Here is a 57,671-nt window from a genome sequence, read left to right on the forward strand (position 1 = left end):
AGAGGCGTCACCGGCAAAGCAGCGACCGCCGCGCTTGGCAAGGCCGGCATCACGGTCAATCAGAACACCATCCCGTTCGATCAGAATCCGCCGCTTGTCGCCAGTGGCATCCGCGTCGGCACGCCCGCCGTCACGACCCGCGGCATGGCCGAAGCCGAGATGGAGGTCGTGGGCGACCTGATCGCCCGCGTGCTGGCCGGGCCCGATGACGAGCACGTGCACACGATGGTCCGGGCCGAAGTGGAAGCACTGTGCAGAAAGTTCCCCCTGTATCCGGACAAGCTGATCTAGCAGCCGCCGTCGATCAGGTCTTCGCCGGCGACGGCCCTCTGGCGCGAGCCGTGGCCGAGTTCGAGCCACGGGAGGGCCAGCGCGACATGGCCGCGGCGGTCTCGCGCGTCTTCGCGCGCGGCGGTGTGCTGCTGGCCGAAGCCGGCACGGGCACCGGCAAGACGCTGGCCTACCTGGTTCCGGCCATTCTCTCCCGCCAGCGCGTTCTCATCTCGACCGGCACCAAGAACCTCCAGGAGCAGATCTACTTCAAGGACCTGCCCATTCTGCGCGAGGCCCTGGGCCTGCCCTTCACGGCCACCTACATGAAAGGGCGTGGCAACTACCTGTGCCTCCACCGACTCGCCACGTGGCGCGATGACGTCGAGGCTGGCTCGCCGGCTGACCGCCTCTATCTGAAGCTGGTGGACGACTGGGCAGCCACCACCGAGACGGGCGATCGGGCCGAGATCCAGGACCTTCCGGAAGATGTCGCGTTCTGGAGTGATATTGCCGCCACGGCAGAAAACTGCATCGGCACACAGTGTCCGGAGTACGACGACTGCTTCGTCACGCTCATGCGTCAGCGTGCCGCCCAGTCTGACGTGGTCATCGTCAATCACCACCTGATGTGCGCGGATGCCGCAGTGCGCCAGAACGCCTATGGCGAGGTGATCCCGGCATGTCCGCTGGCGGTGATAGACGAGGCGCACCAACTGGAGGATGTGGCGACACAGTATTTCGGGTTTTCGATCAGTAACTATCGCTTCGACGAGCTGACCCGGGATTTCGAGCGGCTGTTCGCCTCACGCGAGATCGCCGACCGGGAAGGCCAACTGGGACGAGCGCTGAACCGGGTTGACGACCGCGCGCGGCTGTTCTTCTCGGCGCTCGCATTGGCCAGGCACGACTATCCGCCATTGGCCAACGCGTTCACCGGCCCTGGTGGCGAAGACCGCGCGAGAATCTCGCCGGACATGCTCGAGCCCGTGCGGGAGCCCGGACGGTACCTCCTCGACGCGCTCACCGGTCTTGAAGCCACCGTCGCACTCGCGCGCGAGTCATCCGAAGACCTGCATGCCATCGGCCGCCGCGCCGCCGAACTGCGCGATGAACTCCGCTTCCTGCTCGATGCCAACGACCGAGACTACGTCTTCTACCTCGAGTTCCGGGGGCGCGGTCTGTTCCTGCGTGCCTCACCTATCGATGTCTCCACGCTGGTTCGCAACCTGCTGCTCGATCGTTTCGCGGCCACGGTGCTCACGTCAGCCACGTTGACCGTCGAGGGCAGGTTCACCTACCTCCGCAGCCGCCTTGGGGTGGAGCGCGCCGAAGAACTCCAGCTCCTATCGGAGTTCAACTACCGCGAGCAGGCCATCCTCTACCTGCCACCGCGGATGCCGTCGCCCAAGACGCCCGCCTTCGCGCAGGCTGCCGCACGCGAGGTGGTGGGCATCCTCACGCGCACGCAGGGTCGGGCATTCGTGCTGTTCACCAGTTACGCGATGCTCAGACTGGTGCAGCCGGTCGTCGAATCGGCGCTCGACTACCCGATCCTGGTCCAGGGCACCGCGCCGCGTTCGGCGCTGCTGCGGCAATTCCGTGAGACGCCGCATTCGGTGCTGCTGGCGACGTCGAGTTTCTGGCAGGGCGTGGATGTGGTGGGCGATGCCCTGAGCTGCGTGATCATCGATCGCCTGCCGTTCGCCTCGCCGGGTGATCCGGTCATTGCGGCTCGCATTGATGCGATTGTTCAACGTGGCGGTGACGGCTTCGCGGACCTCCAGGTGCCGCTGGCCGTCCTGACGCTGCTCCAGGGTCTCGGGCGGTTGATCCGCCACCGGCGCGACCGCGGCGTCCTCGCGATTCTCGACCCCCGCATCACGACGATGCCCTATGGACGGCGGTTCCTGGCGTCGCTCCCCCCCGCTCCCGTCACCTCCGATATCGAGGACATCGTCAGGTTCTTTGCGGACGCCCAACGCCCCGCTTGACGGATTGCCGCCGCGGGTCGCTCAAAAGGCCAGAATTTCTGTGTGTTTCCCGTTGGTATGTCATGTGCAGATGAATGGGCTGGCGGTTTCGCCCGGCGCCGCCTTTGATGTAAACTGAGCCGGATTGACTCTCGTGTTTTGGTAGTTCTTTCAACGTCCTGCTCTCTTTTTTCCTACGGAGGAGCGCTATGCTTCGCCTCATCTCCGGCCGCCGCCTGCTGGTATTCGCCTTGATGGCGATGGTGGCCGTCTCGTTCGCAGCCCCTGTGTTTGCTCAGACCGGCGCCCTCAAGGGCAAGGTCGTCGATCCCAAGGGTAAACCGGTCGATAAGGCCGTCATCCTGATCGAGTACGCCGACGGCATCAATTTCAAGGTCGACACCAAGACCAACAATAAGGGCGAGTTCATCCAGATTGGCCTTCGGCCCGGCAACTACAAGGTGACGGCCTCGACCAAGGAGTTGGGTGCGCAGGCGTTCAATGTCCGCGTCACACTTGGTGATCCCCGCGACGTCAATTTCATCCTCGGCGGCGTCAACAACGCGGCGGCGGCGGAAGAAGTCGTCAAGACCGCAGCGCTCAAGAAGACGTTCGAGGACGGCGTGGCCGCGAGCAAAGCAGGTAGCCTACTGCTCAGCGGCGACCCGCAGGCCGTGGGCAACATGAGCAAGGAAGAAGCCGCGAAGGCAGGTGCGGCGAAGTTCGACGAGGCCGTCACCAAGTTCACAGAAGCCGCCACCCTGGTGCCGAAGTGCTTCGACTGTTACTACAACGTCGGCTTCGCGCACATGCAGAAGAAGGAGTACGACAAGGCCGAAGAGGCCTTCAACAAGTCGATCGAGTTGAAGCCGGACTATGTCGAGGCGTACAACGGGCTGGCGACGGTGTACAACGCCCAGAAGAAGTTCGACAAGGCCGGGGAAGCCAGCCAGAAGGCGGCCGACCTGGCGGCGGCGGCCGGACCAGCCGGCGGCAGCGGCGGCGTGGATGCCGAGTACAACAACGGCGTCATCGACTGGAACGCGGGCAAGATCCCGGAGGCCCAGGCCCACTTCGAGAAGGTCATTGAACTCAAACCCGACCATGCCGAGGCGCACTATCAGCTGGGCATGGCGTTCCTCAACCAGGCGAAAATGCCCGAAGCGATCGCCATGTTTGAGAAGTACCTGGTGCTGGCGCCGCAGGGACCGAACGCGACGACGGCCGCAGGTATCCTGAAGCAGATCAAGAAGTAGCGCAGAAAGGTGGAGTCCTTGTCGCTGCAGGACGCCATCGCTGCCAGTCTCGCCGAGATTCGAAGCCGGCTGACCCGTGCCACGGAACGGGCCGGCCGACTTCCGACTGATGTTCGCCTCGTTGCCGTCTCCAAGACCTTCCCCATCACCCACGTCCTGGCCGCCCACGCCGCCGGCCAACGGGTCTTCGGCGAAAATCGGGTCCAGGAAGCCCTAGAGAAGATCAGCCTATCGTCCGATACATCAATCGAGTGGCATCTGGTTGGCCACCTGCAGACGAACAAGGCCCGGAAAGCGGCGTCCTCGTTCGCGTGCATCCATTCCATTGACAGCGTGGAACTTCTGCGCCGGGTGGATGGGGCCGCTGAGGAGGACGGGCGTCAGCCCGAACTGCTCATCCAGGTCGACCTGGCGGGTGAACCAACCAAGCACGGCACGGCGGTCGACGCGCTGCACGCCATCTTCGAGGTGGGTACGGCGTGCCGGGCCGCACGCGTCACCGGGCTTATGGTGCTGCCGCCGTTCATGGACGATCCCGAGGATGCCCGCCCGTACTTCCGGCGGCTCCGCGAGATTCGCGATGAACTGGCGAGCCGTGGTGTTCCCCGTTCGATGCTCCATGAGCTGTCGATGGGCATGAGCCATGACTTCGAGATTGCCGTCGAGGAAGGCGCGACTCTCGTCCGGGTCGGTACCGCCATCTTCGGTGGCCGCGGCTAGGGCACTTTCAGCCTTCAGGAGACCGGCATGAACGTCACACCGCTCGACTTGCGCCAGCAGCAGTTCCGCTCCTCGATGCGCGGTTACGACCGCGACGAGGTCACGGCATTTCTCGCGGAAGTCGCCGCCGACTACGAGGCGGCCCTGCAGGAAGCCGACCGGATGCGGCAGGAGGTGGCGCGGCTCGAGGGCCTCGTCAACGAGCACCGCGAGCACGAGCGCAATCTCCGCGACACGCTGCTCACCGCCCAGCGCCTCGCCGGCGAAGTGAAGGAAGCGGCCCATCAACAGGCCGCCGCCGTTGTGCGCGAAGCCGAGGGGCGCGCCGATCTGATTCTGGAAAAGGCGCAGGCCAGGGTCGAGGATGTGCACCGCGAGATCGACGGGTTGCGGATGAAGCGGCGCGAAGTCGAGACGTCGGTCGAGTCGTTGGTTGCGTCGCTCACCAACACGCTCGACTTTATTCACGATCAGGATCGGCGCGACCGCGACGACAAGATCGCCATCCATCGTCCCCGCCAGGCGGACGGCCGCGAGGGCGTGTCGATCTGGGGTCAGGATCGCAAGGAGCGCGAGGACCTGCCGCACACCGTCGCCGTCGCCGTCCCCGTCGAACGCCGCGCGTAGCACTACCCGGCGTCTGCCGGAGGCGGGCGCCGGTACTGAGTGGTACAATTACCCCCATGCACGGCCAGGCCGAGCCATCGGACGAACAACGGTGGATTGAGGAGTTTGAGGCCGCGGCGAGGCGGCCACTCCCTCTGCGCGTTCGCTATGCGTTCATCAAGACGTACCGGCCTGTGCTCGACGACGAGCCGTTTCGCGCGTTTGACACGATGGAAGACTACCGGCGCTGGTGCGAGACCAACCTGCCAGATTGGCTTGGCTATGGCCGCGTTTGAGTACGCCCAGGCCGAAGAGATCCGGGACGCTTTCGCCCGCCATGGCGTCCGATACCTGTTCATTGGGAAGTCCGGCGCGATCCTGCTCGGATTCCCCGACACGACCCAGGACGCGGACCTGTTTGTCGAGCGCACCCCGGAGAACGGCGAAGCGCTTGTCGCCGCGATCAGGGGATTGGGGTTTGACTTGTCCCCCCAGCAAGCGACTGAGATCATCAGCGGCAAGGACTTCGTCCAGCTAAAGAACGGGCCGTTCGACCTGGATCTCGTCTTCGCACCCGACGGGATCGAGCGCTTCACGGACGCATGGAGCCGCCACATCGACGTCGAAGGATTTCCGGTGTGCCACCCGGACGACATTATTGCGAGCAAGGCGGCGACCAACCGCGTCAAAGATCGGGAGTCGTTGCCGAGATTGAGGTCGTTCCGCGATTACTGGATCCGCAGCCGCTCATAGCCTGGCGCTCGGTTCTTTCCCACAGACTTGCTTCTCGGGAGACGATGCCCTTGTCCTGCGGGTGCGCCGCGGGATCAATGCGGTGGGATTGAATCGTCCTGCTCACGCGTCCGCCACGGTCCGCTGGCACCTGTCGAGAGCGCGTGGCCAACTCTGCCGAATCCTCAGTTGAGCGGGAGGAATCTTAGATGTCCAGCACACGACGCCTTTCACCTGAGCAACTACGGGAGATGCTTCAGCGCGGCGATCCCGCCGGGGAGGACCACGCGCTGACTCTGGAAGAGCGGCGCGGAGTGCAGGATCACGTGCGCTCGGTGGCGTCGGCGCCAGTTCGGCGGCCGTGGCGATGGGTAACCCTCGCTGCCGGTGCATGCACGGTTGTCGCCTTGGTGGTCGTCGCGATGGGACCCTGGCGATGGAGCGGATGGCCCCGAGGCGACACGCCCGTGGTGACCGTGTCGTTTCGACCGGCTGTCGACGATCCCCAGCCCGTCCGGCAGCTCCATCTGACCGGCAGCAACGGGACTCGCATCATCTGGATTCTCAATCCTGACGTTCCGTTCTAGATGCAATCATGAGGAGACAACCGATCATGCGTCTGACAACTCTCCGTCGTCTCACTGGTTCGTTGGTGCTCGTCCTCTTCTCCGCGGGAACAGCGGCCGCTGGATTGGCTCAGGACAACCCAGTCAGCCCCCAGGCTGTCGCTCAGACACCAACGCCTAGCGGCGTAGACCGCAGTTGGCGCTTGGTCGCCACGCAGAAGTCCCCCTCCGATCAGTCGGCGGAAGCGAAGGGCTTCTACCTCGTCTTGTTGCTTGCGCATGCGAAACCTGGCACAACGGTCGAGGGATTGTCGGCGCGAGAGATGAACGCGCTGAAAGATGCGAGCGAGTTTCTTCCGTACAAGAGCTACCAGGTGCTGGACCGAGTCCTGGTCAGGGGTTCCCGCGCGCAGACGGTTCGCATGCAGGGACCCGCCGGTCGCGAATACTCCGGCACCCTCGACGTGGGACCTATGTACCCGCCGAGCGACCAGGAGGTCTACGTCAAGGTCAATCTGACTGACGGACAAACCATCGGCAGCGTTCTCAAGACGGAATTCAAGATTCGGTTGGGGGAAACCGTTGTTGTGGGAACTTCCAGGGTCAAGGGCACCGACCAGGCGCTCGTGCTCCTGCTGACCGCCCTGCCCTCGGGGGAAGTTCGCGAGCCGGGCGAGGTCTACAAGCCCGGCAACGGCGTGTCGATGCCAGTATTGGTCGCTGAGGTCAAGCCGCAGTACACGGCCGAGGCCAAGTCCGCCAAGATTCAGGGGACCGTTATGCTTGAATGCGTGGTCCTCACTGACGGCAAGGTCGGACACTGCGGCGTGCTCCGGTCGCTCGACCCAGGCCTGGATCAGCAGGCGATCAAGTCTGCGCAACAATGGACCTTCAAGCCAGGTATGAAGGACGGGCGGCCGGTCGCGACACGAGTCGAAATCGAACTCACGTTTTCTCTTCGCAATTAGGCGTTCCTCGACTCGGGCAGCGCGCTACTTCGGACAGTCTCGTCACCACCTCCGAAGCGTACGCCGCTTGGAGGCTAGGTCAGAACTGCGGCGAATCTCCGAAGTAGCACGCCAGCCGAAGCGCAATGTCCGTCTTTCCCACTGACAGGCTTCTCGGGATACGATGCACACGTACCGGGGGTGTGTGGTGGGATCTGTCATCATCAGAAACGCGAAGACGGTGATCACATGTGCGGGATCCGCGCCCAAATGCGGTCCCGATCAGGCAGATGTCCGCCCCATCGCCGGCGGCGCGGTCGTCGCGACCGACGGCCTCATTGCGTTTGTCGGGACGACGGCGGAATGCGACAAGCGCTACCCTGCCCGCGACGGCTTCGACGTCATCGACGCATCGGGATGCACGGTCCTGCCGGGCTTCGTCGATCCACATACCCACGTCGTGTTTGGCGGTGATCGCCGTGACGAACTGCGACGGCGGCTGGCCGGTGCCACGTACGCCGAAATCGCCGCCTCGGGCGGCGGGATCCTGTCGACGGTCCGAGCCACCCGCGCAGCCTCCGAGGAGGACCTCGTCGCCGCGACCTCCGAGCGGCTCGATCAGATGCTCCGATGCGGCACGACGACATGCGAGGCCAAGAGCGGCTACGGGCTCGAGACCGACGCCGAACTGAAAATGCTCCGCGTCATCCGGCGCCTCGACCAGCGGCACGCCATCGATCTCGTGTCGACCTTCATGGGTGCCCACGAAATCCCCATCGAGCATCGTGCGAATCGCCGCTTCTACATTGATCAACTGGTCCGGCAGATGATTCCTGCCGCGGCACGCGACGGGCTGGCCGAGTGGTGCGACGTGTTCTGCGAGGCCGGCGTCTACACACCCGAAGAATCGACGGAGATCCTCCAGGCCGGCAAGCGCCATGGGCTGAAGGCGCGCATCCACGCCGACGAACTGGAAGAAAGTGGAGGTTCGCTTGTCGCGGCCGCTGTCGGCGCGCGGTCCGCCGACCACCTCCTGTACGTCGCGCCGCGCGGCATTCACGCCATGAAACAGGCGGGCGTGGTGGCCACACTGCTGCCCATCGCGGCGTTCTACCTGAAGCTTGGGAGATACGCACCGGCCAGAGAACTCATCGAGGCGGGAGTACCCGTTGCGCTGGCCACCGATCTGAATCCGGGCGGCGGCTTCTCGCCGTCGATGCCCTTTGCGATGTCGCTCGCGTGCTTCTCGATGCGGATGACGCTCGAAGAGGCGCTCGTCGCTTCCACAATTAACGCGGCCTACGCCATCGACCGGCACGACCGGATCGGCAGCCTCGAAGTCGGCAAACAGGCCGACATGGTGATCGTCAACGGTGAAGCGGTCGATCTGCTGAAGGTGGGTGTGCCGGCCATCCGGATGGTCATCAAACGTGGCGAGGTTGTGGCACAGGGTTCGTAGCAAACCTCCGGCTCACACCACCGAGGCCTCTCGCCGCCAATCGGCGCTGGACGAGGCGTATCTGGTCCGTCATGCCGGCGAACGCCGGAATCCAGCCGTGTACCTCTCTGGATGCCGGCTTCCGCCGGCATGACGATCTCGATGTGACATCCGTTCTTTCGCCGGGGTGACGAAGAATTGCTGTATTCGGCAGGATACCCCTGTGGAAAATGCCCACATTCGGCAGGATGTCCCTGACGATATCTAGTACGACGTCGAATCCAGCTTCACCTTCCCACGGAAGACCCAGTAGATGCTGACGGTGTAGGTCAGCACGAGCGGAATCCCGATGAGCGCCATGATCAGCATGATCCACAGCGTCTTCGGGGAGGACGCCGCGTTGTAGATCGTCAACTGTCTGGCCGGCTCCCACGCATTGACGAGCGTCGGGTACATGCCAACTCCAACCAGCCCGAACAGTCCCAGCACGGCGCACGAAGACGACAGGAACGCTTCCCCAAAGCGAAGGTGGTGGATGGCGCGCGGCACGTTCGCGATGGCCAGCATCGTCAGCACCGGCAGCGCGAACAGCACGGGGCTGGCCTTGATCGCCGCCGTCATCTCCGGCCGGTAGATCAATGTGGCCATCGTCGTCGTCGCATAGCAGATCAGGAAGAAGATGATCGTATTGGGGATCCACCCCTTCACCATCTCCTGGGTGTCGCCATCGGTCTTCAACATGAGGTAGATCGCCCCGTGCATCATGAACAGCGCGACCGTCGTGACGCCCGTGAGCAGCGCGTAGGGAGTCAGGAGTGACAGGAACGACCCTGCGAACTCTCCGGCCCCATCGAGCGGAACGCCCCAGATGATGTTGCCGAACGCCACTCCCATCAGCAGGCTGGATGCGACCGAGGCGATGGCGAAACTGCGATCCCATCCGCGCCGCCACCACGCGCCGGGCTGTTTGCTGCGAAACTCGATGGCCACGCCACGAAAGATGAGCCCGACGAGCAGCAGGATCATCGCCACGTAGAATCCCGAGAACACCGTCGCGTAGACGATGGGGAACGCAGCAAACAGCGCTCCGCCACCCGTCACCAGCCAGACTTCGTTACCGTCCCACACGGGGCCAATCGCATTGAAGAAGATCCGGCGCTGCTCGTCCGTCCTGGCGAACAGGTGCAGCGCACCCACGCCGAGGTCGAATCCGTCGAGCACGGCGTACCCGGCCAGCAGGGCGCCAACCAGCAGAAACCACACGGTGTTCAGATCGAGGCTCATGCCGATACCCTCACGCCCGATGACCCTCTCCGCCCGGGTGATCCTCGGCAAGCGGGCCGTGCTGGATCTTCTCGTTGAGGAGGAACAGGAACAGCACAAACAGCAGCGCGTACACCAGCGTGAACAGCACGAGCGAGAAGATAACGTGCGACGAGTGGACGACAGGCGACAGCCCGTCGATGGTGCGCATCACCCTGTAGACGATCCAGGGCTGGCGGCCGATTTCAGCGGTGGCCCACCCGAGTTGGTTGGCGATCTGCGGCCCAACCACCGCGCCGACAAAGATCCAGAGCAGCCACCGGGTTCTGAACAGCCTGCCCTTCGGCAGAAATGCCACGCCGCACACCACCACCGCCGCTAGCATCGTCCCAATCGCGACCATGACGTGAAACGTCTGGAACGTAGCGTTGAGCGGCGGGAGATCGTCCTTTGGAAACGCCTTCACGCCGGGGATGGGCGCGGTGGCATCTCCCGCAATCATCCTGCTCAACAGACCAGGAATCTCCACGCCCGTCACGCGCTGGTTCGCGCCATCAACCCAGCCGAGGATGTGCAGGCCGGCTGGCGCCGACGCCTCCATCACGCCTTCCATCGCGGCGAACTTCTCCGGCTGATGTCGCGCGACCAAGCGGGCGGACCAATCCCCGGTGACGATCGACGCGAGTGCCGCCACCGCCGCCAGCGCGAGGCCGAGCCGCATCGACGCTCGAGCAAAGGCCTCGTGCCGCCGCTTCAGGAGGTAGTACGCGGCAATGGAAAGCACGAAGAACGCGCCAGTTGCCCACGCGCCGACGATGGTGTGCAGCAGGCGATCAACGCTCGACGGATTGAACACGACCGCCCAGAAATCGGTGATTTCCGCCCGCGGCCGGCCAGCCGCGTCGGCGACCACATGGTAACCGGCTGGCGTCTGCATCCACGAGTTGGCCACGATGATCCAGATCGCGCTGAAATGCGCGCCGAGACACACGGCCACCGTCGACAGGAAGTGCAGACGCGGCCCAATCCGGTCCCAGCCGAACAGGAGCAGCGCGAGGAACCCGGATTCGAGGAAGAACGCGAAGAGGCCTTCGGCGGCCAGCGCGCTCCCGAACACGTCACCGACGAAGCGTGAGTAGGCCGCCCAGTTCGTGCCGAACTCGAACTCCATGACGATGCCGGTCGCGACGCCGACGGCGAAGACCAGGCCGAAGATTCGGGTGAAGAACCGCGCCATCTGGTGGTAGATCGGGTTCTTCGTGGCGAGCGACATCGCCTCGATGACCACCAGCATCATCCCGAGGCCGATCGAGAGCGGCGGATAGATGTAGTGGAACCCGATGGTCAGCGCAAACTGCAGGCGAGCCAGCACACCGACGTCCACAGTGGAACCCCAGGGAGCAGGAAAAAACTTACTGGACTACCTGATGCGAGCGCCCGACACGTACCAGCTCTGAACCTTGACCGCGAACGCCCAATTGTAGCGGTACCAGGGCAGCACCTGCACGAGCCGCGTGTAGGCGACGTCGATGTAGATGTGGTCCGCCGTCTTGCGGATGCTCACGCGGGCAGGATCAATCCGGATGCCCAGCTTGGTGGCTTCTGCGACCACCGCGGTGCGCACGGCGTCATCTCCCTGGTCGGCGCCGAACTCAGCGAGCTGCCGAACGGCGTCTTCGAGCTTGAAATGGTCCAATTGGGCGGAGGCGGCCTGCCAACAGCCGTACACCACAAGCGCGACGACGGCGAGCCTGATCAGCCTGCCCATATCAGTGAATCTGGTGCAGCAGACGACCCCAGCGTGTGCTCGTCAGGACGCTGAAGAGTCCACCGGCGTCGGGGTCATAGGACCAGTAGATCACCAACGCCTGGCCCTTGATGTTGTCGCGAGGCAGGAACCCCCAGTAGCGCGAGTCCTGCGAATTGTCGCGGTTGTCACCCATCACGAAGAGCGATCCGGCCGGCACCGTCTCCGGGCCGTAATGATCGCGGACGTCTTCGGAGGTCACCTCCGCCAGCGTGCCGCCTTCGGGGCGTGGAAGGTAGTGCGCATACGGTTCGTCGAGCGGTCTCCCGTCGATGTGGATCCGGTGGTTCTTCAGCTCGACCGTCTCCCCGGGCAGGCCGATGACGCGCTTGATGAAGTCGCGCTCGGGGTCTGTCGGAAACTTGAACACCACAATATCGCCCCGCCGGACCTCCCGGGTGGGCAGAACCGCGCGTTCGACTGCCGAACTTGTCGGTGAAAACACGAACTTGTTGACGAGCAGATGATCGCCGATCAGCAGGTTGGGCTCCATCGATCCCGTCGGAATCTTGAACGCCTGAACGACAAACGTCCGAATAAACAGCGCCAGGATGACGGCGATGACAATCGACTCGAAGTACTCACGGGCCACAGACTTTCTGAACTCGGGCACCTATTCCTCCGTTCCCATCTTGAGCACGGCGAGAAACGCCTCCTGGGGAATTTCCACGCGGCCCACGCGTTTCATGCGCTTCTTGCCTTCCTTCTGCTTCTCGAGCAGTTTGCGCTTGCGCGAGATGTCGCCACCGTAGCACTTTGCGAGCACGTTCTTCCGCATGGCCTTGACTGACTCGCGGGCCACAATCCGGCCGCCGATCGCCGCCTGGATGGCCACCTCGAACATCTGCCGCGGAATCAGCTGTCGCATCTTCTGTGCCAGCGCCCGTCCCCGCTGATAGGACGCATCCCGGTGCACGATGGTCGACAACGCGTCGATCGGGTCGCCATTGACCAGAATGTCGAGCTTGACCAGCGGCGATTCCCAGTAACCGCTCACATGATAGTCAAGCGACGCATAGCCGCGCGAGATGGTCTTGAGCCGATCGTAGAAATCGAGCACGACCTCGTTGAACGGCATTTCGTAGGTGATGAGGACGCGGTCGGTGGAAAGATACTCGAGCGATTTCTGCACGCCGCGTTTTTCCTGACACAGGTTCAGAATGCCACCAACGTGTTCGGACGGCGTCAGGATCATCGCCTTGATGACGGGCTCTTCGAACTTCTGAATCCTCCCGACGTCGGGCAGTTTGGCCGGACTGTCGATCTCATGCACCTCGCCATCGGTCGTCGTCACGCGATACAGAACGCCCGGGGCTGTGGTCACCAGGCTCTGGTCGAACTCGCGTTCGAGCCGCTCCTGCACGATCTCCATGTGCAGCAGGCCGAGGAACCCGCACCGGAATCCGAACCCCAGCGCCGCTGACGTTTCCGGCTCGTAGAAAAACGACGCGTCGTTGAGGCGCAGTTTCTCGAGCGCGTCCCGCAGTTCCGGGTACTCGTGTCCCTCCACCGGGTACAACCCCGCGAACACCATCGGCTTCAACTCGCGGAAGCCCGGGAACGGCTTCACGGCCGGGCGGGACGCCTCCGTGACGGTGTCGCCAAGCCGCGCATCACTCACCTTTTTGATCGCCGCCGTGATGAACCCGACTTCGCCGACGCCGAGTTCGTCCATCTCCACGGGTTTGGGCGTAAACGCGCCCACCTGCTCGACCTCGTACTCCTGCCCTTCGGCCATCAGGCGAATCTTCATGTGCGGTCGAATCACGCCATCGATCACACGAATCACGATGACGACGCCCCGGTACGGGTCGTACCAGGAGTCGAAGATCAGCGCCTTGAGCGGGGCGGCCGCATCGCCTTCCGGTGCCGGGAGACGCTCGACAATCGCTTCGAGCACTTCGTGCACGCCGGTGCCGACCTTCGCGCTCGCGAGGATCGCGTGCGACGGGTCGAGGCCGATGATGTCGGCCAGCTGCCGGCGCGATTCCTCGGGCTGCGCGCTGGGCAGGTCGATCTTGTTGATGACGGGGATGATCTCGAGGTTGTTCTCGACGGCGAGATACGCGTTGGCGAGCGTCTGCGCCTCAACACCCTGCGAGGCGTCGACGATCAGCACGGCGCCCTCGCAGGCGGCGAGCGACCGGGTGACCTCGTAGGAAAAATCGACGTGCCCGGGCGTGTCGATCAGGTTGAGCACGTACTGATGACCGTTATCCGCGTCGTAGGTCAGCCGGACCGGGTGGGCCTTGATCGTGATGCCGCGCTCGCGCTCGAGATCCATCGAGTCGAGCACCTGCGCCTCGATCATCTCGCGCGGCTGGAGCGCGCCGGTGAATTCGAGGAATCGATCCGCCAGCGTCGACTTGCCGTGGTCGATGTGCGCGATGATCGAGAAATTCCTGATGTACTGCTGATCCATCTCGGTATGCGGATTCTTTCGATGACGACTGACGCGCCGGCCCGGTCAGCGTGGGCGCCGCCCGGCGACGGGCCTGTAAATCAAACCGACGATGGCGCCGTACGCGGCCATCTCGATGATGCAGTCGACCACAATCGCCGCGGCGAACGCCGCTGAGATCGGCATCATCACGTAGCTCCACACGCCGGCGAACGCCGCCAGCAGCAGCCCGATGAGCACGCCGTACCGCAGTCCTTCGACCAGTCCGGCGCCGCCCTCATAGCCCTTGGCGTAGGCATACGCGAAGACGAAGAACCCGACGAGCGACGCGCCGTACCCCAGCACGAGGTTCATGTCGGACGGCGCCCTCAGGAGCGCGGCGTGCTGGCGGAAGAGGTCTGGCAGGACCGTACCCCAGACGATGCCGGTCAGGGCGAGGTGCGCGAGCCAGCTCACCAGCGCCGCGGCAGCCAGTCGTCCGAAATTCATCGGGGTATCCCCCTAGGACCCAGAAGGTCCTTACTTGCCGCGGGCGACCTGCGTGTTCAGCACGACCCCGCCGCCGCCGAACTGCTGGATCACCGACATGAGCCCCGTGTAGAGGAACCCGACCTGGAACAGCACCAGGAACGGCAGCGTGCCGTAGATGCCGTTGGCCGCCGCGTAGAACACCGTCATCGTGAAGTAGAGCCCGAGCGCCACTTCGATGAGCGGCTGGATGGCCACCACCTGGCGGTACTTCTTCGCGCCCCAGTCGTCCGAGCCGCACTCGATGCCGTACTTGGGCGTGCGCGCAAAGGCCGACTCGTGTCCGATGAGCGCTTCGATGACTGCGCGGGTGTTGTTGACGGCGAGGCCGATGCCAATCGACATCAGGAACGGAATGTACCGCAGCCGCGCCTTCCAATCGGGATACAGTTCGCGCTGGGAGACGACATAGAAGTTGGCCACCGACGCGGTTGCCGCGAAAAACAGCGGCACGTCGATGAGCAGCATCTCGTTCCAGCCCATGTTGTAGCGAATCACCATCGACGGGAACATCAGGATCGACAGCAGCGACATGAGCAGGTAGTTGAAGTTCGCCGTGAGATGGAAGAACGCCTCCGCCTTCACGCCAAATGGCTGATCCGACTGCAGGATGCGCGGCAGCAGTTTGAGGCACACCTGAATTGAGCCCTTGGCCCAGCGGTGCTGCTGCGACTTGAAGGCGTTCATCTCGACTGGCACTTCGGCCGGCGCGACCAGGTTGGGCAGGAACAGGAACTTCCAGCCGAGCAGCTGCGCCCGGTAGCTCAGGTCGAGATCCTCGGTGAGCGTGTCGTGCTGCCATCCGCCCGCCGCGGGAATGACCTCGCGGCGCCACACGCCGGCCGTGCCATTGAAGTTGAAGAAGTGTCCGGCGCGATTGCGCCCGCCGTGCTCCAGCACGAAGTGGCCGTCGAGCAGGATGGCCTGCGCCTTGGTCAGCAGCGAGTAGTCCGCGTTGACATGGCCCCAGCGCGCCTGGACCAGGCCAATCTTCTCGTCCTGAAAGTACGGGATCGTCTTCTGCAGGAAGTCGACGCTCGGGATAAAGTCCGCGTCGAAGATGGCGACGAACGTGCCGCGCGCGACCTTCAGGCCGGCATCGAGCGCGCCCGCTTTGTACCCGGTCCGGTTGGTGCGATGGATGAGCCTGATGTCGAACCCTTCGGCGGAAAGCCGATCAACCGCATGCCGCGCAACCTCGGTCGTCTCGTCGGTCGAATCGTCCAGCACCTGGATCTCCATCAACTCGCGCGGGTAGTCGATTCGCGCGGTCGCCTGGAGCAGGCGATCCACCACGTACATCTCGTTGAAGATCGGCAACTGAATCGTCACCGGGGGCAGAGGACCGTCCCACGCCGGCGGGGGCCCGGGGACCTTGTCCTTGTTCTTCATGTAGGCGTAGACCAGGTAGTAGCGGTGCCACCCATACACGCCGAGGATGACCAGGACGAAGAAGTACAACCCGAGGATGAGGGATTCAAATGCGCTCATGAGTGTTTCGCCAGTCCTGTGTTGTGCCGAAGGGCACAATCGGCCATTTTACAGCCGTCTGGTGGAAAAGCCTAGCCTGGCGGACTCTCACGCGGTTTTGCTGGCGATTTCGCGTCTCGCAGGGGCGGCTGGAAAAGGAGACGTCTTCGGGGTCCTTCCCTGTCAGAATCGGGACCCCGAAGGCGCCACCTTACTCTGGCTTCGACCTGTCGTCGTCTTCGGAGGAGACACCACTCAAACGCACTCTCCGTGGGAGCGTCTCCGGTCATCCTCCTCACAACTCGTCCGGGTTTCGTGGAGATGCCCTTCCGGGCTGCTACTTGCCTCCCCGGCGTGCCGGCAGGAAGTTTTCCATGGCCCAGATTTCGCTGGAATTCCTTCCCGATGTGAACACAATCCGTCGCCCGTCCGGATGGAGCTGCAAGTCACGGAACTCCAGCTCCATGCCCAAGTTGATCTTCTGGGGTTCTCCGCCTGCGAACGGTATCTGCCACAATTCGCGTTTCTGTCCCTTTGCGCCGGCTGCTCTTTTGTAGAACAGGATTGTCTTGCCATCCGGAGTCCAGGCAGGATAGGTCCACCAGTCGAGCACGCCCAGGAGAAGATCTCGTGCCTCACCGCCCGCCGTCGGCAGGACCCGTATGACGTTCCCCTTGTTCCCGCCGTTCTCCAGCGAGAGGGTGTCCGCCGTACTGAGGGACAGATACCTTCCGTCAGGTGAGATCGTCATGGCGCCGATATCCGGGGGAGACGCCTTCCGATAGAATTCCTTTTCCTGTCCCGTTTCCAGGTCATGCCTCATGATCGTCGTGAGTTTCTTCGTCCATTGGAAATTCGCGTAGTACACCGACTTCCCATCCGGCGACACCGCGAAATTCTTGATCAGCGAATCGGACCACCCGCTTCGGGCCAGAAGAGTTTGCTTGCCGGTCTGGATGTCGATCTTGAACAGCCCCTGGTTCGTCTTGTCGTACATCGTGGCAAACACGGCGCGACCGTCAGCCGACCAGTGCATCCTCCAGAAGGATTCGATACCAAGCGGAACTTCTCGCTCTTCTCCGGTTTGATCGGTACGAATGCACAGGATGTACGAACTTTGCGTTGCCGATCCCGCTTGGCGTTCCGACACATAGGCCAGATACTTGCCGTCGGGAGACCATTCAGCGGAGTGGTTGTTGCCCACCACGCGCGGGATGATCTTCTTGGGCGGCGCTACGGCCGTCCCCTTGGCGAGATCCAGCGAGCCTTCGTAGACATCCACGAGGCTCACTCCGACGTTGTAGAAGAAAGACCCCCGCGCGGAAAACCCCATGGGAGTGACTTGTCCGATGTCCTTCCTGACAAGTACCGGATCACCTTGAGGCTTGCCGTCAACAACATGAAGCGCCCAGGCATCCTGCGTTCCTGTCCGGTCGCTGGCGAAGAGGACGGTGTCGGAGCCTGGCACCCAGCCGAGGAGTTGATCATCGGCGGGGTGCGTGATAAGCGGGATCTCCTGTTTTCCATCAATGGACGTGATGAAGATATCGCGTTTCGGGGACCCTTCCTGCTGCCGGTTGTCATAGACGATGTATTTCCCATCCGCCGAATAGCTGGCGTGCCATGACCATGAGTCGATCGGTTTTTCAGCCGTACCGAGTACCGTCACAGAACCATCGGCCACAGATACCACGGCCAGCTTCTCAGGACTGGTCTTGGTCTTGGGAACAATGGCCACAACAGACCTGCCATCCGGGGACCAGCCCAGAGCCCACACCGGCGCCAGAGTCCGGGGCTCGGATCCGTCAGTCCCGATGATCCTGAGTTCACCAGTCATGTCCTTCTTCAGCCAGACGAACGCGATCTTCTTGCCGTCAGGAGACCATGTCGAAGCGAGAACCATTTCTGTGGTGGTCTTGTCTTTGTTCGTCAGTCGGCGCTTCTGGCCGCTCGCGATGTCCCAGATGGCCAGGTCGCCCCCCGAATCCTGGTCCACGATCGAAAGGTATCTTCCATCCGGAGAAGGTGACCCGGTCGTATCCACCCCCGCACCTGACCAGACTCTCCGAATTGTCATCTCTGTGCCGGCCGCCGGGTTTGGAGTCCCGGTCAATGCGGCCAGCCTGGCCCGCGCGATCTGGACCTGTTCGGCCTGATCCCCGTATTGCCGCAGGAGCTGCTCGTACGCGGTGCGCGCCTCAGCCTGGCCCAGCTTCTCGTAGCACTGGCCCATCTCGAGCAAGGCCTTCGCCGCTACGGTCCTGCCAACGCCGGGCCGCGCAAGAATCTTCTTGTACTGATCGATGGCCGCCGTCAGATCCCCCTTCACCAACTCCGTGTTCTTGGCGGCCTGAAGCAGAGCTTCGCCCTGCTTGTCGCTCTGACCGACTCCGTGAACTCCTGTCCACAGACCAGCGACCAGAACCGCGATCGCGATCCACAACGCTGATGGCTTTCTCATGGTCTTCACCCCCGACAGAAGCTTGATCCCATCGTTTCTGGCTCTGATCGGGAAACGGTCTGAATTGTGCACGATTTCGGCTAGTCTTCGAACCGGTAGCCGAGACCGCGGGAGCAGATCAGGTGCCGGGGCGCGTCCGGGTTGGCTTCGATCTTCCGGCGCAGGTTCATCATGTGGTTGTCGACAACGCGATCGGTGGGGTAGTTGCCCACTCCCCAGACCGCATCGAGCAGTTGCTCGCGCGTGAACAGATGACCTTTGCGCCGAATCAGCGTCGCCAGCAGCCTGAATTCGGTCGGCGTCAGATCCACGTGCGTCCTGGAACGCCGGACTTCGCAGCGGTCGAAGTCCACCTCGAATCCGTCGAACACACACACGTCCAGTTGATCGGGCGCGCCGCGGCGCAGTAGCGCCTTGATGCGGGCGCGCAGTTCCAGGGGGCTGAAAGGCTTGGTGACGTAGTCGTCGGCTCCCATCTCCAGGCCCAGCACTTTTTCCGCCTCTGCCGTTTTCGCGGTCAGCATGAGGATGGGAGTTTTCAGCCCGGCCCGCCGCAGTTCGCGGCAGACGGCAAAGCCATCCTTCCTGGGCAGCATGATGTCGAGCACGATGAGGTCGAACGACGTCTCGCGTGCCCGCCGGCACGCTGCGTCCCCATCGGCAGCCACCTCAACGGAATAGCCCTCCAGTTTCAGGTCGTACTGAAGGCCCAGCGCGATATTGGTGTCATCTTCGACGATAAGGATCCTGGTCATGATGGTTCCACAACGGGCAGGACAACGGTGAATGTGCTGCCTTTGCCCGGTTCGCTGTCCACCGTGATCTCTCCTCCATGATCATGAATGATCTGGTGTGCCATGGCGAGGCCGATCCCGGTCCCGCGAACATGCAGAGCCCTGGCTGCTGCTCCGCGGGTGAATTTCTTGAAGATCGCAGTCTGTTCCGCGCGGGCGACGCCAACTCCCTCATCGTGCACACTGATGCTCACGCGGCCGCCCGCCCGCCCGATGCGGACGCACACTGCGGGCTGGTCCGGGGAGTACTTGACGGCGTTATCAACCAGATTCCAGATCACGCAGCCGAGCGCCTCACGATCTACGCGCACCTGCGGGAGAGGAGTATCCTCGTTGCACTCGATGTGGTGGTCACGGGAATTTCCCTCCTCCTCAAACTCTGCGACCACCTGTCGAGTCAGAACTGCCGGATCGAGCGTCTCGAAGCGATAATCGAGCGCGCCGGCGTCCAGGCGGCCGAAGTTCAGCAACCCCTCGACCAGGCGGCGCAAGCGCTGGCTTTCGCGGGCGAGCACCCCATAAAAACGCCGACGATCCTCCTCGCCCTCGACTCGGTCCTTGGCCAGTAATTCGGTAAACTGGCAAAGTGATGTCAGAGGCGTCCGGAACTCGTGGGAAACGGCGGCGACAAAGTCGGACTGCTGCTGGGCGACCTGGCACTCCTTCGTGACCGCACGGCCAATGAAATAGACTCCCGATATGACCAGGAGGAAGATGAGAAGAAATCCCGCCGTCAGGAGCCTGCGGCGGACGATTTGGCTATCGCTCTCAGTCGGATTCGCAGAGGCTGATACCTGAATCATCCAGGGCAGCCGGGTGGCAGAGCCCAGTCGTACAGAAGCTCGATTCTCGGCAGCCGGCGCATCTCCCCAGACTGCTTGGCCATCCGCACCAATCAGACTCAGCACCGCGCCGTGATTCGCCAGCATCGGCTTGACCGCGTGCAGCCAGGCCGATTCCAGGAAATCAGCGCCGGCGGCCAGCGCCGCCATGCGATCCGCCGACGAGCACCATGCGATCAGAACCGGCCGTTCGGCAAGCCGCTGTACCCGACGGCCCCCGCCGGCAGGCTCTCCCTGTCTGACCCTTTGCCATTCGCCCCAGAGCACCTGGGCTGCTTCAGATAGGGCCATAGCCTCCAATCGGGTGTCGTCAGCAGAAGCAGCTCCCGTGCGCTGCCGCGTCTGGCCGGCGTAATAGACGTAGGCCGCCTCGGAGATTCTCCAGCGGCCTCGGCCAAGATCTGCGTACAAGGCGGAGGCTTCCTCTTTCAAACGCGCCATTTCGCCACGTTCCTCGAGCAGAGAACACAGGGCGTCGCGTGCCAGAAGTTCAGCCGGCAGTCCACCAACTGTTACCGGCCCGAGTGCGCGCAGTTCTCCATAGGCACGCGTCGCTTCCTCCCAGCGTCCGCTTTTTCGCCAGTTCCGCGCGATGCGAGTCAAAGCTGCGGCACGAATCTGCGGATCTGCCGCAAGCGACGCTTCCGTTAGAGCTGATATTGCGCCATTGTGGTCGCCTCGCTGGAACTCGAGTGCTTCCGCGGCCGAAAAGAGTGCGGGCGGAGGCTCCTTCGCAGGTGTCAGGAAGGGGTGGAAGAGGAGTCGATCGTTCGGCAGGGGTTCTACGCCGTCAGTGTTGAAAAGAAGCAGCACGGAGTCGCCGGGCAGATTGCGCGAGAATTCCAACGAATCCCGAGCCAAGCCCTCCTCGCTCATATTTGCAAGGTGGGCCAGGTCTTGTTCGAGCTCCGACAGATCCCGTTGGAGCGCAGCCGTGATGAGGTCGGCGGCAACTTCCACACGTTCCTGCGCCCTTTGCCTCGACAACGCGCGATCCTGCTGCAGCAACTGCCAACCCAGCCAGCCTAGTGTCGCAGCCAGGACCAAGGTGATCGACAAAAATATCCAAAGCAGATGATAGGGCGAACGGATCCATTGTCTCGGCAACATGATAGGCACGCTCATCGCAAGTATGATGCGACGAATTCCTCGGTAACCAATCTCCTTCAAGGACTCGGTAAAGCCACGCACGCCGGTTCTTCCGGAGCGTCACGGTGCCGTCACGGAAACACGTCACGACATCGTCTGACTCCCGGACAGGTCGATCCATCTTCCGAAAGAGCCACTTCGCCCGCTCCATGCTCGGAAGCTCCACCGGGAGCGCGGGGCACCCGGGGGAGGAACCGCAACGCGGAGACACGACCGTCAGCGGCACCCGACGCGGCTCATCGTACGCAGGAAGTTGCACAGAAACAAGCGCTGTCGAGACCTCGACCCTAATCAGTGTGCGATGTTGACTTGGGGATCATGCGATGGGTCACATCGCTCGTAATGCTGGACCAGCCACGGGCACAAACCAGGCACATTGGCCTGGGCGCATGGATCCTGCCGGCCAGTGGCGTTCCTGCAAGTGCTTGATAGCTGGTGCCGGAGGAGGAAATCGAACCCTCACGAGGGTGTAACCCACGGGATTTTGAGTTCCCGTGAACAGACAGAACCTTCCTACCACCGAGTATTAGGCAATTCTTAGACAACCTCGCGGAAACTGCTTTTTTGCTCAGGAAACGCAGCCGTTATCGACATGGGGTTTGCAATCAGCCATCATAGCCCCCATGTGCCGTGCGTCCAAACGACGGGCCGCTCGATGAACCCACCCCTCATCCACCAGGTGCTCGCGCAACTGCAGGACGGGTCGCTGTCGCTGGAGGCCGCCGAGTCGCGCCTGGCCGAGTACGTGCGCGCCCTGCCCTTCGAAGATCTGGGATTTGCCCGCGTCGACCATCACCGGGCCATCAGGCTTGGCATGCCTGAGGTGATCTTCGGGCTGGGCAAGACCCCCGAGCAGATTACGGCGATAGCCGAACGAATCGCGAGCCGCGGTCAGACGCTGTTGGTGACCCGAGCCAGCGAAGCCGCGTACGAGGCGGTCGCGGCCAAGGTGCCCGACGCCACGTATCATGCAGTGGCACGGATCATCGCGTGGCGCCGGGACGACATCCCCCGGGGCACAGGCACCATTCTGATCGCGTCGGCGGGCACGTCGGACCAGCCCGTTGCCGAGGAAGCCGCTCTCTCCGCCGAAGTGATGAACAACGCCGTGGATCGGCTCTACGACGTGGGCGTCGCCGGCCTGCACCGGTTGCTCAGCTCCCGCGACCGGCTGGATGCCGCCCGGGCGGTGATCGTCGTCGCGGGCATGGAAGGGGCGCTGCCTAGCGTGATCGGCGGGCTGGTGCGGGTGCCGGTCATTGCCGTGCCCACCAGCGTCGGCTACGGCGCCAGTTTCGGCGGGGTCGCTGCCCTGCTCGGGATGCTGAACTCCTGCGCGCCGGGCGTGGCGGTGGTCAACATCGACAACGGCTTCGGTGCGGCCTGCATCGCCAGTCAAATCAATCACTTATAGCCAGAAAGCCCTTGACACCAACCGCCCGGCGACCGATATTTGAAGGTTGCGGGTGTTTCGGCCACTGTGCTAATGTAAAGGGCTTTCCTCCGGCCGAAGGCGGTCGGCCGTGTACAGGGGGTCAACCCCTTCGGTTTAACCCCAGGTGTTCCTGACGGATCATGCATCCAGCCGTCCTGCAGGCGCTCGAATTCACACGCATCATCGATGTCGTGTGCGGGTTCGCCGCCACCCCGCTGGGGGCGGCGCGGCTCGCCAACCTGCGCCCCTCGTCTGATCCACGCCGGGTGGCGCAGTGGCTGGCTGCCACATCCGAGGGGGTTCGGTTCAACGAGCAGGTCGGAGGTTTCGCGCTGACGGCGCCCAAGGACCTGCCGTCAATCCTGGCAAGCCTCGCCATTGAAGGGCGCGCCCTCGAACCGCTCCGGCTGATCGCGCTCTCGGACTACCTCGAATCGGCGGAGGCGACACGCGCGGCGATCAAGCGGGCAGAAGGGCTGTTCCCGATGCTCAAGTCGCTGGCCGAATCCGGCGCGTCGTTCCGGGCCGAGACCGCCGAGGCACGGCACAAGATCGATCCGTCTGGCGAGGTGATCGATGAGGCGACGCCGGAATTGCGTACGCTGCGCGATCGGCTCCGCCGCCAGCGGACGCGGCTGCGGGGCACGTTCGAGTCGTTCCTGCGCAATAAGGACACGGCCAAGTACCTGCAGGATCAGATCGTCACGGATCGCAACGGCCGCTTCGTGCTGGTGGTGCGGGCCGAGCATCGGTCCGCGATTCCGGGCATCATCCATGGCAGCTCGGCCAGCGGCGCCAGCCTGTTTCTCGAACCGCTCAGCACGGTCGAGATCAACAACGACATCGTGGCGCTGGAGCAGCAGGAGGCCGAGGAAGTCCGGCGAATCCTGCTGCAGTTGACCGATCAGTTTCGCCGACGGGCACTCGACCTGCAGCGGACCATTGAGTCGGCGACCGAGTTGGACTGCATTCAGGCGAAGGCGCGGTTCTCGGCGGTCATCAATGGCGTCGAGCCGGCGATGTCGGGCGACGGGACGTTCGAACTGCTTGCGGCGCGCCACCCGCTGCTGATGCCGGCGGTGACGAGTCGGCTGACGGACAAGCGGTCTGGGACCTCAGGAACGGCGGCCGAGGGGGACACGAACGAGAACGGCCCAACGCGCACAGCCGATCCTGTGCCCGTCGACATTCGGATGGTGCCGCCCACGAGCGCCTTGGTGATCACAGGGCCGAACACCGGCGGAAAGACCGTCGCGCTCAAGACCGCGGGGCTGCTCGTGCTGATGGCGCAGGCCGGCCTGCACGTACCCGCCGCAGGTGGGTCGCGGCTGCCGGTCTTCAGGTCGGTGTTCGCCGACATTGGCGACGAACAGTCGATTGCCAACAGCTTGAGCACCTTCTCGTGGCACATGACCAACATCGTGCAGATGGATCGGTCGCTGACGCTGCCGGCCCTGGTGCTGCTCGACGAGGTGGGCGTGGGCACCGATCCCATCGAAGGCGGCGCGCTCGGCCTCGCCATCGTCGACCATCTGCGGCAGCGCGGCGCGCACCTGGTGGCGACGACGCACTACGAGCAGTTGAAGACGTATGCGGCCACCACCGAAGGCGTGGCGGGCGCCGCGTTTGGTTTCGACGCCGACACGTTTGCGCCAACGTATCGACTGATTTACGGCACGCCCGGCCGGAGTCTGGCGCTCGAGATCGCGGGGCGGCTTGGACTCAACCCGACGATTCTCGACGAGGCGCGGCGCAACATCAGCGCGCGCGAAGCGCAACTGGCGGAGCACCTCGCGAAGATCGACGCGGATATCCGGAATCTGGAGCACGAGCAGCGCCTTGTCGGGCGCGAGCGGGAAGCGCTGGCCGAATCGGAATCGCGCCTGCGGACGCGCGAGCAGGCGTTGAAGGAGAAGGAAGACCGCGTACGGCAGCGCGTCGACGAGGAACTCGAGACCCGGGTGCGCGCCGCCCGGCAGGAAATCGATCGGGTGGTGGACGATCTGCGCAAGCAGGTTGAGCGGTTGAACGCGGAGGCGGTTCGGCGCGCGCAGCACGGGGCACAGTTGCCGACCAGTGAGGCAGGAACCGCGAAGGCTGAGGCGCGCGCGGCACTGGACAAACTGGCCGAGCGGATCCGCGAGAGCGCCGACAATCACGCGGGGCCACAGGCAGTCGAGACCGGGGCGGCAGCCGTCGTCGGCGATCGGGTCACGCTCAAGGGTCTCGGACTTGAGGGCCGCGTGGTGGCCATTCATGGGAGCGAAGCCGAGATCGATGTGCGGGGCAAGCGGCTTCGGGCGCGTGCCAACGAACTGCACGTGGTTGCCGGAGCGGCGGTCGCGACAGCTCCCCGTGTCAATGTGAGCGTGCAGGTGCAGGCCCGTGAAGCAATCGGGACCGACATCAACGTGATTGGCTGCACGGTCGACGAAGCGCTGGGCCGTGTGGAGCGATTCCTGGACGACATGCTCATGAGCGACGAGCGGTCCGTGCGCATCATCCACGGGCACGGCACCGGGCAGTTGCGTCGCGCAATTGGCGAGTTTCTCCAGCGCCACCCACTGGTGGCACACCATCAACCTGCCCCGTCCGAACAGGGCGGCGGAGGGGTCACGGTGGCGGAGTTGAAAGACTAGTGGCACTGTTTCCGTCCACCTTCATCGACGACCTGCGGACACGCGCGGACATCGTGCAGGTGATCCAGGAATACGTGTCGCTCAAGAAGGCCGGGACCAGTTACAAGGGCCTGTGCCCTTTCCACGGCGAGAAGACCCCGTCGTTTCACGTCAACGCCGACAAGGGGTTCTTCCACTGTTTCGGCTGCGGCGTGGGCGGCGACGTGATCAAGTTCGTGGAGATGCACGAGAAGATCGGGTTTGCCGAGGCCGTTCGCCACCTGGCACGCAAGGTGGGGCTGACGATCCCCGAGACCGGGCCCGATGCCAATGAGGCCGATACGCGCGAGCGCGAGACGCTGCTCAAGATCCACGAGGTGGCGGCGGCGTACTTCCGCGAACAGCTCGAGGGGCCTGGTGGCGCGCGGGCGCGCCAGCAGTTGACGGCGCGGGGCCTGACACCCGAGACGATTGCGACGCTCGGACATGGCTATGCGACCTCGGCCAGGGACGCGCTGAAGAGCCGGCTGCTTGAACAGGGTTTCTCAATGCCCCTGCTGATCCGATCAGGCCTCGTCGTCGAACGCGACAACGGCCAGATCGTGGATCGGTTCCGCAACCGCCTGATGATCCCGATTGCGCGCGACGCGGGCTCGGTGGTGGCGTTTGGCGGACGGGCGATGGACCCCGACCAGGTACCGAAGTACCTGAATTCGCCCGAGACGCCGATCTACACGAAAGGCCGGACGTTGTACGGCCTGAACCACACCAAACCGTTCCTCAGGACCACCGGGTTCGTGGTGCTCGTCGAGGGCTACTTCGATTTCGCGCAGGTGCTGCAGGAATGCCGGCTGCCCGTGGTGGCCTCGTGCGGCACGGCGCTGACGACGCAGCAGGCGCAGTTGCTGAGGCGGTTCGTGTCGAAAGTCGTGTTGAGCTTCGACCCGGATGCCGCCGGGCAGACTGCTGCGGCGCGGTCGTGCGAGATGCTCGTGGCGGAGGGCTTCCAGGTGAACGTCGCCGTCCTGCCGGGTGGGGACGATCCAGACGCGTTCATCCAGAAGCGAGGCGGGCGCCAGTACGCCGCGCAGCTTCAGCAGTCGACGCCGTATCTCGAGTACCTGCTCGACCGCACGGTCGCATCGCACGACCTGCGCAAGGACGACAGCCGCCGGGAGTTCCTGCAGGAGATGCTGGGCGTGGCGGCGCGGATTCCTGACGCGGCCGCCCGGGACCAGTTCGCGGACCGGATTGCCCACCGCGCGCGGATTACAGAATCGGTGGTCCGCGACGAAATCCGCAAAGCGGCGGTCGAGCGCCGCACGACGGTCGGCACCCGCGAGATGCCCTCGCTCGGCCACCTGAAACCGGCCGAACGGGGCCTGATCTGGGCGCTGCTGAATCAACCCGACGAGGCTGTCCGTGCGCTGGTCACCCTGGATCGCGAGGATGTGGACGCGCTGGCGGCCGCCCCGATCTTGCAGCAGGCATTGGACTTGGCGCAATCCGAGGCGGATTTCTTACCGGCGGCACTCCTGGAGCGTCTAAGTACTGAAGAGGCCCAATTGGCGACGGGCATCGCGGCAGAACCCCATGCGACCGCCCCGGCGCTGGCGTGCGCGCAGGCGCTCCGGCGCCTCCGGTTCGAGCGTCAAAACGCCGCCGTGCAGCGCGAAATCGACCGTCTCCAGGAATCGGGCGGCGGATCGGATATTGATAGATTGTGGCAGCAGAAACGTGAACTGCTCCAGCGCATCGCGGCGCTGGAGATTACTGGAACATAACGGGAGGACGCCTTGTCGATCGAGGACAAGTTCGACGAAGTACAGCAGCTCATCATCATCGGCAAAGAGAAGGGCTACCTGCTCTATGACGAGGTCAACGACCTGCTGCGTGCCGACATCACCTCGGCGGACGATTTGGATGATCTGTTCAGCACGTTCGGCAACGCCGGGATCGAGGTGGTCGACTCCGACCAGAAGTTCCGGGAGGAGAAGCCGGACGGCGATGATCTCGAGCTCGACCTGACGCCGGGCGCGCTCGACAAGACCAACGATCCGGTCCGGATGTACCTGCGCGAGATGGGCACCGTGCCGCTCCTCACGCGCGAGGGCGAGGTCGAGATCGCCAAGCGCATCGAGCGCGGCAAGCTGGCGGTAATCAAGTCGATCTCACGCACGCCGACGGTGGCCGCCAGGGTCATCGAGATGGGCGACAAGCTCAAGCTGGGCGAGCGGACGATTCGCGAGCTGGTGATCTTCAATGACGAGGAGATCACCGACGAGCGGCTCGAGGAGCGCACACGCGAGGTGCTGCGGCAGACCGATGCCGTCAAGAAGGCCCGCGTGCTGTACGACAAGGCCCAGGAAAAACTCGACGCGACGCCCAAGAAGGACAAGCGCAAGTATCGCCGGGTGCGGTGGAAGGCGATGCGGGCGCGCATCCGGGTCTCGCAGCTGATCCGCGTCATCGAGTTCACCGAGAGCGTCAAGCGCCGGCTGATCGAGGACATCAAGGAAGCCGTGGAGCGCGTCCAGCGCGTCCAGCGGGACGCCGATCAGATCGACAAGCAGTTGACCGCCAAGAGCCGCCGGGCGCGCCTCAAGGAAGACGACCGCAAGGTGGCCATGGCGAAGCATCGCGAGCTTCGCGGCGAGGTCAAGCGGTTGGCCGACGATCTGGGCGAGACGCCCGTCTACCTGCGCCAGACGCTCGACACGATCCGACGCGGTGAGGCCCAGGCCGAACAGGCCAAGAAGGAGCTGGTCGAGGCCAACCTCCGCCTGGTCGTGTCGATCGCCAAGAAGTACACGAACCGCGGCCTGCAGTTCCTGGATCTCATCCAGGAAGGCAACATCGGGTTGATGAAGGCCGTCGACAAGTTCGAGTACCGGCGCGGCTACAAGTTCTCGACCTACGCGACATGGTGGATCCGCCAGGCCATCACCAGGGCCATTGCCGATCAGGCGCGCACGATCCGCATCCCGGTGCACATGATCGAGACGATTAACAAGCTCATCAGGACGTCGCGATCGCTCGTGCAGGAACTCGGGCGCGAACCTACCTCCGAGGAAATCGCACTGCGCATGGATATCCCGGTGTCCAAGGTGCGCAAGGTGCTGAAGATCGCCCAGGAGCCGATTTCGCTCGAGACCCCGATCGGCGAGGAGGAAGATTCGCATCTCGGCGACTTCATCGAGGATCGCAACGTGGTGTCGCCGGCCGAAGCGGTCATCAACCTCAACCTCAAGGAGCAGACCGACTCGGTGCTCAAGACGCTCACTCCGCGCGAGGAGAAGGTGATCAAGATGCGGTTCGGCGTCGGCGACGGCTCCGAACACACGCTCGAAGAGGTGGGCCAGAATTTTGCGGTGACGCGCGAGCGCATCCGCCAGATCGAAGCCAAGGCGCTCCGCAAGCTGCGCCACCCGTCTCGCAGCCGAAAGCTGCGTGCATTTCTCGAGGGACGGTCTCAATAGGGACGGTTTCATAACCTGCGTACGGCGGCCTGTTCGGGCCGCTCGAACGGGTTATGAAACCGGTTCTAGTAAACTGTTACGGGCCCATAGCTCAGTGGTTAGAGCCGCCGGCTCATAACCGGCCTGTCCCAGGTTCGAATCCTGGTGGGCCCACCAGAACCGATATGCATCCTGACCTTGAACGCGTCATCCGTCTTCAGCAACTGGAGGACGCGGCCGAACAGGCGCGTCGTACAGTCACCGACGAACCTGTTCGCCAGCAGGAACTCGACGCCAGGCTGGCTGCAGCCCAGAAAACGCTTGATGATGAGCGGCAGCACCTCGCCGTCAACCAGGCCAGCCGGCGCGAGCTCGAGAAGGATCTGGCGGAGCAACAGGGCCGGTTGTCGAGGTTCAAGAACCAGTTGATGGAGGTCAAGACCAACCGCGAATACCAGGCGATGCAGAAGGAGATCGAGGTCGCCCAGCACGAGATCCAGAAGTTTGAGGATCGCCTGCTGGAGCGCATGATCGAATTCGACGAGGTGACGCGACAGGTCAAGAGTGCCGAAAAGGCGTTCGCCGAGCAGACGGTCGCCATCGAAGCCGAGCGGAAGGAACTGGGGGCCCACCTCACCGAGGCGCAGGCCGCGACGGTGCGCCTGGCCGCCGACCGTGAAGCGCTGATGGCCCAGATGAATCGGTCAGTGGTCACGATTTTCGAGAAGGTGATGAAGTATCGTGGGATCACGGCCATCGCGACGGTGCAGGAGGGGCGGTGCAGCGTGTGCGGGGTGCGCATGCGCCCGCAGGCCTACAACGATCTGCGCCGCAACGAGATGATCTTCCAGTGCGAGAGCTGCCAGCGAATCCTCTACTTCACCGGTCCACCGCCCGCCCCCAACACCAACCCCCCGCCCGACGCATAGCAGCCCATGGTGCAAGTCCGTCTGCATTCGACCGGCGCTGCATTCCGGCTAACGGCGTTGCTCAACGCTCAAATATTCCCGATATTCTCGCGTCTCGCGCCTTGTCATCCGGGCGCATCACCGGTCTCGGTGCGACGACGCACTTACACCATGGACTGCTAATGGTCTTCTGGATTGACGGCGGCTCCAGAGGCAATCCCGGTCCCGCCGGTTACGGCGTGCGGATAGTCGACAGCGCGGGCCAGCTGGTCGACGAACTCCACGAGTCGATTGGTGTTGCCACTAACAACGTGGCCGAGTACAGCGGCCTGCTGGGGGCGCTGCGTTACGCCATTGAACACGGCTACCAGGACATCACGATCAGGTCGGATTCCCTGCTGCTGGTCTGCCAGATGAAAGGCGAGTACCGCGTCAAGAACGCCGGCCTGAAGACGCTCCATGCCGAGGCCCGGCAGCTCACAAGCCGGCTGGGGCGCGTGCGGTTCGTGCACGTCAGGCGCGAGGAGAACGCGGAGGCCGACGCGCTGGCGAACCTGGCGATGGATGAGGGGAAGACGCAAGAAGCCGGAAGCCAGAAACAAGCCGGCGGAACCTGGCCGCCGATCGGGCGATTGTTCTGAACCGTGCCGGGCCGACACGGGGGTCGGCCCTACGGGGTCCTCGCGACTCCCAAATCCCGACTCCCGAATCCCTAGTCCCTCATCCGTATCACCCCCACCATCCGTCCGGCGCCTGGCCCATCGACCCGGTACGAATGGAACACGTCGCGGCCGCAGGACGTACAGAGCCGCGCGACGTGCACGTTGTCTGCCGCCAGACCCGCCAGCACCAGTTGATCCGAGACGACACTCCACATGTTGAGCCACAGAGGCGCACGACCGTCAGGCGAAACCGGTTCCGAGCCGGGCACCCCCCGCCGCGCGACGACGGGCGCCGAAGGTGTAAACCAGCGCTCGAGGCCGCTCATCGGGTGGCCGGCCTCAAGAAACTGGTCCCGCAGTTCGGGGCCCACCCGGTAGCAGCACGGTCCGATGCTGGGTCCAACGGCCGCGACAAGATCGGCCGGGTTGGCCGAAAACGCCCGTCCGAGTTCGCGCACGGCGGCGATGACCACTCCCGACACCGCACCGCGCCATCCGGCGTGAATGGCCGCGGCCGCGCCCGTTCTCCGATCACCAATCAACAAGGGAACGCAGTCGGCCGTCCTGACGCTGAGGGCCACCGCGGCGTTGTCGGTCACCGCGGCATCGGCGGCGCCCCACTCGTCGATCGACGCGCGTATGGCATCAGTCGTTCTGATGGTCATGACCCCAGCGCCGTGGACCTGACGAAGCCGGACGATGGCGTGGCGCGGCAGACCAAAGGCCAGCGCGATGCTGTGCCAGGCGTCGCCCATGACGCCGTCGCCCAATGGAATCACGGGCCGGCGGGTCGTGAAACAATGGTGGGCGACGTCAGCCAGCGGCCGGCAGCGCAGCGCCTGGCCCCACGGGTATCGCACCCACTCGAACGCATCGGAGGTCTGGAGTTCGGGCATACTGAGTCTATGAATATCATCGGCATCGGGATTGACGCCACCGATATTCCCCGCATCGACCAGGCCCTCAAGCGGTTTGGTGATCGGTTTGCGCAACGGGTGTTTACCGAGGCCGAGATCGCCTACTGTGCGGACAAGCATCATCCCGCGCCACATTTCGCCGCCCGGTTCGCCGCCAAGGAGGCGACCATGAAAGCCCTCGGCACCGGGTTGTCGCAGGGCGTGACATGGCGGGATATCGAGGTTGTGCGCGGCGGCGGCCCACCCAGGCTGGTGCTGCGTGGTGGCGCGCTTCGGCGATTCGAACAACTCGGCGGGACGTCTTCCCTGTTGACCATCACGCACGCCGACACCCTCGCGCTGGCGCAGGTCCTGCTCATGAAGGCTTAGTGCTTCGACTCGCAATTACGGTTGCGTATTCTCGCCAGGCGATCCGGTCAAAATGCTCGCTCAGCACTAAGTCCTGAGGGAATAAGTTCGTCGCCGAACTTATGAATCGAAGGACTTAGTAGACAAAGTCGATCGACAACCGGCGTTTGCAGGCCCGCGGCCACGCTCTTTCCGCCCGATCGACTTCCCCGCCCGACGGCGCACACAACTCCTTTCTCTTCCCCGTGTTACACGGCCCAGGTCCCGTGCGCGAGACGCCGGCATCGGGCTTGCCTGTTGTGATGGCGTGACGCGGGCCGGCTTCAGCAGTGCCGCTCTTGTGCGCCTGGGGTCAACCACCCTTCCCGGCCCGCGCACTTTCAATCCAGCAACCACCTGGCGCCAGGGCACACGACGGCCGAACGCGGAGTTCACGATGATCGTCAAGTTTTCGCCCAACGACAAAGGCAATCCTCCCGGCAAGCTTGCGGAAGCCGAGCTGCATTTCAGCGAGGGCAGTCTGAACGGGATGAAGCTGATTGGATTTGGCGTCTGGGAGCGGCGCAACGGCTCCGGCCGGAACGTCACGTTTCCGGCGCGCCAGTACTCCGTGAATGGCGAGCGGCGCAGCTTTGCCCTGCTCAGACCGGTCGCCGACGCCGCCAGCCAGGAACGGCTGCGCGACGTCATTCTGCAGGCATACACCGAGTACGAGTCGCAGTTGGCGATGGCGGAGTAACGGCAGCGGGCGACGGCGAGCGGACCGAACTACTGGATCGAGTTCCCGGTCGACCGCGAACGAACGATGATGCCGCCGTTTGGGCGGACGATGGTCGAGTCGATGGGCTCGCCCTTCCGGAATCTGGCTCGAGCCAGCGGGTCGTAAAAGCGCACGACCACCTTCTGGCGCAGGTCCGCGAGTGCGGGCCAATCCAGGCGGCCCAGTGGGCTCGCGGCCGAGAACCGCTCTCGGAAGGCGTCCTCCTCCGGTATCTCGAGGGCGAAATACGGGTGGTACCCAGCCCGTCGGAGATGATCCACCGTGCGATCCAGCCAGGTTGGATCGAGCCAATCCCAGCGGAGTGTGAGACCGCCGCCGTAGAAACGCAGACTTCCGGAGTGCTGCACGCAGATGAACACGGATCGAGGCGGCAGATGCTCGGCGGCATAGCGCCCGGCCTTCACGTAGCGTTGTGCGACTTCCTGAAGGGCGAACGCCTGGCCCTCGCGCGCGGTCTGCACGTAGATCGAGGCCAGCGCGAGAATCACCACCACCGTGAGCGGCGCTCGCCATTCCATCGCCAGGGTGCCGATGGCGCGGAGTGCGACCCAGGCCGCCAGTGCCAACAGAATGGGCAAGGCGGGCAGCAGAAAGCGGAGATACCACCACTCTTCAAAGGGAAAGTACACGAGGTAGCAGCCGACGACGACGGCGGCGAACCCTGTCGACCACAGCACGCGGCCGACAGCAGGAAGGTTGTTGGGCGCGTCCGAGCGGCGGCCGCGATGTGCCAGCCAGGCGAGAATCGGTGCCCCGAGTGCCAGGTACACAAACGGTGTCTGCGTCTGCCACAGCCAGACCGGATAGCGGGCCAGGTTAGCTGGAATGTTCTTGAGGCCGAAGAGATCTCGTGCCGCCCCATAGCCGGACATAAACGGGTCGCCGTAAATCGTATAGCTGAGTGTCAGTACAAACGCGAGCGCCAGCGCGAACGGCACTCCGAACTCCAACACGGCTCTGGCTGCGGCCCCGCGGGTTCGCGCCCGCACGTACGCCTCGTAGGCGACCCATGGCACGACGTACAGGCCCAGCGGCGTCAGGTTGGGACGGGTCAGCAGCGCAAGCCCCGCGCACAGGCCAGCTCCCAGGAACCGTCCCCGAGTCATCAGCGCGAGCGACGTCACCCACCAGGCGGTCACCGGTACGTCGCTCATCGGCTGGAACAACTGGAACAGGAACACCGGGCTGGCGGCCAGCAGGATCGCCGTCATCGCGCCTGGCACTGGTCCAACCGCCGCTCGAGCCCAGTGGTAGGCCGACCACACGGCGAGCGCGCCCAGAAGCGGCACCACCCAGAAGACGGCGTTGGGGCCGAAACACCTGACAACGACCGCCATGACCAGCGGCAGCCCCGGGGGGTACGTCGGTACGCTGACGCCAGGGACAAGCGCGGGGCGGTAGCCGAGCGGCGAGAACGTCCAGTCGGCAGCCGGCCACGGCGACTCGAGGGCGATCGGATTGGCCGTCGTGATATCGCCTCTGGCCCACAACAGCGCCTGGCTCACGTACCCATAGGAATCCGCGCTTCCGGCGACAGAATCTCCCCACACGAAGCCGACGATCAGAACGGTGCAGGCGGCGGTAGCGGCCAGCCAGGTCGCCACTCGGTCACGCCGATCCCACGCGGCCCTGAGCGCTGGCCGCAAGTACGAGGGGGCATCCAACCATCCGGCGAGCACCGCGGACACCAGCGCCACCGACGCCGCGACCCAGGGCCGATGCGCCCGGACCAGCACCGAACCCACAGTGAACGAGAAGCCTCCGGAGACCACGACCGCGATGGCCACGAACGCCGACAATGCGGACACAGTCAGCAGGAAGAACCGGGCCACGCGGGATCCAGGATGTCTACGGCCCATGGGAAGGTTCAGAAGGTCTCAGGACACAATTGGCAGCAGGCGAGTGTTCCCGGCTGCGCGCTTCGGAGGCAACGTCACCTCGGCGCGCTGACCTTTTTCGAACTCCGCCTTGTAGAACGACGCCTTCAAACCGCCGTCGATGATATCCCACGGGAGCACCTTGTCGCGGCTCCGATCGCGGAACACGTAAAAGTCGGCGTCGACGCCCGTCTCTGCCAGAGCGGCACGCCACTGTCCGCCGTTGCGTTCGGCAGCGGCAATCACAGGGGCCACGCGCCGGTCGCCCAGCGACAGCAGCGCCTGGTAGAAGGAGTGGCGCTCCGATTTGAGGGAGAAGTACACATTGTCGAGATCGGCCACGAGCGTTCGCAACCGCTTGAGCTTCCGCTCGACAAGCTTCGGGTCGTCCATCGGGAGCCACTGATACGCGGTCCCCGGCTTCGGAACGAGCGGGTTTACGCTCGCGCTGATTCGGCCGACTCGGCCGCGCCGGCGCGCGTGCGTCATCATGCTCTCGCGAATCCTCGCCGTCAGCTCGCGAATGGCCACGAGGTCGTCGTCTTCTTCAGTCGGCAGGCCGATCATGTAGTACAGCTTCAGGTTCTCGATCCCACTCTCGAAGATCTGGTCCGCCCTCTCCAGAATCTCCTCGTTGGTCATCGTCTTGTTGATCACGCGCCGGAGACGATCGGACCCGGTTTCCGGCGCGATCGTGAGCGAGCGTTCGCCGCTTTGCTGCAACAGACGGATGATGGGTTCGGTCAGATCGTCGAGCCGGAGCGAGGCAGGACTGATCGCGTATCCCATCTCGACCAGGCGTGCGAGCAGGCGCTCTATGTCCGGGTGATCGCAGAGCGCGATGGACACGAGGCCGATGCGGCGGGCGTGGGGACGAGCCGCCTCGGCAATCTCGATGATCCGATCCGCCGGAAAGGCGCGCACGGGCAGGTAGTTGTAGCCGGCCCAGCAGAACCGGCAGAGATTGGCGCAGCCTCTTACGACCTCCACCAGCAGACGCGACCCGAACTCGGTGTCCGGCGTAAAGATGCTTGTCGCTGGCGGGTCCACTGCGGCCGTCGTCGCCAGGGCGGCTTTCCGGACAGGGACAGGCGCGTGGCTGTCTGCCAGAGGCACGAACGCCTCGATCGTGCCGTCTGGCTCGTAGCGGACCTCGTAGAGCGACGGCACATAGAACCCGCGCTGCTGCGCGAGCGTGCGGAGATGCGCGGCCCGATCACCCCCCGACCGCAGGTGCTCGACGAGGGCTGGCACCAGCACCTCGCCTTCGCCCACCGCGATCACATCGGCGAACGGCGCCAGCGGTTCCGGATTAACGAACGTGACGGCGCCGCCGATCACAACCAGTGGATGGCGCGCGTGGCGATCGGCGGCATAGATGGGCAACCCGGCCAGCCGCAACATCGACACGACGTTCGTGTAGTCCCATTCGAACGAGACAGAGAATGCCAGCACGTCCATGCCGCCGACCGGCGTTTGCGACTCGAGCGTGATGAGCGAGCCCGGCGACTCCAGCGCGCGGGCCAGTTCCTGCTTCGGGGGCAGAAACACACGTTCACACACGACATCGTCGTGGGCATTGAACAGCCGGTAGACCGACTGGAAGCCCAGATTCGACATGCCGACGAAATACGAGTTCGGAAACGCGAGCGCCACGCGCAGCCTGTCGTGATGGGGCTTGCGTACGAATCCGACCTCGCGCGCGAGGGTCTCCCGTGCCTGTTCCCGATGTGATCTCTGACGCATGCGTGTCCGGCGGGTTGACGGGTCCGTACAATCGACGAGCCCCGCTCGTCCTGAACCTTGCGCTCAGGCGGCGGCGCTCGAAGATGCCGTGGTTGTACTCAGTGTACCACGCGCCCGCGGACACGGCGGCCGCAGGCAGCCCGTTTTACGGCTCGATTGAGAACCGGAATCGTCCTATGCCTGCTTCAATCGTCGCAGAAACGCCGGCACGTCGATGGCCTCGGCCGCGGCATCTGCGTCGGCGTCTGCGCCGCCCGGCGTTGCGAGCGTCGACGGATCGGTCGCCGGGGTGGCCGACACGAACACGCCCACTCCGTGCCGGCGAGTCAGCGACAGGCTCGGCGCCGCCAATCCCGAACCGGACTGCTGATGCTGCAACCAGTTGGTGTAATGCGTCAGGTCGACGGGTGTCTGCCCCAGATTACCAGGCACAACCCGGCGAGATCCTTCCCGATCGAATCCAGTGGCGATCACCGTGATCTTCACCCGTCCGTTAAGCGTCGGGTCGATCACGGCGCCGAAGATGATGTTGGCGTCCTCGTGTGCGGCCTCCTGCACGATCAGGTTTGCATCGTTCACCTCGGCGAGCGACAGGTCGGCACCGCCCGTGACATTGATGATCACGCCCCTGGCACCCTCGATCGAGGCGTCTTCGAGCAGCGGACTCGAGATCGCCGTCCTTGCCGCGTCAACCGCGCGCGTGTCGCCCTCGCCGATGCCGGTTCCCATCACCGCCACGCCCATGCCGGTCAGGATGGTCTTGACGTCCGCGAAGTCGAGGTTGATCAGCCCTGGCACGAGAATCAGATCCGAGATCCCCTGGATGGCCTGCCTGAGCACGTCGTCGGCCGTGGCAAACGCATCCACGAGCGGTTGGTGGCGCGCGATGGTCGCCAGCAGTCGTTCGTTGGGAATGGTGATGATGCTGTCGACCCGATCGCGCAGTTCGGCCAGGCCGATTTCGGCCTGCATCGACCGCTTGCGTCCTTCGAACTTGAATGGACGCGTGACGACCGCGATGGTCAGCGCGCCCAGTTCGGCGGCCAGGGCGGCAATCACCGGGGCGCCGCCCGTGCCAGTGCCGCCGCCAAGCCCAGTCGTCACAAACACGAGGTCGGCGCCGTCGAGGGCCTGGATGATCCGCTCGGTATCCTCGAGTGCGGCCTGCCTCCCGACGTTCGGATCGGCGCCGGCGCCCAACCCCTTGGTCAGCCGCTCGCCCAGCTGGATCCTGGTCGGGGCAGGGCTCTGCCGCAGCGCCTGCATGTCGGTGTTGGCTACGATGAACTCGACACCCGGAAAGCCTTCGCGCACCATGCGGTTGACGGCATTGCTGCCTCCGCCCCCGACGCCGATGACCTTGATGCGGGCGCACTTGTGCTGCGTGTCATCGATGGTCAGCCGCAACGGCGATTCCGGGCGGCGTGCGTCGGTGGTTGGTGTGGTTTCGTTCGGGTTCGACATCAACGGCCTCCACTCCTCGTGTGCTTCGTGATCGCGGGTGCCGGGCAGGCTACCCACGTGTGTCATCCATGAAGAAGAACTGCTTGAACACCCCGATCAGGCTGTCGGTCAGCCGGCCGAACGAGGATGCCCCGGTGTGCTCTAATGCCTGCACACGCTGCTGGCGCGCGCGCAGCAACAGCCCGACGGCGGTGGCAAACGACGGGTTCCCGATGTGGTCCGCCAGTCCGCCAACAACGCCGCTCGGCACTCCGCGCCGCACGGGCAGATCGAAGATCTGTTCGGCGATCTCCGGCATGCCGTCGAGGTTGGCCGCGCCGCCGGTCAGGACAATGCCCGAATTCAGCAACCGCTCGTAGCCGGCGCGGTGGATCTCGTCCCACACCTGGTGGAACATCTCTTCCGCCCTCGGCTGCACGACTTCCGAGAGAATGCGCCGTGCGAGTGTTCGCGCGGGCCGCCCGCCGACACTGGCGACCTCCATCACTTCGTCATCGCCGACCATGGACGAGAGCGCGCATCCGCATTTCCGCTTCAGCTTTTCCGCCTCTGGGATCGGCATGCGCAGCCCGACGGCGATGTCGTTGGTGAAGTGGTCGCCGCCGATCGGCACGACCGCGGTATGCCACAGGCAGCCACGTTCGAAGATGGCGAGGTCCGTCGTGCCACCGCCGATATCCACGACCGCCACGCCCAGTTCCTTCTCATCCTGGGTCAGCACAGCGTCGCTGGCCGCGAGCTGTTCGAGGACGGATTCCTTGACGTTGACACCGGCGCGATTGACGCACGCCACGAGGTTCTGGGTCGTGGTGATGCCGCCGGTCACGATGTGGACATTGACCTCGAGTCGCGACCCCGTCATCCCCACCGGATCGTTGATGCCGTCCTCTTCGTCGACCACGAAATCCTGGGGCAGGACGTGGAGAATCTCGCGTCCGCTCGGCAGGCTGACCGCGCGAGCCGCCTCGATCGCCCGCCGCACGTCGTCGCGCGTGATTTCCCGGTTCTTGCCCGCCACCGCCACGACGCCCCGGCTGTTGAAGCCCTTGATGTGGGTGCCCGACAGGCCGAGGTAGATGTTGTCGATCTCGATCCCGGCCGTCAGTTCGGCTTCGTCGATGGCCTTTCGAATCGACTCCACGGCCGCCTCGACATTGACCACCGCGCCGCGCCGGATGCCCTGCGAGTCGGCGACACCGAGGCCAATGATGCCGATGTCGCGACCGTCGAGGAACTCGCCGACGATGGCCGCCACCTTCGAGGTGCCGATGTCGAGCCCGACCAGATGCCGCTCTTTTCGTCCCACTCGTCCTCCGCCGCTATGGCTGGTGCCGCTCGCTTGGATCGCGCGAGGGTGGTGTCGTAGCCGGCCTGGCGGCCGCGCCGGTCGTCCCGCGTGCGGGACCGACATAGACGCGCTCGCCAAAGCGAAGATCCACGTAGTCAATCTCCGGCACACGCTGGCGCAGCGTGGCCTGGAGATCCGCGAATGTCTGCAGGCGTTCGGCGAACTGCGTGTCGCCGAGACGGAGGACGGCCGAATCGCCGTCGAGAATCACGTGCACATCGTGCGCGTCGCTGACATCGATCTGCGACACCCGGCGCGCCAGCGCCGGCCTGGTCCGTAGATCCGCCATGAGGCGGCCGACTGTCTGGGCGCGCGCGTGGTCGACCCGCGGCCTGGGCGAAACCGCGTCGCGGACGAGCCCGTCGATGATCGGCAGGTCGAGGTCCGAGTAGCGGGGACCGAATTCATCGATCGTGCCGGTCCCGTCCACCAGGTGGAGTTCGTGGCCAATCCGCGCAAGGCCCAGCGGCTTGCGCTCACGAATCTCGACCTCGATGGTCGCGGGCAGCCGCCGCCGCAGCGTCGCGTCGGCGACCCACGGCGAGGCCAGCAGGCGCGAACGCCAGCGGTCGAGGTCGATTGCGAGCAGACTGTCGCCCTTGAGACCGTCAAGGAGCGCGAGGATCTCGCTCTTCGGCACGCGCTGATTGCCCGTCACGCTGATGTGCTGGACCCGCAGCCATCGCAGGTCGGCTGCGGCGCGGGCGAACCAGTAGCCGCCGTAGATGAGCACACCGGCGACGACCAGGATCCGCGCGATGCGCACGATGGGCCGAACGCGGAGACGTCGCCGCCGCGGCGTGTGAACCTGGCTGCGAAGGAAGCGCTTGTCGGATGGTACGGTGACGGCCATCTCAGCCACCCCCTCCTTCCGTGCGCCGAAGCTCCGCGAGCAGGCGATCGCCAATACTGCTGATGGAACCGGCCCCGAGCGTGAAGACGGCGTCGCCCGGACGAACCAGCGACAGCACCATGGGCACCACGGCGTCGAGCCCCTTCACCAGGTGCACGGGCCGAGGCAGCCCGGCGTTCATCGCCGCCGCGAGCGCCTCGATTGTCACGCCGGGGATCGGGTCCTCGCCGGCGGCGTAGATGTCGGTGAGGACCACCTCGTCTGCCTCTCGCAGGGCGGCGCCGAACCGATCGAGCAAGTGCGCCGTTCGGGTGTACCGGTGGGGCTGAAACACCGCGATGATTCTCCGCCGGAGCGTGGCGCGGGCCGCCTCCATCACGGCCGCGATCTCGGTCGGATGATGGCCGTAGTCGTCGAACACGAGCACGCCGCCCGCCTCTCCGCGCCGCTGGAACCGTCGATCGGCGTTCTTGAACGACGCGAGTGCCTCAGCGATGACGGCCAGGGGTATACCAAGCTCCAGCCCGACGGCGACCGCCGCCAGCGCATTCTGCAGATTGTGGCGTCCGGGCGTCTGCAGCCGCAGCTCACAGGTCTCGGTGCCGGAACCGGCGTCGTGCCCCAGCGCGGCCAGTACGCCCGCGCCCGCCTCGACCCGGCAGACCCACAGTTCCTGTTCCTGCCGCACATCGCATCCGCGCACGTCGGCTGGGCCGGTCCCGAGGCCGTAGGTGATCACGCGACGCGTCATGCGCGGCAGCAAGGCCTGCACGTGGGCATCGTCTGCGCACGCGATGATCGCACCGTAGAACGGGACCTTGTTGGCAAAATCGAGAAAGGCGCCGCACAGATCATCGAAGTCGCGGTAGGCCTCGAGGTGTTCGTGATCGATGTTGGTCACCACCGCCACGGTCGGCGACAGCCGGAGAAACGACCGGTCACTCTCGTCGGCTTCGACCACCATGTACTGTCCGCGCCCGAGACGGGCGTTGCTGCCAAACGCACTGAGCTTGCCGCCGATGACGGCGGTTGGATCGAGGCCCGCGCGCTCGAGCACGACGGCAATCATCGACGTGGTCGTGGTCTTGCCATGCGCGCCGCCCACCGCGATGCCTGTTCTGAGCCGCATCAGTTCGGCCAGCATCTCCGCTCGGGGAATGACCGGAATCCGCCGCCGGTGGGCTTCGATCACCTCGGGATTGTCCGGACGCACCGCCGACGAAAACACGACCACGTCGGCCTCGCCCACATGTCCCGCCGCATGACCGATCGCCACCTGCACGCCGAGCGTCTGCAGACGCTCGGTGATATCGCTGGATCTCTGATCGGATCCGGACACGGCATAGCCGAGATTGGCCAGCAACTCGGCAATGCCACTCATGCCAATGCCGCCAATCCCGACGAAGTGCACGCGCCTGGTCCGTCCCAACATCGTCACGTCCTATCCTTCGGCCGACGCCTGTTGAGAGATGTTCAGGAGCACGCCCATGCCAGCCAGGCTCACGATGAGCGACGAGCCGCCGGCACTGACAAAGGGCAGCGGAATCCCCTTGGTCGGCATCATGCCCAGCACCATGCTGATGTTCACGAACGCCTGCACCGCAATCATCACGGTGAGGCCGAGCGCCAGCAACGAGCCAAACGCGTCAGGCGCCCGCGAGGCCACGCGCAGACCGCGCCACGCGAGGATGCCGAAGCACGCCAGCATGAGCGTGGCCCCGACCAGCCCGAGTTCCTCCGCCGTCACGGCGTAGATGAAATCGGTCTGGGGATACGGCAGGTAGAGCATCTTCTGGATGCTCTCGCCGAGTCCCCGGCCTGTCACGCCGCCGGTGCCGACGGCAATGAGCGACTGCAGCACCTGGAAGCCCTTGCCCAGCGGATCCTGTTCGGGATGCAAGAAAATCAGGAACCGCCGGACCCGATATTGCTCCGAGAGCCCGACAGCCACCAGCAGCGGGAGCGTCACCGCCGCGATGAGCAGGAGGTGGCGAAATGGAATGCCGGCTGCGAACACCATCACGGCCACCACCGCCAGCACCGCCACCGCGCTGCCGTAATCCGGTTCGAACACGATGAGCGCCAGCACGACGGCCAGCACGACGGCAATCGGTCCGAGGGCGTAGCGCAACTCCTTGATCCGATCCATCCGCCGCTCGAGCACCGCCGCTGCGAAGATGATCATCGCGATCTTGGCGAGTTCAGACGGCTGAATGCCGACATTTGCGAGCCGGAACCATCGGCGCGTGCCGTTGATTCTCGGGCCGAAGACCAGCACCGCCACGAGCGCCACGATCGTGAAGGCCAGCAGGGCCCAAATGAACTTCGGCATCTGGTAGGCGTGGTAGTTGACCTTCATGGTGACGGCCATGGCCGCGACGCCGAACACCGTGAGCAGGATCTGTTTGATCAGAAGCTGGCTCGACTGGCTGCCGTTCTGCGGCGTCAGCATGTTCGACGCGCTGTACACCATGACCAGGCCCGAGAAGGCCAGGACAATCGTGGTATAGAACAGCATGCGATCGGACTTCAGCTTTCGCGCCATGATCCTCGCTTCGCCCTAAAGTTCGCCAACGCTCCCACCGACATCACCAGAGGCACCAATCACCCGGGACCCTGGTCCCCGGGTGTCGGGCCGCCAGCAGTCATCAGCCAGCCAACGGGCAGGAACACCAGCTACCCGCGCCGGGGCGGCGCGGGGTCCCAGCAGCCAGGTCCCTACTTCGTTCGGCCGACTGACGACTGCTCACGGCCCGACATGGAGCAACCCCGCCTTCTGTCACGCCCTACGCAGACGCGCGACCTCGGCCTTGAAGGCCCGGCCCCGTGCTGCGTAGTCGACGAACATGTCAAAACTGGCGCACGCCGGCGCCAGCAGTACCGTCCCACCGCTTTTCCCCGCCATCCTGGCCGCAGCTACCGCCTCGGCCATTGACGTCGTCTCGATGATGGTGACCGCGGCGCCGAGCGCTTCGCGGATCAGCGGCCTGGCCTCACCAATCGCCACGATGGTCGCGCGGCGCGCGACGAGCGCATCGCGAAGGCTCCCGAAGTCGCCGCCCTTGAAGCGGCCGCCCATCACCACGACCAGGTCGGCGCCGAATGTGTCGATGGCCTGCCGGGCCGCGTCGATGTTGGTGGCCTTGGAGTCATTGACGTAGCGCACGCCATCGATCTCGTCGACCCATTCCATGGCGTGCTCGAGACCGCGGAACGCCGAAACCGCCGCCGCGATATGTCCGGGCCGAGCGCCCGCCAGCCGCGTGATCGCCGCCGCCGCGAGCACGTCGGCCATCAGGTGTGGTCCCATCAGCCGCACGTCGGATGTTCGAACCAGCGGCGTGTCGCCTTCGTCTCCCCGTTCAACCACGCAGCCGTCAGCGACCGTGACGTCGGCGTTCGCGTCCCCTCGCAGGGCGAACCGCCGCTGACGCGCACGGCCGCGCCGCGCCAGTTCCAGCGTCTGCGGATCGTCCGCGTTGACAACCGCCCAGTCCGCTTCGGTCTGCCGCGCGAAGATCCGCGCCTTGGCGTCGGTGTACTCCTGGTAGCTCGCGTGCCGGTCGAGGTGATCAACTGTCAGATTGAGCAGCGCGGCAATCCACGGATGAAACGTGTCGACCGTCTCCAGTTGGAAGCTGCTGACCTCCACGACATGGATGGAGTCCGGCGTCGACTCACCCACCTGTCCCGACAGCGGCGCCCCGATGTTCCCGCCGACCAACACGTGACATCCGGCGCGCTCGAGGATCTTCCCGGTCAACGCCGTCGTCGTCGACTTGCCTTTGGTGCCGGTGATCGCGATGACGCGTCCCCGGAGCCAACGGAACGCCAATTCGACCTCACCCATGATCGGCACGCCCCGCTCGCGAGCCGCCACGATCGCCTCTTGCGAGTGCGGCACGCCGGGACTGACGACGATGAGGTCGGCCGACGTGAACAGCTCGACCGGATGCGATCCCAGCACGAGCCGCACGCCCGCGGCGACCAGGGCGGAGGCTTCCTCGATCGAGCCGTGCAGATCAGTCAGCGTGACGCGCGCGCCGCGTTCGACAAGCAGACGCGCAGCGGACGCGCCGCTGCGGGCGCCTCCCACCACGACCGCCTGTTGTCCACGCACGCTGAACTCGCTCATATCCATCCGTTCTCAACGCGTGTCATGGCCCTCCCAACACGCGTCACTCCAGGTTTAGTGCCCCGATTCCTGGCGTTCCGCTTTCACCAGATCCGCAACCACATCCATCCGGACGCCCCGCGACCCCTTGACCAGTACGAGGTCGCCCGGTCGCAGCACGCCGGACACCGCGTCGGCGGCCTCGCGGCTGGTCGCCACGTGTGTCACTGCCGCGGCTTCAAGCCCCGCCTCTACGGCCGCATCCGCCATCGCGCGCGCGGCTGGCCCGCCCACGGTGATCAGCCGGGTGACACCGGCGTGCGCGGCAGCCCGTCCGCAGTCCTGATGCCATGTCATCCCCTGCTCGCCGAGTTCGAGCATCTCACCCAGTACGGCCACCCGTCGGGCGAAGCCGTGCTCACTGGCCACCACCTCGAGCATCCGCTGCACGGCGCGCGGATTCGAGTTGTACGAATCGTCGATCAGCGCGATTCCGTCACGCAGCCGCCACACTTCGCCCCGGCGCGGCGTCGGTTTCAGCCCAGATGCGCGATCCGCCATCACGTCGAGCGGCACGCCGAACTGCAGCGCCACAGCAATGCCGGCCAGCACGTTGGAGAGATGGCCTCGCCCGAGCAGGGGAATCGTGAAGATGGCCTTACCCGCCGGCGTCGCGACGTGGGCGGTCGTCCCCGAAATGCCGGCATCGACCACCTCGGTGGCCACCACGTCCGCCTGCACATCCACGCCAAACGTGACGACCCGCGCCGCCGACGCCTGCACGCGCGCCATCACCCGCTCGTCCGCGGCATTGGCAACGACGACGGTGTCCGTGCCGGCACCTTCGAGAATCTCGGCCTTCGCGTCGGCGATGGCGTCGATCGACGTGAAGAATTCCGCATGGACTTCGGCCACGTTGGTCCAGACGCGGACGTCGGGTTCGGCCAGCCCTGTGAGCAGTCTGATTTCACCCGCATGGTTCATGCCCATCTCGAGGACGGCGACGTCAGGGCCGTGCCGAAGTTCAAGCAAGGACAACGGAAGACCGATGTGATTGTTGAGATTCCCGTGCGTGCAGAACACCCGATAGCTGGTTTCGAGAAACGCCGCCGCGATGTCTTTGGTGGTCGTCTTGCCCGCACTGCCCGTCACGGCAACAACCCGGGAGCCCGATTCGCGGCGGATGGCGCGGGCCAGCGACTGCAGCGCCCGCGTCGTATCGGTCACCTGGATCACCACGGCCCCGGCCGCCGCCTCTCGCGACACCGACGACGAGTCGGAAACCACGAATCCCCTCGCCCCGGCCGATCCGGCCGCGTCGACGAATCGATGGCCGTCGAACCGTTCCCCCACGATCGCGAAGAAGAGATCGCCAGGCCGGAGCGTGCGGGAATCGATCGAAAATCCGCCGACCATCGAGCCGGGAGGGCCCGACACGAGCGCTCCAGACATGGCGCGCGCGATCGATGCGGCGGTCAGATCAACGCGGCTGGCGCCGACGTGCACGATGCCGGATGGTCCGAATCCGGTCGCGGTCATGACGCCCGCTCCAGGCGCCGGTCCCGCAGCGCTTCCTGCGCGACCGCGACATCGTCGAACGGAAACTCCCGATCGCGAAGGACCTGCGTTTTCTCATGGCCCTTCCCGGCGATGACGACCACGTCACCGGGGCTGGCATCGCGCACGGCGCGCGCGATCGCCGCGCGGCGGTCGGCGAGACGGATCCACGCCGTCGCCGTTCGTTGCCCGACGGTGGCGGCCACTCCAGATGCTTGGCGCGCCCGTTCGGTCGCGGGCGCGATACCGCGCTCGATCTCGTCGATGATGGCCTCGGGATCTTCCGATCGCGGGTTGTCGGAGGTGATCACGACGAGGTCGCTCAGCCGGGCGGCCACCACTCCCATCAGCGGACGCTTGGTGCGATCGCGGTCGCCTCCACACCCGAACACGGTGATCATCCTGGCCTTCGCAAGCGGGCGGACGGCTTCGAGCAGGTTCTTGAGCGCGTCGTCGGTGTGGGCGTAGTCGACGATGGCGACCACGTCGTCGTCGGGCGAACTCACGACCTGGAACCGGCCCGGCACCGCCGTCACAGCGGCCAGACCCGCTTCGATCGCGGAGAGCGGCAACCCCAGACCCACCCCGGTGGCCGCGGCCGCGAGCAGGTTGTAGAGGTTGAACCGGCCGGCGAGCCGCGAGTTGACGCGCAGGGTACCGGCCGGCGTGCGCGCGTCGAAGGACAACCCCATCAGTGACGAGGGCAGCGACGCAGGCATGACATCGGCATCGCGATCCACGGCGAAGGTGATGGCCGACGGCCGGCGATCGGCCAACGATGCCACGCGCGGATCATCGACATTCAGGACGGCGGGCGCCCCGGCCGGCAGCATCTCAAAGAGCCGGCGCTTCGCCGCGAAGTACGCGTCCATGTCGTGGTGGTAGTCGAGGTGGTCGCGCGTGAGGTTGGTAAACACGCCGGCGGCGAACTGTGTGTCGTCGACCCGCCGCAGGGCGAGCGCGTGGGACGATACTTCCATCGCGCACGCGCGGCAGCCCGCGTCAACCATCTCGCGGAGCATGCGCTGGAGGTCGACCGCCTCCGGCGTTGTGCGCGACGCCTCGCGCAGGTGCTGGCCTACCCGGTACTGCACGGTGCCCATCAACCCGCACGGGAGACCGGCCGCTTCCAGCACTTCACGCACGAGGTACCCCGTCGTCGTCTTGCCGTTGGTACCGGTGATGCCCACGACCAACATGGCGCGGCTCGGATGGCCGAACAACGTCGAGGCCAGCACGGCCATGGCGAGCCGCCCATCCCGCACCTGCACCCAGGGCACCGACACCTGCGGTGGTTTCTCCTGCTCCGACACGACGGCGAGAGCACCCTTCGCGACAGCTTGCGGGGCGAAGGCCGCGCCATCGGCGTGTTCCCCCTGCACACCCATGAACACGGCGCCCGGCATCACTTTCCGTGAGTCGTACTCGAGCGATGTCACCTCGCGTCCGGCGAATGGGTCCATGCCCGGCGGAATTCCGGGATTGACCGTGAGTCCGCGCGCATCGAGCGCGCCGATGAGTTCGCAAAGCGTCATTGCGGTGACGACAATGGTGGTGGAACGATGACGCGGTCGAGCCACAGCCGGCAGACGGTGCCGGGCTCGAGTGGTGTGCCGGGGGCGGGGTCCTGATCGATGACCACGCCATCGCCGGTCAGTCGCGAAACCAGTCCGAGACGCGCAAGCCGCAGGATGGCTTCGCGAGCACCCAGTCCTCGCACGTCGGGCACGGCCGGCGATCCCGTGACCACATCGAGGCGCGACCCGGGCACGCGGCTCGAGGTCGGCATCATCGTCGGCACCGGCTCGGCGGCCGACGCGGTGACCACGATGGGCGGCACGGGATTGACCGTCTGCGGTACACCGAGATGCCGCAGCGCGGCCTCGGCGATCCGCTTGAACACCGGTGCGGCGACCACGCCTCCGTAGATCCCGCCCTGGTGCGGTGAATCGATGACGACGACCACGGTGAAGGCGGGCTGCCGCGACGGCACGAATCCGACAAACGACGCGTGGTAGTCGGTCTTGGAATACCGTCCCCCCACGACCTTAGCGGCCGTGCCGGTCTTGCCGGCAACCGTGTACCCCGGAACGGCGGCCGCGGTCCCGGTGCCGCGCTGCACCACCTGTTCCATGATCGCGAGCAGTTCGGCAGAGGTTTCTGTCGCGATCGCGCGGCGCGATTCGAGCGGCGTCACCTCGACACGAGACACGCCCCACCGCAGGGCGCGGACCATCCGTGGCTGCACGAGGAGGCCCCCGTTGGCGACCGACGACACGGCTGCGGCCATCTGCAGCGGCGTCACGCCAATCTCGTACCCCATCGACACAGAAGCGAGAGTGCTGTCATTCCAATGCCCGGGGTTCGACACCATGCCGGGCGTTTCTCCCTCCACGTCCGGGCAGATGCGTGTGCCGAAGCCAAATCGCCGGATGTACCGACCGAGCCGCTCGGGCCCGAGACGCAACCCGATCTTGATCGCCCCCACATTGCTCGACTTGACGATGACGTCGGTGAAGCTGAGCACGCCGGACGCGTGCACGTCCTTGATTTCCCGCGATCCGATGTGAATGCTGCCGGCGCTGACATCGATCAACTCGTCGGTGCGGAAGGCCTGCTCTTCGATGGCCGCCGAGGCCGTCACGACCTTGAAGGTGGAGCCGGGCTCGTACAGTTCCTGGACACCGCGGTTGCGGAGGTCCTCCACCTTCGAGTCGTTGTAGGCGTTCGGGTTGTACGTCGGCTCGTTGGCCAGCGCGAGGACCTCGCCGGTCCGTGGGTCCATGACGATGGCGGTGCCGCCAGCCGCGTGATGGCGGACCACCGCGTCGTGTAGTTCGCGCTCCACGATGTGCTGCAACACCCGGTCGATGGTCAGCTCGACGGTGGCCCCGGACGTGGGCGGACGCTTGACGCGCGTGGTAAAGACGTGATGACTGCCATCGACTTCAACCAGCACTGTGCCTTTCTGCCCGCTAATCTTCGAGTCGTAGGCCGCCTCGATGCCGCCGAGGCCGTTGCCATCGACGCCGACATAGCCCACGACGTGCGCGGCCAGTTCACGGTTCGGGTAGTAGCGCCGCTGCTCGGTCATCAGACTGATGCCGGGCAGTTTGAGTGCGGCAACACGCGCCGCCTCATCTGGCGGAATCCGGCGACGGAGGTAGACGAACGCGCGCTTCTGACTGAGCCGTTTCGCGTACAGGCCCTGCTCGTCTGGCTGGCACCCGCCGATGGCCTGGCAGATGAGCGCGAGCGCGACGTCCGGATCCTGAACCTCTTTCGGAACCGCGCAAATCGACGCGGCGTCAACACTCAGCGCCAGGGTCTGGCCATTGCGATCGACAATGTCGCCCCGGCGGGCGGGTACGTCGACGAGGTGCTTCTGCTGCTGGGCGGCGCGCGCGACGAAGTCGTCGTACCGGTAGACCTGCAGCCACACGAGGCGGGCCTCAATGGCGACCACCCACAGCGCGAAGAACGCCGCCGCCACCAGCACGCGGGTGCGAATCGTCGACTGCCAGGCTCGATCTGTCGGGTCGCTCATATACGCTCCACGCGAAGCCAGGCTTGCCTTGTCCCGAGCCGAAGTCGACACTCTCGCCGCCAGACCACACCACACGTCGTCGATGGCTACCGGCGCGCCACCAGTCCCTTTGCGGGTGCCGGCGACGGCATGACGCGCTCAATGACGATGGCGTCCCCGTTGGCCGGGGCCACCAGGTTCAACTGCGACGCCAGCTGCTCAATCCGCTTCAACGATCGCAGCGCCTCGAGCTCGACGCGCAGGTGGTAGTTCGCCGCCGCCTCCGCCGCCTGGGCCTTCTGCAGTCTCTCGACGTCGTAGCCGAGCTGCCGGACCTCGGCCTGCTGCCACAGGGTCACCAGGACGGCCACCACCAGGATGGCCACCGCCAGCACGGTCAGCCACATCTCGCGATACCGCGCCCGGTCGACTTCGCGCACCGGGTGGTTGAGGATGTCCTTCTGGACGACGAACCCCACCGAGTTTGCGGTCTTCGTGATCTCGGCCATGACCCCTCACCCAATCCGTTCGATGGCACGAAGCCTCGCGCTGCGCGCGCGGGGGTTCTGCCTGGTTTCCTCACTCCCGGGCACCACGGATCTCTTCGTGATCACCCGATACGTCGGTTGCTCGAAGGCGATCGCCCGGAACGTGTGCTTGACGGGTCGATCCTCCAGGGAATGAAACGTCACCACGGCAAAGCGCCCTCCGACGCGTAACTTCCCGCACACGGCCCGCAGGAAGGCCTCGAACCCTTCGAGCTCGGCGTTCACCCAGATCCGCACGGCCTGAAACGTCCGGGTGGCCGGGTCGATTCGTCCACTGCGCCTGACGACGCGACGCACGAGCGCGGCCAGTTGCGCGGTGGTCCGCAGGGGCACCGCACGGCGCGCGGCCACAATCGCGCGGGCGACGGCCCGGGCCCGCCGTTCTTCGCCGTATTTAAAGATCACGTCAGCCAGCTCGGCCTCACTCGCCCGCATCAGCAGGTCGGCCGCGGTCGCCCCGCGGCTGCGATCCATGCGCATGTCGAGCGGCTCGTCGCGCTGAAAACTGAATCCCCGCCCGGGTTCGTCCAACTGCATGGACGACACGCCGAGATCCGCGACCGCGCCATCGATCGCCTCGATCCCCCGCTCATCGAGCAGCCGCGGCAGCTCCCGGTAGTCCGCGTGCACGAGCTCGACCCGGTCGTGCCACTCGGCCAGCGCCGCTGTGGCGATCTCCAGCGCGTGTGCATCACGGTCGATGCCCAGCACGCGCCCGGCCCCGGCCTCAACCAGGGCCCGCGAGTGCCCGCCGAGGCCAACCGTGCAATCCACGAACAGCCCGCCGCGCGATGGTTCAAGCGCGGCCAGAACCTCCGCGGTCATCACGGGCACATGTACGGCCATCGAACGACACCTGATGACGGCTAAATGCCAAACTGCGCCAGCGCGCGCGCGTCGTCATCAGTGAACGGATCGCTCGCGAGCTTGGTGACGAAGCGCTCGTGGTTCCAGACATCGAGATGGTCGTACTGCCCGAACACATCCACTTCACCCGCCATGCCGGCCGCGTCGCGCAGCCGCGTGTGGATCAACACGCGCCCCTGGTTGTCGAGTTCCGCCGTCTGGCCGTAGTAATTGACGCGGCTGAAGAACCGGAGGCGCGACGGATGCGTGGAAGGAATCTGCGCGAGCTTGCGTTCGATCTCGACCCAGACCGGCATCGGGTAGATGCGGACAGACTCGCCCGTCAGGCTCGTGACAAAAAGGTCACGGCCGTACTGGGTTTCGAAAACGCCACGAAACCCAGTGGGAATCTTCAGCCGGGCCTTATCGTCTATCTTGGCCGGCGCGTTCCCTCTGAAGACGGCAACCTGGTCCACTTTACTCCACCAAAGACCACTCGGATGTTAGAGGAGGGCTTCCGGCTTGTCAACGCCAAAATCCTGTCCCAGCAGGAGTTAGCGCGATTTACCTACGTATTTTCTTCGCTTTTCGGCGGCTGCTCAGTTATCGGCAGACAGGCATGGTAGGATTTCAGATTCGGGTTTCCTGGGCATTTCCGTCCGGATTGGCTCGATCAGAACTCATCATGCTCCGTACCGCACTTATCGGCTATCCGCAGGTTGGCAAGACGGCCCTCTTCCAGTTGATGACCAGCGCGCACGACGGGGCACGCCCGTCGCACGGCAAGCTCGAGGTCACCATTGGCATGGCGCGAGTGCCGGACACGCGTCTTGATGTGCTGACTGCCATGTTCAACCCGCGCAAACGGGTGCCGGCCACGGTGGAGTTCGCGGATATCCCGGGCCGCCCCTCCGGCAGCGGCGCCGAGGCGCTGCTCGACGTGGCGGCGTATCGCAATGCCGATACGCTCGTGCACGTGCTGCGCGCATTCTCCGATCCGGCGATCGCACACGCCGCGGGTTCGATCGATCCGCGACGGGATGCGCGGACGATGGAGGACGAACTGATCCTGGCGGATCTGGCCGTGGTCGAGAAGCGCATCGAGCGGCTCGCCAAGGATCTCAAGAAGGCCCGCACGCCCGAATTGGAGCGCGAGCAGGACATCCTCGTGCGCTGCAAGGCGCAACTCGAATCAGGCGCTCCGCTCCGCGCTATCGGACTCGGCGATGACGACAAGCGGCGGCTTCGCGGCTTCCAGTTCCTGTCGGCCAAACCGCTTCTGCTCGTCGTCAACGTCGACGAGGCCGATCTGACCGGGGACGGCGGTGCGGCCGCCGCGCTGGATGGCGTGGTGGCGCGCTACGATCTCGGCTCGGTCGCGTCGGGCGCCTCTACCGGGGTGGTGGCGGTCTGCGCAAAGATCGAGCTCGAAATCGCGCAACTGGAGACCGCCGACGCAGCCGCGTTCCTGGCCGACATGGGACTCAAGGAATCCGGGCTGGATCGTGTGATCCGCGCGAGCTACGACCTGCTCGGTTACATCTCGTTTTTCACCGTCGGCGAGGATGAATGCCGCGCGTGGTCGATTCCGCGGGGCCTGGCTGCGCAGGCGGCGGCGGGCGAAATCCACACGGACTTGTCGCGAGGGTTCATTCGTGCGGAAGTGGTCGCCTACGAGCGACTCACGTCCCGGGGCACGATGCCGGCGTGCCGCGAACACGGTGAAGTCCGTCTCGAGGGCAAAGAGTACGTGGTCCTTGATGGCGACATCATGAATGTGCGATTCGCCACGTGAGGGGTTGATCAGAATCGATGGCCATCCGCACTATCCTCGTCTGCGAAGCGCAGGTGCCGCTTGTCCACGGCGGTGCCGAGAGCCACGTACGCCAGCTCGTGGCGCAGCTCGAGGCGCATGGCTACCAGGTCGGCCTGGTATCGGTGCCGTTCAAGTGGTATCCCAAGGATGAGATCCTGGCGCACGCCGCGGCCTGGCGACTGCTCGACCTGAGCGAGAGCAACGGCGTGCCGATCGATCTGGTCGTCGCGACCAAGTTTCCGTCGTACTTCGTGAGGCACCCGAACAAGGTCGCCTGGCTCATCCACCAGTACCGGGCGGCCTACGAATTGTGCGGCACCCAGTACAGCGATTTTACGCACGTCGACCTCGACGTGGGTCTCCGGCAGAAGCTCATTGGCCTCGACACCGAGATGCTCGGGGAATGCCGCCGTCTCTACACGAACGCCCGAAATACCGCGAACCGGGTCGCAAAGTACAACGGTCTCCACGCCGAACCGCTGTATCATCCACCGAGACTGGCACGTCGGATTGAGCCCGGGCCATTCGGCGATTACATCCTGTCGGTCGGTCGCCTGGAAACGGTCAAGCGGATCGACCTGGGCATCCGGGCCATCGCCGCCACACGCGTGACCATGCGCCTGATCGTGGCCGGAACCGGCACGCAGGACGAACCTCTCCGGCGGCTGGCGGCTGACTTGGGAGTGGCCGATCGCGTCGAGTTTGCCGGGGTGGTCGATGACGACACGTTGATCCGGCTGTATGCCGGTGCGCTCGGCGTGCTGTATGCGCCGTTCGACGAGGATTTCGGGTACGTCACGCTCGAATCGTTTCTCGCGCACAAACCCGTCATCACCGCGCGAGACTCCGGCGGCACGCTCGAGTTTGTCGAGGACGGCGTCAACGGGTGTGTCTGCGAACCCGAGCCCTCCGCGATCGCCGAGGCGTTTTCCCGGCTCGCCGATGATGTGCGGTGGGCGCAATCCATGGGTGACGCGGGTTACGAACGCGCAAGACTGGTGACGTGGGACGGAGTGGTGGAGAAGCTGGTGGGAGAGTGAACGCCCTGGACAATCGTAGGGCGACGTATGCGTCGCCCTTACCGGACGATACCGAGGTGTCGGCCGCAGGGGCGCGATTGATCCGCCTTCGCGTCAAGCTTCGGCGGACCGCCGTAGCCTTGGCGGAGGTGGTCACGCCTGGGTCAGAAGCCAGATGAAGCTGATCATCCAGATTCCGTGCCTGAACGAGGCTGAGACGCTGCCGGACACGCTCCGCGACATTCCGCGGTCGATTCCAGGCGTCGACGTGGTCGAGATCCTGGTCATCGACGACGGGTCGCGCGACGGCACGTCGGAGGTGGCCCGGCAGCACGGGGTCGAACACGTGGTCCGCTTCCCGCGTCGGCGCGGGCTGGCCTCGGCCTTCAACGCGGGATTGGACGCGGCCCTGAAACTCGGCGCCGACATCATCGTCAACACCGACGGCGACAACCAGTACGCCGGCCACGACATTCCGCGGCTGATCGCCCCGCTGCTCGATGGCGACGCCGACGTCGTCATCGGCGATCGGAACGTGCAGGATCTCGACTCCATGTCGCCGATGAAGAAGCGTCTGCAGCGGCTCGGCAGCTGGGTGGTGCGCCAGGTCTCCGAGACGGAGGTGCCGGACACGACGAGCGGATTCCGCGCGTACACCCGCGAGGCCGCGTTGCGGCTGACGATCGTATCGGACTTCAGCTACACCCTCGAATCGATCATCCAGGCCGGTAAGAAGCGCATCGCGATTGCCCACGTGCCGATCCGCACGAATCCGCGCACGCGCAAGTCGCGGTTGTTCTCGAGCGTCTGGGCGTACGTAAAGGCGTCGGCGGCCACGATCGTGCGCATCTACGCGATGTACGAGCCGTTGAAGGTGTTTGGTCTGATCGGCTTGATGGTGTTTCTGGCGGGCGTCGCGATCACGGCGCGCTTCATCTATTACTTCCTGGGCGGCGCCGGTCAGGGACATGTGCAGTCGCTGATCGTGTCGGCCGTGCTGATGATCGTCGGCTTCCAGATCGCGCTGATTGGCCTGGTGGCCGACGTGATCTCGGGCAATCGCAAGCTGCTTGAAGACCTGCTCTATCGCGTGCGCCGGATGGAACTCGCCGCCCCGGCCGACGGGACTCGCGGCGATGAACGCCCCGCTGACCGCAGTCTGTCCCAGGACAAGCGGGGTGAGCCTCGTGGCTGATCCGTCATCGACCTCGATTGTGGTCCCGGCCTTCAACGAGGAAGAGGCCATCGGCCCGCTCGTCGAGCGGTTGCGCGAAGCAGGGGCCTGGCACGAGATCCTGGTGGTCGACGACGGATCGACCGACGCCACGGCGGCGCGCGCGCAGGCGGCGGGCGCGACGCTGGTCCGTCATCCCTACAATAAGGGGAACGGCGCGGCCGTGAAGTCGGGCATCCGCAAGGCGACCGGCGAGTTCATCCTCATCATCGACGGCGACGGCCAGCACCGGACCGGCGATGCCGGGAGAATCGTCGCGCAGCTCGGCGAGTACGACCTCGTGATCGGCGCCCGCTCAACGGGCACGCAGGCGACACGGGCGCGCCTGCTCGGCAACAGCGCGCTGAACTGGCTGGCGAGCTACATGACGGGCCGCCACGTGCCGGATCTGACGTCGGGATTCCGTGGCGCGCGAGCCTCGTGCCTGCGCGAGTTCCTGCACCTGCTGCCCAACGGGTTCTCGACGCCCACGACCACGACGCTGGCGTTTATCAAGGCGGGGTACAACGTCACCTTCGAGCCGATCGACGCCGAGGCGCGCGCGGGCAAGTCCAAGATCAGGCTGGCGCGTGATGGCGTGACGTTCCTGCTGATCGTCCTGAAAATCGTCACCCTGTTCAATCCGCTCCGGGTCTTCCTGCCCATCAGCCTCGGATCGTTTGCCGTCGGCGCGGCATACGCGGCGTGGACCATCGTGACGCAATCCCACATCGCGAACACGTCGGTCCTGCTGATCATGCTCGCGGTCATTGTGTTCCTCGTGGGCCTGGTCTCGGAACAGATAGCGGCGCTCAGATTCGAGCGGCGCGAGTAAGGTTTTCGGCCGATGACCACAGACCGGGACAACCCTCGAACCCCGGCCCTGCGCTGGGCCGTCAGGCCGCTCATCGCCGCGGCGCTCATGACAGGACTGGTGCTCCGGCTCGCATTCGGCCTGGGCTACTGGATTGATAAACCCCTCACCCTCGACGAGCAGGAATACCTGCTGCTGGCCCAGAGTCTGGTCGAAGGCCGAGGCCTCACCTACCCGTCGCCGTCTGTGCAACCGGGCGGCGCGAGGCATTTCGAGCGGCCGCCGGGATACCCCGTCTTTCTGGCGGGCGTGATGACGCTCAGCGGTGGATTCGCCGGCGTCCGCGGCGACCTCGGCGTGCCCACTCCGGTCAAGGTGGTCCAGTCGATCGTCGGTATGGGGACCATCCTGTTGATCGGACTCATTGCCCGCCGCGCGGCGGGACAGAAGGCTGGTGCGATCGCGGTGTGGATCGCCGCGATCTATCCGCCGCTCGTCTGGTCGTGCGCGTACGTCTTGGCGGAGACGCTCTACATGGCACTCGCCTTCGCAGTCGTCCTGCTGCTCGGTGACGCGTTCGACGAAGGCCGGTCGAATGGCTGGAAGGTGTGCGCCGCCGGCGTCGTCGTGGGCGCCGCGTTGCTAACCCGGGAAGCCATGCTCTTCTTTCTTGTCGTGGGCGCGCTGTGGTTGGTGGCATGCCGCCGGTGGAGCCTGGTGGCCGTATTTCTAGCGGGCGTGCTCGTGATCATGCTTCCATGGACCCTGCGCAACGCGTTCGTGCATGGCGGGTTCGTGGTGGGCTCGCCGCATGGCGGCGTGACGTTCTGGACGGGCAACAATGAGTTGGCGCGGGGCGAGGGAGATATGGCCGCCAACCCCGTGCTCCGGCGGATATCACGGGAGATCGAGGCGCAGAATACGGGATTGAGCGCGAGGGAACTGGACGGGTTGTACTATCGGAAGGCCCTCGAGTTTATCACCAGCCACCCGCTCTCCTGGGTGTGGATCGAGGTGCGCAAGGTGTTCTACACGGTCGTCCCGATCGGACCGTCCTACCGGCTGCACTCGCCGCTGTATTTCGGCGCGTCGGTCGTGTCGTACCTCGGCGTGCTGCCGTTTGCCGTGGCCGGATTCCTCAGGCTCGTGCGGCGCGAGCGGCCTCCGTTGGCACTCCTGCTGATGGCGCTGTCCGCCGTATTACTGTCACTCGCGCTCTTCCCGCAGGAGCGCTTCCGCATTCCCGTCATCGATCCAGCGCTCATTATCTGCGCGGCCAGTTGGTGGGCCTTGCGATCGGCCCCGGCGGCCGTCCCGGCTGCGAAGCTGCGCGCATGAACATCCTGATCATCGTCCCGACCTACAACGAACGCGAGAATCTGCCGGTCCTGCTTGACGACATCCTGGCGCACTACGACTACCGCCTGCTGGTCGTCGACGATCAGTCACCGGATGGGACCGGCGCTATGGCAGACGAGTACGCGCAACGATATCCGGATCGCATCGAGGTGATGCACCGGACGGGACCACGCGGACTCGGACGCTCGTATATCGATGGGATGAAGCGGGGCCTGGCCGGCGGCGCCGACGTGATTTGTCAGATGGACGCCGACTTCTCGCACGACCCCAAGTACCTGCCCGACCTGGTCGCGGCAACCAGCCAGTACGATCTCGTGATTGGATCGCGCTATCTGCATGGTGTTTCGGTCGTCAACTGGCCGCTTCGGCGCGTGATTCTGAGTGCCTTTGCGAACAGGTACGTCCGATCGATCACGCGGCTGACGGTTCGCGATTGCACGTCGGGATTCAGGGCCTGGCGCCGCGACGCTCTCGCCAGCATTCCGATTGACGGCATGTTGTCGGAAGGGTACGCCTTCGTGGTGGAGATGACGTTCGAAGCGGCACGCAGGGGCTATCGTATCGGCGAAGTCCCGATCATCTTCGTGGAGCGGCGTGAAGGCGTCTCCAAGATGTCGACGCGCGTGCTGACTGAGTCGATGCTGATGCCGTGGCGTCTGGTCTGGCGCGGGCTCTGGCGGGCGCGCTCCGGAGGCTCCGGCTCGTGACCAAGCCTCACGTGGTCGTGATGGTGACGACGTCCTACCCCAGGTTTCCGGGTGACACCATCGGGACGTTCATGGAACCGATCGCCAGGGGCATCGCCGCGCGCGGGCACCAGGTCCACGTGGTGCTGCCGTGGCATCCGCGCCTCACACGTCTCGGCGTCGAGGATGGCATCCACTTCCACCCGGTTCGCTACGCGCCACACCCGAGCCTGAACGTCTTCGGGTACGCCGAATCGCTGCGTGCCGACGTGCACCTGCGCCTCGCCGCCTTTCTGGCGGCGCCGCTGGCGCTGCGGGCGCTTGTCCGCGCCACCAGACGCGTGTCGCGGGAGGTGGGCGCCACGCTTCTGCACGGCCACTGGCTGATCCCCGGGGGCGCCGTCGTGACGGCAGCCGGCACCGGGCTGCCGGTGGTGACGAGCCTGCACGGATCCGATGTGTACCTGGCCGAACGCCACGCGTTCGCGCGCCTCGGCGCCCGGTTCGCGCTCCGGCGCGTCGACTGGTTCACCGC

At 65.0% G+C, this 57,671-nt stretch carries 50 protein-coding genes and 1 tRNA gene (2 of these 51 running past the window's edge); 26 read left to right on the forward strand and 25 right to left on the reverse strand.

Features of this window, described 5'->3' with window-relative positions:
* The 10 genes from NT151_00980 to hutI all read left to right on the forward strand — a co-directional run.
* A protein-coding gene (locus tag NT151_00980; protein MCX6537497.1) for a serine hydroxymethyltransferase crosses the window boundary here: on the forward strand, positions 1-291 show its 3' end. It extends 987 nt beyond the left edge of the window; the window shows 291 of its 1,278 coding nt (coding positions 988-1,278); its start codon lies off the left edge, out of view; it ends in the stop codon at positions 289-291.
* Complete coding sequence (locus tag NT151_00985; protein ID MCX6537498.1) at positions 252-2,264, forward strand: ATP-dependent DNA helicase; 2,013 nt, start codon at positions 252-254, stop codon at positions 2,262-2,264. The genes NT151_00980 and NT151_00985 overlap by 40 nt, the downstream gene beginning before the upstream one ends.
* 188 nt (positions 2,265-2,452) lie before the next feature.
* Entirely contained in the window at positions 2,453-3,499 is a 1,047-nt protein-coding gene (locus NT151_00990) for a tetratricopeptide repeat protein (GenBank protein ID MCX6537499.1), read from the forward strand.
* A gap of 9 nt (positions 3,500-3,508) precedes the next feature.
* Positions 3,509-4,219 carry a YggS family pyridoxal phosphate-dependent enzyme gene (locus NT151_00995; protein ID MCX6537500.1) on the forward strand — a complete coding sequence of 237 codons (711 nt, stop codon included), beginning with the start codon at positions 3,509-3,511 and terminating at the stop codon, positions 4,217-4,219.
* 27 nt (positions 4,220-4,246) lie between these two features.
* Positions 4,247-4,846 (forward strand): DivIVA domain-containing protein, encoded by a 600-nt coding sequence (locus NT151_01000; protein MCX6537501.1) that lies wholly within the window; start codon positions 4,247-4,249, stop codon positions 4,844-4,846.
* A 56-nt stretch (positions 4,847-4,902) separates the two neighbouring features.
* The gene (locus NT151_01005) at positions 4,903-5,121 is read left to right on the forward strand and encodes a hypothetical protein (protein MCX6537502.1); all 219 of its coding nucleotides are present in this window, start codon (positions 4,903-4,905) and stop codon (positions 5,119-5,121) included.
* The gene (locus tag NT151_01010; protein MCX6537503.1) at positions 5,108-5,578 is read left to right on the forward strand and encodes a hypothetical protein; all 471 of its coding nucleotides are present in this window, start codon (positions 5,108-5,110) and stop codon (positions 5,576-5,578) included. Before NT151_01005 ends, NT151_01010 begins: the two co-directional genes overlap by 14 nt.
* Positions 5,579-5,766: 188 nt before the next feature.
* Positions 5,767-6,144: a hypothetical protein gene (locus NT151_01015; protein ID MCX6537504.1), complete on the forward strand. Its 378-nt coding sequence runs from the start codon at positions 5,767-5,769 to the stop codon at positions 6,142-6,144.
* Positions 6,145-6,170: 26 nt separating this feature from the next.
* Positions 6,171-7,091, forward strand: a complete 921-nt coding sequence (locus NT151_01020; GenBank protein ID MCX6537505.1) for an energy transducer TonB — start codon at positions 6,171-6,173, stop codon at positions 7,089-7,091.
* Between the two features lie 163 nt (positions 7,092-7,254).
* Positions 7,255-8,529 (forward strand): imidazolonepropionase, encoded by a 1,275-nt coding sequence (gene hutI / locus NT151_01025; GenBank protein ID MCX6537506.1) that lies wholly within the window; start codon positions 7,255-7,257, stop codon positions 8,527-8,529.
* 243 nt (positions 8,530-8,772) lie between these two features.
* Here the strand turns inward: hutI and cydB are convergent, their stop codons facing one another.
* The 10 genes from cydB to NT151_01075 all read right to left on the reverse strand — a co-directional run bounded on the left by cydB (position 8,773) and on the right by NT151_01075 (position 21,265).
* On the reverse strand, positions 8,773-9,792 hold the full coding sequence (gene cydB, locus NT151_01030; protein MCX6537507.1) for a cytochrome d ubiquinol oxidase subunit II: 1,020 nt from the start codon (positions 9,790-9,792) through the stop codon (positions 8,773-8,775).
* A 10-nt stretch (positions 9,793-9,802) separates the two neighbouring features.
* The gene (locus NT151_01035; GenBank protein MCX6537508.1) at positions 9,803-11,143 is read right to left on the reverse strand and encodes a cytochrome ubiquinol oxidase subunit I; all 1,341 of its coding nucleotides are present in this window, start codon (positions 11,141-11,143) and stop codon (positions 9,803-9,805) included.
* Between the two features lie 48 nt (positions 11,144-11,191).
* A complete protein-coding gene (locus NT151_01040; GenBank protein ID MCX6537509.1) occupies positions 11,192-11,539 on the reverse strand; it encodes a hypothetical protein in 348 nt (115 codons plus the stop codon).
* A 1-nt stretch (position 11,540) separates the two neighbouring features.
* Positions 11,541-12,191 carry a signal peptidase I gene (gene lepB / locus NT151_01045; GenBank protein MCX6537510.1) on the reverse strand — a complete coding sequence of 217 codons (651 nt, stop codon included), beginning with the start codon at positions 12,189-12,191 and terminating at the stop codon, positions 11,541-11,543.
* A complete protein-coding gene (gene lepA / locus NT151_01050) occupies positions 12,192-14,000 on the reverse strand; it encodes a translation elongation factor 4 (GenBank protein ID MCX6537511.1) in 1,809 nt (602 codons plus the stop codon).
* Between the two features lie 45 nt (positions 14,001-14,045).
* A complete protein-coding gene (locus NT151_01055; GenBank protein ID MCX6537512.1) occupies positions 14,046-14,468 on the reverse strand; it encodes a hypothetical protein in 423 nt (140 codons plus the stop codon).
* Between the two features lie 30 nt (positions 14,469-14,498).
* Positions 14,499-15,998, reverse strand: a complete 1,500-nt coding sequence (locus NT151_01060) for a glycosyltransferase family 2 protein (protein ID MCX6537513.1) — start codon at positions 15,996-15,998, stop codon at positions 14,499-14,501.
* Between the two features lie 316 nt (positions 15,999-16,314).
* A complete protein-coding gene (locus NT151_01065; protein MCX6537514.1) occupies positions 16,315-18,438 on the reverse strand; it encodes a hypothetical protein in 2,124 nt (707 codons plus the stop codon).
* Between the two features lie 80 nt (positions 18,439-18,518).
* A complete protein-coding gene (locus NT151_01070) occupies positions 18,519-19,193 on the reverse strand; it encodes a response regulator transcription factor (protein MCX6537515.1) in 675 nt (224 codons plus the stop codon).
* Positions 19,190-21,265, reverse strand: a complete 2,076-nt coding sequence (locus tag NT151_01075; protein MCX6537516.1) for an ATP-binding protein — start codon at positions 21,263-21,265, stop codon at positions 19,190-19,192. Before NT151_01075 ends, NT151_01070 begins: the two co-directional genes overlap by 4 nt.
* Before the next feature lie 613 nt (positions 21,266-21,878).
* Between NT151_01075 and larB the strand changes: the two genes are divergently transcribed.
* The 7 genes from larB to NT151_01110 all read left to right on the forward strand — a co-directional run bounded on the left by larB (position 21,879) and on the right by NT151_01110 (position 30,283).
* Positions 21,879-22,637, forward strand: coding sequence for a nickel pincer cofactor biosynthesis protein LarB (larB, locus tag NT151_01080; protein MCX6537517.1), 759 nt, complete (start codon positions 21,879-21,881; stop codon positions 22,635-22,637).
* A gap of 161 nt (positions 22,638-22,798) precedes the next feature.
* A complete protein-coding gene (locus NT151_01085) occupies positions 22,799-25,297 on the forward strand; it encodes an endonuclease MutS2 (GenBank protein ID MCX6537518.1) in 2,499 nt (832 codons plus the stop codon).
* Positions 25,297-27,060, forward strand: coding sequence for a DNA primase (gene dnaG, locus NT151_01090; GenBank protein ID MCX6537519.1), 1,764 nt, complete (start codon positions 25,297-25,299; stop codon positions 27,058-27,060). The genes NT151_01085 and dnaG overlap by 1 nt, the downstream gene beginning before the upstream one ends.
* Positions 27,061-27,072: 12 nt before the next feature.
* A complete protein-coding gene (gene rpoD / locus NT151_01095; protein ID MCX6537520.1) occupies positions 27,073-28,755 on the forward strand; it encodes an RNA polymerase sigma factor RpoD in 1,683 nt (560 codons plus the stop codon).
* A gap of 80 nt (positions 28,756-28,835) precedes the next feature.
* Positions 28,836-28,911, forward strand: a tRNA-Ile gene (locus NT151_01100).
* 8 nt (positions 28,912-28,919) lie between these two features.
* Complete coding sequence (locus tag NT151_01105) at positions 28,920-29,663, forward strand: C4-type zinc ribbon domain-containing protein (GenBank protein ID MCX6537521.1); 744 nt, start codon at positions 28,920-28,922, stop codon at positions 29,661-29,663.
* Between the two features lie 161 nt (positions 29,664-29,824).
* On the forward strand, positions 29,825-30,283 hold the full coding sequence (locus NT151_01110; protein ID MCX6537522.1) for a ribonuclease HI family protein: 459 nt from the start codon (positions 29,825-29,827) through the stop codon (positions 30,281-30,283).
* Positions 30,284-30,354: 71 nt separating this feature from the next.
* Here the strand turns inward: NT151_01110 and NT151_01115 are convergent, their stop codons facing one another.
* Complete coding sequence (locus NT151_01115) at positions 30,355-31,200, reverse strand: polyphenol oxidase family protein (GenBank protein ID MCX6537523.1); 846 nt, start codon at positions 31,198-31,200, stop codon at positions 30,355-30,357.
* Between the two features lie 9 nt (positions 31,201-31,209).
* On the opposite strand from NT151_01115, the gene acpS reads away from it, so the two are divergent.
* Together acpS and NT151_01125 are read left to right on the forward strand one after the other, a co-directional pair.
* On the forward strand, positions 31,210-31,590 hold the full coding sequence (gene acpS, locus NT151_01120; GenBank protein ID MCX6537524.1) for a holo-ACP synthase: 381 nt from the start codon (positions 31,210-31,212) through the stop codon (positions 31,588-31,590).
* Positions 31,591-32,005: 415 nt separating this feature from the next.
* A complete protein-coding gene (locus NT151_01125; GenBank protein MCX6537525.1) occupies positions 32,006-32,308 on the forward strand; it encodes a hypothetical protein in 303 nt (100 codons plus the stop codon).
* A gap of 29 nt (positions 32,309-32,337) precedes the next feature.
* Here NT151_01125 and NT151_01130 read toward each other — a convergent pair whose 3' ends face one another.
* From NT151_01130 to NT151_01195, 14 genes are all read right to left on the reverse strand, one after another.
* On the reverse strand, positions 32,338-34,182 hold the full coding sequence (locus NT151_01130; GenBank protein ID MCX6537526.1) for a hypothetical protein: 1,845 nt from the start codon (positions 34,180-34,182) through the stop codon (positions 32,338-32,340).
* A 45-nt stretch (positions 34,183-34,227) separates the two neighbouring features.
* Positions 34,228-35,973 carry a radical SAM protein gene (locus NT151_01135; GenBank protein MCX6537527.1) on the reverse strand — a complete coding sequence of 582 codons (1,746 nt, stop codon included), beginning with the start codon at positions 35,971-35,973 and terminating at the stop codon, positions 34,228-34,230.
* A 174-nt stretch (positions 35,974-36,147) separates the two neighbouring features.
* Positions 36,148-37,437, reverse strand: a complete 1,290-nt coding sequence (gene ftsZ, locus NT151_01140) for a cell division protein FtsZ (GenBank protein MCX6537528.1) — start codon at positions 37,435-37,437, stop codon at positions 36,148-36,150.
* 49 nt (positions 37,438-37,486) lie between these two features.
* Positions 37,487-38,743 (reverse strand): cell division protein FtsA, encoded by a 1,257-nt coding sequence (gene ftsA, locus NT151_01145; protein MCX6537529.1) that lies wholly within the window; start codon positions 38,741-38,743, stop codon positions 37,487-37,489.
* A gap of 13 nt (positions 38,744-38,756) precedes the next feature.
* Positions 38,757-39,638 (reverse strand): FtsQ-type POTRA domain-containing protein, encoded by an 882-nt coding sequence (locus NT151_01150; protein MCX6537530.1) that lies wholly within the window; start codon positions 39,636-39,638, stop codon positions 38,757-38,759.
* 1 nt (position 39,639) lies between these two features.
* A complete protein-coding gene (gene murC, locus NT151_01155) occupies positions 39,640-41,070 on the reverse strand; it encodes a UDP-N-acetylmuramate--L-alanine ligase (protein ID MCX6537531.1) in 1,431 nt (476 codons plus the stop codon).
* Positions 41,071-41,079: 9 nt separating this feature from the next.
* Complete coding sequence (gene ftsW / locus NT151_01160) at positions 41,080-42,183, reverse strand: putative lipid II flippase FtsW (GenBank protein ID MCX6537532.1); 1,104 nt, start codon at positions 42,181-42,183, stop codon at positions 41,080-41,082.
* Positions 42,184-42,417: 234 nt separating this feature from the next.
* Positions 42,418-43,773: a UDP-N-acetylmuramoyl-L-alanine--D-glutamate ligase gene (gene murD / locus NT151_01165; GenBank protein MCX6537533.1), complete on the reverse strand. Its 1,356-nt coding sequence runs from the start codon at positions 43,771-43,773 to the stop codon at positions 42,418-42,420.
* 54 nt (positions 43,774-43,827) lie between these two features.
* On the reverse strand, positions 43,828-45,291 hold the full coding sequence (locus tag NT151_01170; protein ID MCX6537534.1) for a UDP-N-acetylmuramoyl-tripeptide--D-alanyl-D-alanine ligase: 1,464 nt from the start codon (positions 45,289-45,291) through the stop codon (positions 43,828-43,830).
* A complete protein-coding gene (locus tag NT151_01175; protein ID MCX6537535.1) occupies positions 45,288-46,844 on the reverse strand; it encodes a UDP-N-acetylmuramoyl-L-alanyl-D-glutamate--2,6-diaminopimelate ligase in 1,557 nt (518 codons plus the stop codon). The genes NT151_01170 and NT151_01175 overlap by 4 nt, the downstream gene beginning before the upstream one ends.
* Entirely contained in the window at positions 46,841-48,856 is a 2,016-nt protein-coding gene (locus tag NT151_01180) for a penicillin-binding protein (protein ID MCX6537536.1), read from the reverse strand. The genes NT151_01175 and NT151_01180 overlap by 4 nt, the downstream gene beginning before the upstream one ends.
* Positions 48,857-48,942: 86 nt before the next feature.
* Positions 48,943-49,344 carry a cell division protein FtsL gene (locus NT151_01185; GenBank protein MCX6537537.1) on the reverse strand — a complete coding sequence of 134 codons (402 nt, stop codon included), beginning with the start codon at positions 49,342-49,344 and terminating at the stop codon, positions 48,943-48,945.
* Positions 49,345-49,350: 6 nt separating this feature from the next.
* Positions 49,351-50,229: a 16S rRNA (cytosine(1402)-N(4))-methyltransferase RsmH gene (rsmH, locus tag NT151_01190; GenBank protein MCX6537538.1), complete on the reverse strand. Its 879-nt coding sequence runs from the start codon at positions 50,227-50,229 to the stop codon at positions 49,351-49,353.
* 20 nt (positions 50,230-50,249) lie between these two features.
* Entirely contained in the window at positions 50,250-50,705 is a 456-nt protein-coding gene (locus NT151_01195; protein MCX6537539.1) for a division/cell wall cluster transcriptional repressor MraZ, read from the reverse strand.
* 209 nt (positions 50,706-50,914) lie between these two features.
* On the opposite strand from NT151_01195, the gene ychF reads away from it, so the two are divergent.
* The 7 genes from ychF to NT151_01230 form a co-directional block, all read left to right on the forward strand.
* On the forward strand, positions 50,915-52,024 hold the full coding sequence (gene ychF, locus NT151_01200; GenBank protein ID MCX6537540.1) for a redox-regulated ATPase YchF: 1,110 nt from the start codon (positions 50,915-50,917) through the stop codon (positions 52,022-52,024).
* 17 nt (positions 52,025-52,041) lie between these two features.
* On the forward strand, positions 52,042-53,085 hold the full coding sequence (locus tag NT151_01205) for a glycosyltransferase family 4 protein (GenBank protein ID MCX6537541.1): 1,044 nt from the start codon (positions 52,042-52,044) through the stop codon (positions 53,083-53,085).
* A 154-nt stretch (positions 53,086-53,239) separates the two neighbouring features.
* Complete coding sequence (locus NT151_01210) at positions 53,240-54,259, forward strand: glycosyltransferase family 2 protein (GenBank protein ID MCX6537542.1); 1,020 nt, start codon at positions 53,240-53,242, stop codon at positions 54,257-54,259.
* Entirely contained in the window at positions 54,243-55,112 is an 870-nt protein-coding gene (locus NT151_01215; protein MCX6537543.1) for a glycosyltransferase family 2 protein, read from the forward strand. The genes NT151_01210 and NT151_01215 overlap by 17 nt, the downstream gene beginning before the upstream one ends.
* Before the next feature lie 12 nt (positions 55,113-55,124).
* Positions 55,125-56,429: a glycosyltransferase family 39 protein gene (locus tag NT151_01220; protein ID MCX6537544.1), complete on the forward strand. Its 1,305-nt coding sequence runs from the start codon at positions 55,125-55,127 to the stop codon at positions 56,427-56,429.
* The gene (locus tag NT151_01225) at positions 56,426-57,157 is read left to right on the forward strand and encodes a polyprenol monophosphomannose synthase (protein MCX6537545.1); all 732 of its coding nucleotides are present in this window, start codon (positions 56,426-56,428) and stop codon (positions 57,155-57,157) included. The genes NT151_01220 and NT151_01225 overlap by 4 nt, the downstream gene beginning before the upstream one ends.
* Positions 57,154-57,671, forward strand: partial view of a glycosyltransferase gene (locus NT151_01230; GenBank protein ID MCX6537546.1) — the beginning only. It continues 748 nt past the right edge of the window; only the first 518 of its 1,266 coding nucleotides appear in the window; the start codon lies at positions 57,154-57,156; its stop codon lies off the right edge, out of view. The genes NT151_01225 and NT151_01230 overlap by 4 nt, the downstream gene beginning before the upstream one ends.

The organism is Acidobacteriota bacterium (assembly GCA_026393675.1).
Taxonomy (GTDB): domain Bacteria; phylum Acidobacteriota; class Vicinamibacteria; order Vicinamibacterales; family JAKQTR01; genus JBAXOX01.

Coding starts and splice junctions, on each gene's coding strand:
- NT151_00990 (MCX6537499.1), top strand. CDS start 2,453: ATGCTTCGCCTCATCTCCGGCCGCCGCCTGCTGGTATTCGCCTTGATG.
- NT151_01000 (MCX6537501.1), top strand. CDS start 4,247: ATGAACGTCACACCGCTCGACTTGCGCCAGCAGCAGTTCCGCTCCTCG.
- NT151_01005 (MCX6537502.1), top strand. CDS start 4,903: ATGCACGGCCAGGCCGAGCCATCGGACGAACAACGGTGGATTGAGGAG.
- NT151_01010 (MCX6537503.1), top strand. CDS start 5,108: ATGGCCGCGTTTGAGTACGCCCAGGCCGAAGAGATCCGGGACGCTTTC.
- NT151_01015 (MCX6537504.1), top strand. CDS start 5,767: ATGTCCAGCACACGACGCCTTTCACCTGAGCAACTACGGGAGATGCTT.
- NT151_01020 (MCX6537505.1), top strand. CDS start 6,171: ATGCGTCTGACAACTCTCCGTCGTCTCACTGGTTCGTTGGTGCTCGTC.
- hutI (MCX6537506.1), top strand. CDS start 7,255: ATGCACACGTACCGGGGGTGTGTGGTGGGATCTGTCATCATCAGAAAC.
- cydB (MCX6537507.1), bottom strand. CDS start 9,792: ATGAGCCTCGATCTGAACACCGTGTGGTTTCTGCTGGTTGGCGCCCTG.
- NT151_01040 (MCX6537509.1), bottom strand. CDS start 11,539: ATGGGCAGGCTGATCAGGCTCGCCGTCGTCGCGCTTGTGGTGTACGGC.
- lepA (MCX6537511.1), bottom strand. CDS start 14,000: ATGGATCAGCAGTACATCAGGAATTTCTCGATCATCGCGCACATCGAC.
- NT151_01055 (MCX6537512.1), bottom strand. CDS start 14,468: ATGAATTTCGGACGACTGGCTGCCGCGGCGCTGGTGAGCTGGCTCGCG.
- NT151_01060 (MCX6537513.1), bottom strand. CDS start 15,998: ATGAGCGCATTTGAATCCCTCATCCTCGGGTTGTACTTCTTCGTCCTG.
- NT151_01065 (MCX6537514.1), bottom strand. CDS start 18,438: ATGAGAAAGCCATCAGCGTTGTGGATCGCGATCGCGGTTCTGGTCGCT.
- NT151_01070 (MCX6537515.1), bottom strand. CDS start 19,193: ATGACCAGGATCCTTATCGTCGAAGATGACACCAATATCGCGCTGGGC.
- larB (MCX6537517.1), top strand. CDS start 21,879: ATGAACCCACCCCTCATCCACCAGGTGCTCGCGCAACTGCAGGACGGG.
- NT151_01085 (MCX6537518.1), top strand. CDS start 22,799: ATGCATCCAGCCGTCCTGCAGGCGCTCGAATTCACACGCATCATCGAT.
- NT151_01105 (MCX6537521.1), top strand. CDS start 28,920: ATGCATCCTGACCTTGAACGCGTCATCCGTCTTCAGCAACTGGAGGAC.
- NT151_01110 (MCX6537522.1), top strand. CDS start 29,825: ATGGTCTTCTGGATTGACGGCGGCTCCAGAGGCAATCCCGGTCCCGCC.
- NT151_01115 (MCX6537523.1), bottom strand. CDS start 31,200: ATGCCCGAACTCCAGACCTCCGATGCGTTCGAGTGGGTGCGATACCCG.
- acpS (MCX6537524.1), top strand. CDS start 31,210: ATGAATATCATCGGCATCGGGATTGACGCCACCGATATTCCCCGCATC.
- NT151_01125 (MCX6537525.1), top strand. CDS start 32,006: ATGATCGTCAAGTTTTCGCCCAACGACAAAGGCAATCCTCCCGGCAAG.
- NT151_01135 (MCX6537527.1), bottom strand. CDS start 35,973: ATGCGTCAGAGATCACATCGGGAACAGGCACGGGAGACCCTCGCGCGC.
- ftsZ (MCX6537528.1), bottom strand. CDS start 37,437: ATGTCGAACCCGAACGAAACCACACCAACCACCGACGCACGCCGCCCG.
- NT151_01150 (MCX6537530.1), bottom strand. CDS start 39,638: ATGGCCGTCACCGTACCATCCGACAAGCGCTTCCTTCGCAGCCAGGTT.
- murC (MCX6537531.1), bottom strand. CDS start 41,070: ATGTTGGGACGGACCAGGCGCGTGCACTTCGTCGGGATTGGCGGCATT.
- ftsW (MCX6537532.1), bottom strand. CDS start 42,183: ATGGCGCGAAAGCTGAAGTCCGATCGCATGCTGTTCTATACCACGATT.
- murD (MCX6537533.1), bottom strand. CDS start 43,773: ATGAGCGAGTTCAGCGTGCGTGGACAACAGGCGGTCGTGGTGGGAGGC.
- NT151_01170 (MCX6537534.1), bottom strand. CDS start 45,291: ATGACCGCGACCGGATTCGGACCATCCGGCATCGTGCACGTCGGCGCC.
- NT151_01175 (MCX6537535.1), bottom strand. CDS start 46,844: ATGACGCTTTGCGAACTCATCGGCGCGCTCGATGCGCGCGGACTCACG.
- NT151_01180 (MCX6537536.1), bottom strand. CDS start 48,856: ATGAGCGACCCGACAGATCGAGCCTGGCAGTCGACGATTCGCACCCGC.
- NT151_01185 (MCX6537537.1), bottom strand. CDS start 49,344: ATGGCCGAGATCACGAAGACCGCAAACTCGGTGGGGTTCGTCGTCCAG.
- rsmH (MCX6537538.1), bottom strand. CDS start 50,229: ATGGCCGTACATGTGCCCGTGATGACCGCGGAGGTTCTGGCCGCGCTT.
- ychF (MCX6537540.1), top strand. CDS start 50,915: ATGCTCCGTACCGCACTTATCGGCTATCCGCAGGTTGGCAAGACGGCC.
- NT151_01205 (MCX6537541.1), top strand. CDS start 52,042: ATGGCCATCCGCACTATCCTCGTCTGCGAAGCGCAGGTGCCGCTTGTC.
- NT151_01210 (MCX6537542.1), top strand. CDS start 53,240: ATGAAGCTGATCATCCAGATTCCGTGCCTGAACGAGGCTGAGACGCTG.
- NT151_01220 (MCX6537544.1), top strand. CDS start 55,125: ATGACCACAGACCGGGACAACCCTCGAACCCCGGCCCTGCGCTGGGCC.
- NT151_01225 (MCX6537545.1), top strand. CDS start 56,426: ATGAACATCCTGATCATCGTCCCGACCTACAACGAACGCGAGAATCTG.